Source organism: Lysinibacillus sp. fkY74-1 (genome assembly GCF_053165895.1).
In genome coordinates this window covers 288,356-346,026 of record NZ_CP170173.1, presented here as the reverse complement: position 1 = coordinate 346,026, position 57,671 = coordinate 288,356, and the positions used below count along the sequence as shown (strand labels likewise).

Below are 57,671 nucleotides of genomic sequence, written 5' to 3'. Positions count from 1 at the left end.
ATTCAAGTCTAATGGAATACCAATTGTACCAAGACGATCAGACACATTTTGTAAAGGAATTGGGTCACGTTTCCCTTGTTGTGCAGGAACGAAAATATCATGTACGCCCTCTAATGCATCAAGCTGTGCTACGTTTAATTCTATGATGATTTGATCTGCCTCTTGCACAAAAATCGGAGAGTTACCAACTGAAGTTGTAGGAATTAATAAGCCATCTTCTGTAATAGCAGCCGCTTCAATAATTGCAAAATCAATAGGTCCTATAATGCCTTGACGAACTAACTCCGCATTATGAGATAAATGCGCATCCACAAATGTGATATCACCACTATTAATTTTATTACGAATACCAGCATCTGCCTGGAAAGGTCCTCGTTTGCGAATAACGCCAGCTTCCGCTAGGTATTGGTCTACCTCAGGGCCAAGAGATGCGCCTGTATATATATCTACCTGGAAGCTCTCTTTTTTTGCTTTCTCTACAAGCGCAAGAGGTACGACTTTTACATCCCCAGCACGAGTGAAACCGCTCATCCCTAATACCATACCATTCTTAATCCAAGATGCTGCTTCTTCTGCTGTTACAACCTTGCCCTGTAATTGCTCATGGCGAAGCTTTTTCGCTAACTTTTCTTCCATTCCTTATTCCTCCATCCCACTTTATTTTTGTTCAACTAGTATTTGGTTCCATTATCTCTGTCATCAAAATTACCTCTGCTTCAAACAAATCTGCAGGAGGCTTTATCCTTAATCAAAAGAGCTACCCCCACTCCTCTTCAGCATAAGGATATTCTAATTTTTGGTAGCACAACCAAATAAACAGCCGATTATATAATTTTATACTATTTAGAATATTTAATCTATATTAAAAGAAATATTTAACTTTCCGAGATAAATTCTACATTTCAAACTATTTAAATATAGTTATATGCCCCTCTTCATCGATTTTGATTAGAAAGCGTGCTATGCTCTTAATATATAAGTGACAAAGGAGAGTAGACAAATGGTTAAAGAATTATTACGAAACCATTCTTCAGTAAGAATCTATGATGGAAATCCAATCTCAAAAGAAATTATTGAAGAATTAATCGCAACAGCCCAAATGGCTGCAACGTCACATTTTGTACAAGCATATAGTGTTATATGGGTAACAGATGCAGATAAAAAAGAAAAATTGGGATTACTCTCTGGAAATCCCCGTCAGTATGATACTTCTGGTGGAGCATTTGTTTTTTGCGTTGATTTCAAGCGCCTACAAATGGCTGGTAAATTAGAGGGAGTAGACATCGTGGCTGATTCAGCAGAAAATGTCCTTGTTGGAGTTGCTGATGTATCATTGTTTGCGCAAAATTTTGTTATTGCTGCAGAATCAATGGGATATGGTATTTGCTATATTGGAGGAGTCCGTAATAACCCTTCAGAAATAAGTGAATTATTTAATCTACCAGACCACGTTTTCCCGTTGTTCGGTCTAACAATCGGCATACCTGTTCGCCGTAATGAGGTAAAGCCACGGTTGCCTGTGTCTGCTGTACTACATGAAAATGAATACAATTCAGAAAAGTATGATGAACTTTTACCAGCGTATAATGAGACAATGGAAGCGTATTATAATAGTCGATCATCTAACAGAAAAATCGATAATTGGACAAAGCAAATGGCTGATTTTTTAATCGAACAACGTCGTTCACATATAAAAGAGTTTTTAGCTACTAAAGGATTTAACTGGAAATAAATCACTTCCACTGAAATGGGGTTACTATCGGATGATAATAACCCCATTTTTTTCATAATTTCGTTACCTCTTTGTATTAACTCTAGTCATTATGTCTCGATATATCTATTAAGTACAATATTAAATTAAACGAAAAGACTCTTCCATTTTCCAACAATTCCATTCATATTAATAAATGATTATGTATTTACGAAAGGAGTTATACAAGCAATGTCCTATATCAATAAACATCTTGCTCGTACCTTAGAACAACAACATAAGAGAAGTGTAAGAGGTTTATTTTTAAAAATTGAAGAGCTTAATGCTGCTTGCACCCAACTACGAAAACGACTTGAACGTGAAACAGATATAACCGTTTATAAGTATGCGATAGATTATGTCAATCAATTTGTTGCCCATACCTCTATCCTCAATTTAAAATTTATTACTAATACGCAAAATTTAGAGGTGTTAGTATTACACGCTCTTCTACTATCCTATATTTTAGAAACTGAGGGCAACCATTCTTTTGCATACGAGGAAAAATTGCTAAAAGGATACATACAAGATACTTTCACATTAAACGATCATGCAAAAACACTCTTTATAAACCATCGAGAAAAAATGCTTAGCTATATTCAAAACGAAGAAACATAAAAAAGACGACCTTGAAATACGAACAAGATCGTCTTTTACTTTTTTATTGTAAGCCTTTAATAATTAAAGAACGGACTGGCAGGAATTGCTCCCCTGTTTCACCATATTTGATAATAACCTCGTCACCTTCTTGTAAATAAATAGCTAAAGGTTCTGTTTCGGCACTTACTAAGTAATTTTCACCATTGCTTAATAAGAAAGAAATCGTCGTAAAATCACCAAGTCGTTCCTTGTAAACTCGGACAACTTTTCCGCTAGCCTGTTTCTCTTCTGCATTTGAACTACCATCTACCGTATTTCCTCCACGACTTAAAGCAGTTTTATATAGCTTCAGCGCTTCTCTTGGAGTAGTAGCGTAAACAGAAATTTCCGGATTGGCTGCTGACACGATGAAATAATTTTGTAAAAATCCATTTGAATCAAGCACCGCCGTTAGCCAGCTAGCTTCTCCATAAAAATTGTAGAGTACTGGCATTTCACCAGCCCATTTTTTCTCAATAAATTTCTTTTCGATAATTTGCAAATTCCCCTGTGAGTCCATATAGCTTGAATCTAGATTACCTGTGTAATAGGTTGCTTCCCCTGTTCTTGCATTCGTTAAGGAATAACCTAACATAGAATCTACGCCCTCTTTAGGACTTGTAAAATCTGTGAAGTAATACATATCGCCTTTTTCATCAAAAATAGGACTGACATTCGATTCTGTCCCTTCGTCCGAAGGAATTTTTACATCTTTTTTACCAAACATACTGTTCCAAAAACCATGAACATAATTACCGAAATAACTGTTCTGTAAGCTTACAGTCTCTGGTGAAACTGCACCATCAATAAAATCAGGTATAGCATCAAGCTTAACCACTTCCGACTTCCCTGTAAGTGCGTCGACCAAGACAATACCTTTTACATCAAAGCCATTACGCCCCGAAATAAATTCACCATATGAGCGAATGTAATAAGGCTTCCCTTCATCATCTACTTCAAGTTGTACATCTCCGTAGAATATAAGGAATGGATGTTGTAAACGAATATGACGTTCTAAATTGGCATTTAAATAGGCTGAAGGAACATATTTCATTTCCTCTTTTACAAATTTAGGATTATCTGCTGAATCTGTAGCACTCATAATAAAGTAACCAGGTGTTGTATCACCATTCATCCATTTAAAGAATCCAGAAAATTCAACTGGAGCGATATAAACATATTCACCTTTTACTTTTTGAATTTGTAAACGACCTAATTCATAATAGCTTGTATTCGGTACTTGCCCGAATGCCTTTTTCATTTTATTACGAGCAAATTTTGGTGGAACACTTGCAGGTGTCTGTGTCTCATCAAACGGCTTTAGCTCCACTTCTTCCTTCATCTCTGAAGACTTAAATTTCTCATTCGCGTTCCATAATGGTGCTGATAGAACATAGACTGCAACACCTAAGCTTGCTAAAAATAAAACACCTTTTATTTTTCGTTCAATGCCACTTGCTAGCATTGCACCAATTAACGTTAATAAAATAATAACTGGCCAGAAAACAAGCCAATTGACGTCAATTTTTGTTACATACAAAGTGAGTCCTGTTGCTAAAAACCCTAGCACAAAGACACCAATAAAAAAGTATCCAATCACCTTTCTAGATTTTCCATCTTCTCGCTTCTTAGTAATAAGCGGTGTTACTAACACACTCGCGATTATTGCAATGACTGCAGAAGCTAGTAGTAGCTTAGTCATTTGGTTCATCCTCTCCTAAAGCTTTCTGTCTTCTTATTTACGGTTACATACTAAAAAAGTTTCATACATAGGGTATATTAAAATACATGTCGGCGTCATTATGTTCAGATTATTTCAACCTCGCAGAAGGAGTCCCTTCGCCTCACAAAACATTTGCTGCATAGTTAAATAAAGGAATTCTATCAGAAAGAAAGAATTTCAATAGAAAAGGAGCTGAATATATTGGTTAAGAAATTATTCATGGCATTCATTATTTTATTTGGGTTGTATTATATTTTTCTTTTTTCCCATATTCCAGAAAGTTTACAACTAATCTTTAAAGTCATCCCTATGTTGTTGATGATTATTTTAGCGGCTATTCAAAAACGAGCACATATAAAAAAATATCAACTGCTGATTATCATAGGTCTAGTATTTTGTATGGTTGGTGACTATACACTGCAATGGTTTTTAGTTGGCCTAACTAGTTTTCTAATCGGTCATATCTTTTATATTTTTGCCTTCTCATCTGCAAACGAGCAACCGATACCCAGATGGGCCAAAATAATCTTATTACTTTACGGAGCAGGGATGGCCATTTGGATTGCAGGATCAGTTTTCAAAACTGGTGAAACGATTCTAGCTATCGCAGTAATCGCCTATATCGCAGTCATTTTAACGATGGGATGGACAGCAATTAAAACTGGCTCTAAATTCGCAACAATAGGTGCTTTGTTATTTATTGCCTCAGATTCCTATTTATCTATTAATAAATTTGTAATGCCACTACCTCTTTCTCATGAAGTAATTATGCTGACTTACTATAGTGCCCAATTACTAATAGCTTTAAGTATTCTTCAATATTCCGAAATCCGAAGTAAAGTGTTACAATAATTACACATACACATTAGGGGGCCATACTTATGAAAGAACAAGTAATTGAGCGGTTAATACGTTATGCAAAAATTGATACACAATCAGACTTCACAAGTGAAACTACACCTTCTACACCAAAACAATTTGATCTGTTACATGTTTTGAAAGATGAACTTGCTACTATAGGCTTAACAGACATTACATTAGATGAAAATGGCTATTTATTTGCGACGCTAGAAGCAAATACAGATAAAGACGTTCCAACTATCGGTTTTTTAGCACACGTGGACACAACTACGGATTTTACAGGAACAAATGTAAATCCGCAGCGCTTAGATAATTATGATGGTGGAGATATTCAGCTAAACGAAAACTTAGTAATGTCACCAGCTGATTTCCCTGAGCTTCAAAATTACATTGGTCAAACACTTATTACGACAGATGGTACGACATTGTTAGGAGCAGATGATAAGGCTGGTATTGCAGAAATTATAACAGCTATGGAGTACCTTATCCAAAACCCAAGTATTAAGCATGGTAAATTACGTGTGGCGTTTACACCTGATGAGGAAATCGGCCGTGGCCCACATAAATTTGATGTGGCTGCATTTGGAGCAGACTATGCCTATACAATGGATGGCGGACCATTAGGTGAACTACAATACGAAAGCTTCAATGCTGCTGGGGTAAAAGTGATAACAAAAGGAACAAGCGTCCATCCTGGATCTGCAAAAAATAAAATGGTCAACGCGATTACAATGGCTATTGCCTTCCAAAATGAAATGCCTACAGAGGCGGTTCCTGAAAAGACTGAAGGTTATGAAGGTTTCATTCATTTAATGGGCTTTAAAGGGGCTATCGAGCATGCAGAGCTATCATATATCGTTCGTGACCATGATCGTCAAAAGTTCGAAGAGAAGAAACAGTTAATGCAAGCTGCTGCAGCCAAAATTCAAGCTCAATTTGGTGAGGATGCTTTAAGCATTACTATTGAAGATCAATACTATAATATGGGTGAAAAAATAGAACCTGTAAAAGAAATCGTGGACATCGCTCGTGAGGCAATGGAAAAATTAGATATTACACCAATTACCTTACCTATACGTGGTGGTACTGACGGATCACAATTATCTTATATGGGCTTACCAACACCAAATATTTTTGCCGGTGGCGAAAATATGCATGGTAAATTTGAATATGTATCCGCTGAAACAATGGAAAAGGCAACACAAGTCATCATTGAAATCGTTCAGCTATTTGAACAACGGGCAAAATAGTTTACCTTGTGCCCAAGAAGTTTTTAAACAGAATTGAAAGATAACGGAGGAAGGTACTATCCTTTCTTCGTCATTTTCTCACTATTAATTACTGAATATTCTAATTACATAAATAATTTGAATTATGAGTCAAATCGAGGTGATCATTATGAAAGAAATTGCTATAGGCATAGTAGCTTCCCTTTTCTTTGCTGTAACATTTATTTTAAATCATGCCATGGAAATGCAAGGAGGTAGCTGGCTATGGAGTGCATCATTACGGTATTTTTTTATGCTACCCTTTTTACTTATCATTGTGTTTTATCGCAAAGGCTTTTCACAATTATCTAGCGAAATAAAAGCACAACCTACAGCTTGGCTTCTTTGGAGCTTTGTAGGATTTGTTTTATTCTATGCACCGTTAACTTATGCAGCAGCATTTGGTCCAGGCTGGCTGGTTTCTGGCACTTGGCAATTTACCATTGTTGCTGGTGTATTATTAGCTCCACTCTTTATGACCGTTATTGCAGAGAGAAAAGTACGTCAAAAAATACCCTTCATTTCACTTCTAATCTCTTGCGTCATATTAGTAGGTATTTTACTAATCCAAATACCTCAAGCACAATCAGTTTCGTTTAAAAGTTTAATGCTTGGAATTTTACCTGTCATCGTCGCTGCATTTGCTTATCCACTCGGCAATCGTAAAATGATGCACGTCTGTGGAGGGCGTATTGATACCTTCCAACGCGTTCTTGGTATGACAATCGCATCGATGCCAGCATGGATTATCATGGCTATTTATGCCCTGTTCACAGTCGGCCTTCCCTCCACAAGCCAGTTATTCCAATCATTACTTGTTGGTATTAGTTCAGGCGTCATTGCAACTATTTTATTTTTCATTGCAACAGATCGTGTGAGAGATCATCAGGGCAAACTAGCTGCTGTTGAAGCGACACAGTCAACAGAAATTCTTTTTGTCATTATTGGTGAAGTAATACTATTAGGTATACCATTCCCTAACTCAATTGCTCTCGCAGGTCTAGGCGTCATTATTGTCGGAATGCTACTGCACAGTTATTACACAATGATTCTAGGAAAAAAAAGGTCGGTCCAACAAACGCCTTCTGCCTAACAGCTCCGTAGCTGTATTAAAATAAAAGATAAAAAAAGACGACTCCATTCTATAATAGAAAGAGTCGTCTGAGATTTTCACGTTCCCAAAAAATGAGGGGGGTTTTAGGAGCGTAATCATGAACTAGCAAACTTCTGGAGAAAAGTAGCTAAAGTTCATCCTCTCTACACTGTATTGTAGTGGAGGAATAATCTTTATACGATAATGATAATCATTATCAATTAAATTGTCAACAATAATCTAATAATTTTTTTAAAAAGATTTTTTTAACGAGCGGCGATACTGCCATTGCTTCAGTTGAAAATATAAAAAACAGCCTATACAGAAACCAGCTATAGCAACGGAAGAAGCTACCGCTACCATTGCCGTAAAGATATGACCTACTACCTGCCAATTTAATAGATAGCCTAACAAGCCACCAGATAAACAAAAGCTAGCTATACTGGCATTAAATTTTTGTTGCTGCGCATCCTCTGGTATATAGGTAGATGGAGCTTTTTTAAGAAACAACCTCCCAAAACGAATAATAGGATTATAGTTACAGAATACTCCCATTAAATTTGCAACCAATGGAATGACTAAAACCCATATGGCTCCTGTTATCCATGTGACAAACACACTTAATAGAATCGTCCATTGATTAAGTCGTACCAGTGGTCTTGGAATCGCATTAGGCAATGACATTCTAAAACCCACCTTTCTTATATGTTTAATGTATTTTACTATATGGCATTCCATTTGTGAAGCAAAAATGATTACTTTATAATTGTATTAAGAAAGCTCTTAAGAAAAGGGGATCATCATGCCAGCTTTAACGATGGATCAAGTTCAACAATTAAATTCCTATAGTATTTATACAACAGAACCAAAACGAACGTTATTTACTTTAGCTGATATACATAAAGACTTTTACCATCCCGATTTTTTAAATCTCATGATGGGTATCACAGACGCCGCTACGGAGACTGCCGCAATTTCTCACTTCGCACGTCGCTATGGGATGTTTTTTGCTATGCAGCTTTATATGCTCGCCGCTTATGACGAGGTGTGGGATGGCAAGCCAATTGAATTACGCTTCGATGCTGCCAAGGAATTCAACAGCTTTACAGTCGCTATGTTTGTTAATCCAAATGATTGGCGCTATGTTGAAGAGGATGAACGTCAGACGGTCATTGAGAAAATCCTATACGACGGTCATGTGATTGTACAACAACTTCGAAAAGTGACTTCAATCTCCCCTCTTACTATATGGGAAAATTTCTTTGGCTATTTACTATGGCATTATCATATTTTACTTTCAAATCCCGGCTTAGCTGATCAAGCTATGGAGGATATAGAGATATTGGAGGACCCTAAAACATGGGCGCACTTCTCCAATAAATCTTGGTGGGCACAATATACAGGTGGTCTAAGTCCAACAAATTTAGTAAATGTTCCTGTCCGTAAATCTTGTTGTTTTTCGAAAGATATACCGGGATTAATGGCATGCGGATTTTGTCCAATGAAGAAATAATAGCACGACGAAAAAGCCTTACCTTCCACCAATACATGTGAAAGATAAGGCTTTTTATGTTATTTTTCGTATACTACAAACCAATCATTATTTTCCTCATACATAGACGTACCAATAAAGCCCTGCTTTAAAAGCTGCTGTTGAGCCGTTGTATCTCCCATGTTAATTACTTGTTGTTCTGTCAATAAAGGGAGCTCTTGACGTAAATCCTTATAGAATATATAGCGTAGTTTATCTACATATTTAATTTTTAATCCTTTAATAACGAGGTCTTGAGAGAACTTATCCTTTAAGCTCGGAATATTAAATGGCTTAACCGTTGAACAAACGTAATCGTATTTTTCCACATCGATGTTACTCATCACTACTGTTGCTAATGTTTTTTGTAGACCATAGCCACGGTATTTTGGTGACACATTGGAAATCTCCTGATATAAAACTCGATTAAATTCGTTTTCAGGAATTCCACAATCATACCCAAGATGCTCCTCATCAATAGGAGGATTTAATAGGGCACGGAAGGCAATCAATTTCTCTCCTGTGTAAGCACCTATCATCATACCTTGACCATTTAAAATATATTCGAATTCCTCGGTGCTCAAAGGCTGCAAGATGCTCTTGTCAGCTAAAGCTTCATAAACCTCCACCTGCAAGTCCTCGATTTGTTGTAAATGTTGAGTTGTTAACTCTGTGACAAAGAATGGAGTCTCCCCTAGCATACCTTCATATATTTTTTCCATATTTCGCCTCCTTAGGCTGTGACAACAGTTGAAAACTTGCATAATTCCTTCATAACAGCTTCATCTACGTCAATACCCAGCCCCGGTTGTTCATTTAAACAGATAAAAGGAACATCATAACGAAGATTACCCACGTCTTTCGAGAACTTCAATGGTCCTGTCAATTCAACACTTGTCATAATTTTCTTAGAAAATGCTACATGGAAACCTGCTGCAGAGCCAACTGAGGATTCAACCATGGAACCAACTTGACATTCTATACCTGCCATTTCTGCCATAACTGCTAGTTTCATGGCTGGATAGATGCCGCCACATTTCATTAATTTTATATTTACTTTATCTGCAGCACGCTTGGCGATGATTTCACGCATCTCACGTACTCCACGAATTCCCTCATCGATCATTAGAGGCACATCAGATTTCGACTTAATCTCTACCATTCCATCGATATCTTCACTATCAACAGGTTGCTCTAACCAATCAATATTTAATTCCTTCATCGCACGTAAGCCCTGTAAAGTAGTTGCAGCATTTCCCCACCCTTGGTTGACATCTACTCGGATGGCGATATCTTCACCCACTTGCTTTCTTACTGCTTTAATACGAGCAACATCACGGGTTACCTCTGTACCTACCTTCATTTTAAATGAACGGTACCCCATTTCTACACGCTTAGCAGCCTCTTCAGCCATTGCCTCGGGCGTTCCAATACTTAACACATGTGTGATAGGGAATTTTTCATGATAACGCCCACCTAAAAGCTGATACACAGGAACCCCCAATGCTTTTCCAGCTATATCAAAGCAAGCAATATCAATAGCTGCTTTTGCTGCCGGAACATCTTTCACAACCTTATTCATTTTATCGTGCAATTTTTCAAAGGCCAACGGATCTTCACCAATAACAGCAGGTGCAAGATGATGTTGAAGCACAGCATATGTGCTTTCCCAAGTTTCACCTGTAACATGTTCATCAGGAACCGCTTCTCCATACCCCACAATACCAGTATCAGTTGTTACTTTTAAAATAATAGAAGGCATTGTATCATATGTAGCATAACTAATGATAAACGGATCAATTAGCGGTAAATGTATAGCATAAATTTCTACTTGTTGGATTTTCATAATAATCAGTCTCCTTCGTTGTTATATATGTCGCTAATACGTCGCTAAATATTTAAAAAAATAGAAAAGGAACGATGCCCATGTCTACGAAAATAGCGATTATTTGTTCTCAAGCATTTATGAAGCGTATTATTAGTATCGCACAAAATATAGACAATATTCAATTAGAATTTTATCTTTACAGTCACCCCTCTGAGGCGCCAGCTTTAATGAAGCAAATTAAACCCTGTGATGCTCTTTTATTCGGAGGAACATTACCCTTTTTACATGCTCAATCTCTCCTCTCGGAACTACCAATACCTTGGAATTACATTAAACAAGATGAAACAACTATCTCTACAACTCTATTATCACTAGTAGCTAAACATGCTGTACCAATCAATAGAATTTCGATTGATGTAATGAATCCAGCATTTGTAGATAATGTTCTAGCAGGAATTGAATATATGGGTCCGAAGCCACATATTCAACATATTTCTATTACAGAACCAACAGAACATATATTAAAGCGTCACATTGCGTTGTGGAATACCAAAACTATAGATTTCGTAATTACAAGTATCCACAGTGTTTTTGATACATTACAAGCACAGAAAATACCTGCCATGCGCATGATAGATGCCACGAATTCGATTATTCAATGTCTCGAAGAAACCAAAACCAAATCGCTGTTAACAAAATCCGAATCATTTAAGGCCGTAGTTGGATTTTTTGAGACTCCTACTGATTCTTTCATCGATTCAGCTATTTTAAATCAAATTGCGAAGGCTACCTTTTCAACGTATAAACAAATTTCATCGCATACCTTTGAGCTCTATACAACTGCTGGACATTTACAAAATGCACTCGAAAAGGAAGCTTTAGAAGAGCTAATTAAACAAATAGAAATACCATTTAAACTAGCCTTCGGGTATGGACACTCTATTTTAGAAGCCACCCAAAATGCCCAGCATGCCTTAACATTTTCAAAACCGTTTGAAATTTATATACTAGATGAACATAAAAATCTATTGGGTCCCTTTCCAAAATCAGAAGGTAAATTATCTTTAAAAACAGATGATCCTTATGTATTACAAATGGCCAAACTGACAAACTTAAGTCCATTAAATATCTCTAAAATCATCAATTTTAGTCATGAAAGGCAATCTGCACAATTTACATCGCAGAATCTTTCAGAATATCTACAGGTTACTAGACGTACAACTGAGCGTATTATTAAAAAATTAGTAGATCAAGGTTATGCAAAGGTCGTTGGCGAAGAAATGACACATCAACAAGGTAGACCTCGCACCATTTATGAATTAAATTTCGCCACCTATTAACCAACTATATAAAAGGAATTCTCGTAAATGCTGAGCATCTACGAGAATTCTTATGATTAATCAACCATTACCATATTATCAGTGTTTTCCATCTCTTGTTCCTTTTTACGTTTCTCTGCTTCTGCTATTTCTTCTGGTGTTAATTTAACAATAGCAAATCCAATGTATCCATAAATAATGGAAATAATAGGTACCATGAAATTAAGAATAGCATATGGTGCATACTCCATAGCGCCTACACCCAATGTCGCTAAAATAAACACACCACAAGTATTCCATGGGAAGAAAACAGATGTTAATGTTCCCCCATCTTCTAAAGCACGAGATAGATTTTTAGAATGTAGGCCTCGTTGCTGATAGACACCTGCAAACATACGTGAAGGGACTACAATTGAAATGTATTGCTCTGAGCACGTTGCATTCGTTGTGACACACGCTGCAATTGTCGAAGCAATAAGACTACCTGTAGATTTAGCAAACTTCACAATTACATTCATCAGAGCTTTCAACATGCCTGAATACTCTAGAATCCCACCGAATGTCATCGCTACAATGGTCATTGAAACCGTATTCATCATAGAATCTAAACCACCACGGTTAAATAATTCATCTACCATGTGATTACCTGTCGAGATTTCAAATCCAGCTTGTAATGCTTGTACAGCACTTGCAGCTGAACCACCCTGTACAAAAATCTGTAGTAAGAAGCCGGAAACAATCCCAATAATTAAAGCTGGAATTGCTGGAACTTTTTTAGCTACTAAAACAATAACACCCACTGGTACAAGTAAGAGTAAAGGAGAGATAACAAAGCTTTCATCCATTACTTTTAACGTTGTTAAGATTTCTTCCGATTTCATCGAAACATCTGCAAATTTTCTACCCAAAAATCCGAAAACAACCAGTGAAATAATTAACGCTGGAATCGTTGTATAAAGCATATGCTTAATATGTTCAAATAAATTAGTACCTGTTAAACCAGCTGCCAGATTCGTTGTATCTGATAATGGTGACATTTTATCACCAAAGTAAGAACCTGAAATAACTGCCCCGGCGATCATAGCCGCTGGAATACCCATACTTAAACCAATACCCATGCCTGCGACACCGATTGTCGCCATTGTCGACCACGAACTACCAATAGCTAGTGACACGATTGAACATAACAGCATAATCGTTACTAAAAACCACGCTGGAGATATTAATTTTAAGCCATAGAAAATCATCGTTGCTACGACTCCGCCGCCAATCCATGCTCCAATTGTCAAACCTACTAAAATAATAATGACAATGGCAGGTAATGCCAAACGTATCCCCTTATACATCATTTCTTCAATTTCAGACCATTTGTATCCATGCATTTTGGCAACAATTGCTGCTACAGTTGTGCCAACAAGAAGAGGTACGTGAGGACTTTGCTCTAAAACAACTACTGTAATCAACATAGTAATGATCATAACTGCAAAAGTTAGTAGTGCCCAGCCCGCATTAATATCCTTTTTCATTCTTCCATCCCCTTTTTTTGCACCAAATCCCTTTTCGGTTTTTCAAAGACGCAAATAATTTTTTACGTTTTTTAGCTTAATATTCAAAAAATTAAAAGTCAACGCAAAAAAATTATGCCTCTCTAGCAAATCTCTTTGTTTTAGGGCAATAAAACGCTTTCAAGTAGCAATAAGAAGCCTCGAAAAACCCTTGAATATCCATGCATTTCAGGGAATTCCCATGCAAAAAAAGCTATATGAAAAAATCATTGCATTTTTCACATAGCTAAAAAAATATTTTTTTATTCAGGTTTTTTTTCTAATACGCAAGCAAGTACTTTAGCAGCATCAATTAAGGCACTACGATCAAATGTCATTTTAGGGTGATGTAATCCTGGTGTTAAGTTTGCCCCAATGCCAATCATTGCCGCTTTTAATTCTGGCTTCTTTACCGTATAAAAATGGAAATCGTCACTACCTGGGGTCGTTATTTCATCTGCTAAATATTGTTCGCCCAATGTTTCAACAATTGCCTCTTTCGCCATTTTTGCAGCAATTGCTGAAACTTCCGCACCTGGTGTGAAATCAACCCACTTCCAATCCATATCTATTTCAAACTGCTGCTGAATTGCTTTTAAACCAGACTCAATTTTGCTACGAAGTAATTCAAGTTGGTGATTATGCTGTGCTCGAATGTCCATCGAGAAACTAGCATTTCCTGGAATGATATTTGTACTACCTCCATCAGCAATAATTTTTGTTAACTTTGCAGAATGTGGCTCAAAAGGCGATAGATGAATACTGTTTAACATTTGTTGGACAGCCATAATGACATCAATGGCATTTTTACCTTGATGTGGTCTCGCCCCATGTGCATCAATCCCCTGAATAGCCCCTTCTAGAAAATAGGCAGCACCATGATGAATAGCTGGTGAAACTTTACCGAGAGGTAGTTCTTCAATAGGTCTTAAATGTACACCAAATAAATGTGATACCCCATCAACCGCTCCTCGATCAAAAGCAGCACATGCACCATTCCCTAATTCCTCGGCAGGCTGGAAAATAAAACGGACACGATGTTGCAATGATTGATCTTTAAGTAGTAATAATGCCCCAAGCACCATGGTCATATTAGCATCATGACCACAAGAATGATTCGCCTGCCATTCCCCATCCACTTCTTGCCACAAAGCATCAATATCAGCACGCACCGCAACAACTTCTTCACCTGCTCCAATTTCTGCAATTAATCCCGGGACATCCCCCAGCAGACGATAAGAAACATTTAATTCTTCTAATATTGACGCTAATTTTTTTGTTGTCTCGAACTCCTTCCAGCTCACTTCTGGATAATTGTGAAAATGCTCGAACCATTGATACATTGTTTCTTCTAATGTTATAGCTTTTGACATAACGACACCTCTATACGCATTTTTGCTTTACATTATACATGAATCCTTTTTATAAAAGTATATACGCAGTAAGACCCATTAATATGAAAAAGCTTAATAAATTTATATGCTATTTAAAACTGCCTAAGACATAAATAAATAGGCTATGTTAAAAGTTGTTATCTCTTTCAACATAGCCCATCATGTATTCATTATAAACTTGTAAAAAACCCTTCAGGATATTCCTCATATTGCACCATCGCTAATGGCTCCTCATTTTTTTCTTCCTCTTCCTTTAGATCATATTCTTGATCCATTAGGTATGTCTCAAATTTTGAATTTAACAATTTACCCATTGTAGCACCCCCCTTTTATTTAATTGAATTTTCTGATAAAAGAATTATACAATAGGATTTCGATAAAATGCAATAAATTATACTCATTATGCATTAAAAATATAAAACCAATCTCTATTTTAGAACAATCAACACATTATAATTTCCAACAAATTACAATAAAATCAAAAATTTGCTCATTAATAGCTGACAGAAATTTGTTAGCCAGCTATTAATAGAGCAGATGTATATTGTATAAAATCAAAAATTTACGATATTGTCACACCTGTTTTTCCATTCGTATGATCATTATCACTGCCTTTTTTATTTGATAATACTTGAATTACAAACATGATAACAAAGATGCCTAAACCTACCCAGTCCGAGAATTTCTCTGGATAAATAAGTAATAGACCAGTGGCTATCCCTACTATTCTTTCAAACCAATACAGTTTACGGTACCAATACCCAATAACACCCGAACCGATGGCAACCATTCCTGTAATAGCAGTAAATACAACCCATATTATCTGTGGTACTGTCGTATCAATCATTAGTAAAGACGGTGAAAAGACAATCATATACGGTATAATAAATGCCGCAATAGCAAGCTTGGCTGAATTAACTCCTGTTTTAATAGGATCCCCACCTGAAATCCCTGAGGCTGCAAAGGCGGCTAAAGCTACAGGTGGTGTAATATCTGCAATAATTCCAAAGTAGAACACAAAGAAGTGAGCCGATAGTAATACAACTACTGGCACTAACTCTTGCGGTGTGTTAGGTGATAATAATGCTACAATGGCTGGAGCTGCAATTGTGGATGTAATCACATAATTTGCGGTAGTTGGTGCACCCATACCAAGTATAAGGGAGGCAATCATCACGAAAATTAATGTCAAAATAATACTACCACCAGCCAAAGCTACTAAACTATTGGCTAGACTTAAACCAAGCCCTGTTTTGACAACAACCCCTACAATAATTCCTGCACAAGCTGTTGCTGCCACTACACCTAACGCAGTACGAGCGCCTTCCACCAATGCATCTATCACATCCATCGGTTTAAGCCGTGTCTCCTTATTAAACATTGCAACCCCAATCGAAATAATGATTCCGTACAACGCTGCATGCATAACAGGTGTCCCCGTCAACATTAGCACGATAATCGCAATAATCGGTAATAGAAGATAAATTTTCTTAAAAACTTCTTTTCGGTTTGGCATTTGATCATCTCTAAGACCTTTTAAACCAACTCGTTTTGCTTCAAAGTGCGTCATAATCCAAATACCTGTAAAATATAGAAGTGCTGGAATAGCTGCCGCTTTCGCTATATCCCAATAGGTAATGCCACGACCAATAAACTCTACCATTAGGAAAGCCGCTGCCCCCATAATTGGTGGCATTAGCTGACCACCCGTTGACGCTGCCGCTTCAACTGCACCTGCAAATTCTTTACGATAGCCTAGTTTTTTCATCATTGGAATCGTATAGGAGCCTGATGTTACGACATTGGCTACAGAGCTTCCCGAAATAGTACCTTGTAGTGCACTTGAAAAGACTGCTACTTTTGCTGGGCCTCCTATTAATTTACCTGCCAATGAAACGGCTAGATCATTAAAGTACTGACCGACCCCCGTTTTTACTAGAAAAGCTCCAAAGAGTAAAAATACAAATATAAAAGTGGCTGACACACTAATCGGTGTGCCAAAAATTCCATCTGTTGTAAAATACATAAGGTTTACAATACTCTCTAAATCCTGTCCTCTATGTGCCATAAATGCCGGAAAATATGGACCATAGTAAGCATAAATTAAGAAACAAGCTGCAATAATCGTAATTGGTATCCCAACGGCACGACGAGCGGCTTCAAGCACTAATACAACAGCGATAAGACCTACAATAAAATCCATTTGTGTGATGGAGCCATTGCGATTCACAAGCTCAGTATAGTTTAAAGACCAGTACGACCCTACTCCCACTGAAAGCAAAGCCAATAAATAATCAAACCATGCAATTTTGTACTTTGGTGCTTTTTTACGAGCAGGAAATAGTAGAAAAATAAGTGTCAAACCAAAGCCTAAATGGATGGTACGTTGAATTTGTGCTGGGAATTGCCCGAAAATGGCTGTATAAAGTTGAAACAAAGAGAATGCTAAAAGACCATAGAAAATGACATGCCTCATAATACCTGTTACAGCTCTTACGTTGGATTCAATATCATATTTTTCTAATATAGCTTGTTGCTCTTCAGCAGAAATTTGCTCGAATTCTTCTACTCTTTCTTTCTTTGCTTTTTCCTGTGTTGTCATTTCATTCTTACTCCTTTCCACTGTTCGTATAGTGATAGGTGCCTGATTTCAAATAAATAGGATTTTCCCCTTTGTAAATCTTTTTTTAAATCATATTCCACGTCTTCGTAGTTGAATACCAGGTCTAAACCCAAATCGCCAATTAAAATGGTAAAATTGTCAATTTCACGATGGTCATCAAATTGAAGAACGTATTTGCCGTCCCTTTCTATAAACGTTTGGCCCTCCTCGGCATAGCCTGGCATACCTATTGCTAAATCTTCATATTCCATCTCTAACATCTGAATACGATTTCCCTTAACATATTGATAGGATTCGTATACATCTGAATTATGTATGGAGTGGGTATATCTAATTTGAAATTTTTCACTTTCAGTAATTGGTATGTAGTGCACTCTCGGATTTGCCATGCGCGTTTCTGTAAAGCTGAATACCTTTTGAAATGGAAGAATAACTACAATAATTAAGCAGAAGATTACTAAAACTACTGTAATACTAACTTTCCCCTGTTGCATTTCATCCTTCTCCCCACTTTAAAAGCTACTCGCCTATACTTCACCGTATAGTAGGAAAAAGACTCGAAGCTTTACGCAATCCGAGCCCCCTTCATATTTTAGTAATCGTTTTGTCTATTTTTTCTCATCAAAGTACTTTTGAGCGCCTGGATGAATGTCAATACTAATTCCATCTAAACCTGTTTCAGCTTTGATAAATCTACCTTTATCATGAGAGATTTTATCAGTATTATCATAGATAGCTTTTGTCATAGCATAGACAACATCCTCTGGTAGTTCCTTTTTCACGGCTAACATAGCAAGAACTGAAACTGTTTCTGTATCTTCTGCAATTCCATAAGTCCCTGCTTTTACTGTATCCTTTGCATAATAAGGATATTTAGCAATTAATTCATCTGCTTTACCTGCATCTACACCAACAATATTTACTTTCGTTGTAGCATTTAACGCTTCAACTGCACCTGTTGGCGTACCTGCAGTAATAAATGCCGCATCAATTTGGCCTGATTGAAGACCATCTGTTGACTCCCCAAAATCTAAATTTTGAGCTTTGATATCATCCATCGTTAAGCCGTGAATCTCCAGTAATTGCTCGGCATTCGCATAAGTACCTGAACCAGGTGCCCCTACAGACACTTTTTTCCCTTTTAAATCCGCATAAGTCTTAATGCCTGTTGCTTCTGTAGTAACTAATTGTACTGTTTCAGGATAAAGAGCACCTAAAGCTGAAATTGTATCAATTTTCTTTCCATCGAACATTAACTTTCCTTCCGTAGCATAGTAAGCAATATCCGTTTGAACAAATGCAATTTCGCCTTTACCTTCTTGCAAAGCAGTCATATTAGCAGCAGATGCCTGAGACACCTCAGCAGTTGTTTTGATATCCGTTTCTGTCGTAATTAAATCAGCAAATGTACCGCCAAGTGCATAGTAAGTACCTTGTGTTCCACCAGTTAATAAGCTTAAAAATTTGGGCTTTTCAGATGACTCCGAAGCGTTCTCGTTCGTATCCTTAGAGCCACTTCCCCCATCTGACCCACATGCAGCTAAAATCATTAGTGCAAACGCACTTAATAATAGCAACCATTTAAATTGTGTCTTTTTCATAGTATTTTCCCCCTCTGTATAATAGTAAAGGCAATCTACTTAAAATTATCAAATTTAGTATTATTATGTCAATTAGTTTATAGTAAATTCTGAATTTTATGTTTATGCACCCCTTTATAAACTTCATTGATATTCATCAGCAGTTTATTATTTAATTAACCTATTTTTATCTATAAAAAACCTTTAATTTCTAAGTTCAAGACTCTCCCCTTATGTATTAAAACTGTATATGAATGATGAAATCAAAAAACTGCATCCAATAGTGGATACAGTTTTTTACATATTTCTTCTATTGAATGACACCACAAGCAATTCTTGCCCCTGAATTACCTGCTGGATCTGTTTTATAATCATCTGCTGACTCATGAATAACGATGGAACTACCATCACTGTCTAACAAAGAATTTGGCTGATCTTTTTGTAGTGTTAGCCCTTCTGCTAAGAAGTTTAAATCGACATTGCCATCGTCACCAACCTCTAGATTTGGTAAATCCCCTAAATGATAACCATTGGGATTTAACTTACCATGCTCTTTCTTGGTCGGATTAAAGTGCGAACCAGCCGATTCAAATTTAGGGGGCTCACACTTCCCTACTTCATGAATATGAATTCCATGTGTACCTGGGGGTAGTCCTGTTAATGCCAGTGTCATCATAACACCATTATCTTCTTCCTGAAAATACGCATTCCCATAGCTTTCGTTATTTGCACCAATTACTTTTGCAGTAGCTGTTAAGGGGGATGACGCATTTACTTGTACTTTTTCTTCTTTCTTATCAAAGAAACCACAACCACCCACTAAAACTAATAAAGAAAGGCTAATTAAGCTTGTTTTTTTCATAAAAATACCTCCTCTTATTTCTGATGGTTTCCAAGTTAATCAATAGTTATGCACTTCTTATAAATTTTACCGAGGTTGTTACATGCACAAAAGGGACTTCTCTAATGAGAAATCCCTTCATTATTTAGTCTAAAATTTTTACGGTTACAGTTTTGACGCCCCACTGAAGAGCCTGTCCCTCGGTAGGAATAAATACATCAATTTTATTTCCCTTAATAGCTCCACCCGTGTCAGCCGCAATCGCTTCACCATAGCCTTCAACCCATACCTTTGAACCAAGTGGAATGACACGAGGATCAACTGCAATTACCTTTAAGTTTGGATTGGATCGAATATCCGTTCCATTCGCTGTAATTCCTGAGCAACCTTCACAATATGCTGTATAGGCAGTAGCACGCATTGTTAACGTTCTTCCAGAACCATTTGATGGAGCACTCACAGGTTTTGTTTTTGCTGTTGTAGCAGCCTTAGGTGTAACTGCTTCGGATGTTTTAGGTTTCGGTTTAGCAGCCGAAGCTTTTATAGCTATTGATTCACCAGCAAAGATTAAATCTGTAGCAAGGTTATTCCATGCTTTTAGTTCATCTACTGTTATATCGTTTTTACGTGCGATTGAAAATAATGTGTCACCACCTTTTATGACATATTCATCTTCCAATGTTTTTTCTGTATTTGATGTATCCTTCACTAAATCTTGCTCTGGATAAAACCATAACGAGTCCATTTCTGTAAATTGTTGAAATTCTCCAACAGTTAAATTATAAATTTGAGGGAGTGCCCACAATATATTGCCGGAATTGTCTTTCGCAGAGGAAGGACTGGCATATAGGCTCAAACCAACGGTCAAAGTTACTGCTAAAGCTAAAGCTTTCTTCTTCATGTTTAGTAATACCTCCAATATTTTATTATTTTTTGCAAGTCTGCCGTTAGCACGCTAGAGTTAAATAATCTAGTATGCAATCAACAGTAAGCTCGCAAATTAATAACTCAGGGCTATCTGCCTGATATTAGGAATTATTACTATAAAAACGGAAAATTATACAATTTCGATTATTTTTTTAGCAAATTGTCCAATTAGATGGAAAATAATCATTGTTTAGACTAGTATTTTTTATATTAGATATTTACTATTTAAGGGCAATAGAAGAGATAAATATTGGAAATTAATCCAGAAGATAATCGTAAGTAACATACAAGGAATCTAAATAGTCTGCTGCCCTTCAATCTGGACAATTTATCTCAGCAGCCAGTCTCTACACATCTGTACAAGGTTAGTTATCTCAATCTAATAACCTCTAGACTGGAATGGAAAGGTCTTGTTTTATTGTGATTCGGGCGATATTGGTGGACGATGAGCCTTTAGCACTTGTCAGTATGAATAAACACTTGCAAGAATTTGATAGGATTGAGGTTATTGAAACTTTTACATCTGTAAAAGAACTCCTTATCGAGGGACCGAACTTAGACTTTCAAGTAGCATTTCTAGATATTGAAATGCCAAGTATGAATGGATTAGAGATTGCGGAATTATTAACATCGTGGAATCATAGCATCTATATTGTTTTTGTTACTGCTTATCGAGACTATGCTGTGCAAGCCTTCGAGCTACCATCAATTGATTACCTGTTAAAGCCTGCTTCAACATCTCGCTTAGCAACGACTATTTATAGAATTGAGGAACTACTTCACCCAAAAATAACGTCCTTACCAACATTATGTCATTCAGCACCGTTGTTAAAAATAAAATGCTTCGGAGAATTTGTTGTTTCCTATGAGGGAAAACCTCTTCATCGTATTTAAAACGAAAGAATTGTTTGCATTGCTGTTTTCACATCTTAATCCCCCTGTTTCTCGTGATACTATTATTGATAATTTTGGGGTTATACTGAATTTAATAAAGCAAGGGTTCAATAGCATATCACTCTTTCATATCTTCGCTCCTCTCTTTCAGCATATGGCTTTTTAGAGGTAATCGTATACGAACGGGAGTTATATTTTAACACTAGACAATATTGAATGTGATGCTATTGATTTAGAGATTATTTTGAATAAAAAAGAACAAATTGAAAAATTAGATATTAAAAGGGCTGAAGCACTTCTTCAAAATTATCGTGGGGAATTTATGGCAACGATGGCCTATCCATGGATAGCTAGCAAAGTTAATTTGATGAATAAATTATTTACTCAATTCCTGAAAGAACTCGCCCATTATTGTGAACAAATATAGGTTGTCAAAAATCTAGAACGAACGTTACTTATAGCTCTAGAGTTAAATCCGTATTCTGATCAAGCTGTCCAGGGATTAATCAAGCACTATTCTAATATTGGGAACCGTGCAGAGGCTATAAAGATTTATAACTCTTTTCAACATACTCAATTGTCTTGAATGCTTTGCCTATGCAGGAAACAACCAATCTTTTTCAAATCATTTCAGAACAAGAGTGACGAAAAAGAGCATGCTAGTGTAGAAAGCTAGCATGCTTTTACTCATGATTTAATAATCATTTGTCTCATATTCCTTACTACGCATAAACAGTTTCTTCCTGATTGTTTAGCTTTATACAGAGCATGATCTGCAATTTCTATCAATTGATTTGGGCTCTGTACATTCGGTGTAAAGGCAGTAATTCCGGCAGACATCGTAACGGGTCTACCACACGCAGTTTCCTGTAAGGCTTGTTTAACCCGCAAGCTTTCTGCTAGTTCTACCGCTTCATCTATACTCCTTGAAGGCAAAATAATCATAAACTCTTCTCCACCATATCTGAAGCACATACCTTGCTCCCCCATATTAAGCTGCATATGATGAGCAAAGGCTTTTAATACTTCATCCCCTACGGTATGACCATACGTATCGTTTATACTTTTAAAATCATCTAAATCAATTAGTATTACCGCATGCGGAACTTTATTAATAATTAATTCATGGAGAGTTTGATCCATTATTCTGCGATTCGGAATACCTGTTAATGAGTCAACATTTAATTGCTCCGTTAAATCAGTAATTTTACTTTCTGCGCAAATCATCATATTTTGTACGCTTCTTTTCAGTATCTTTGCTTCATAATACCAATCAGCAATTTGTTCCTTCTCCTGCCCGTTTTCCCCAGCTTCTATCATCGTTGAAAGTTCATTTAGGGGGCGTACTATTTTTAAAACTAGCCATATAGCGAGCACTAATACTACAGCAATGACTAAAATAATCGGGACAATAATCTTTTTTAAAAACAGGCTAAAAGGAATAACCTTTTCATTTGTAGCCTCTTCCTTCAGCAAGCCCTCTAGATAGCCGTCCTTCATTGCCGAAGATTCCTTTACGTATGTATCTTGCATTACACGTTGATTTTCCATCAAAATTTCATTAAAACTTTGATAGCTACTCCAAATACTAACACTAGACGTCGCGAGTACAACCATTATTGTCATACTAACAATAAGAAATGATAACTTTAACTTGAATTTACCCACAATAGATCATTTCTCCCATTGAGATGATTTTTTCGTTAAATCTTATCTATGTTTTAACTTAAACTTTATTTAATATATCTATTTAATCATCATACGCCATACTTCTTAAAGAAAACTTAACAGCTGGGCATTTTTTACTTTAATGAGAAAAGCGCTTGAATTCAAAGAAAACATACATCTTAATTAGTTCTTTCTGTTCATTCTTAAAGTATTCTTTATAATTCTAAAGGTCTAACAAGGAGTTTAACCTTAAATAGCTTCAAGTAAGTTTGTGGTAGCTCTTTTTTTATGTTCCAGGGTACAATTCTTCTATAAGATTTATGGAATCAGGGTACATTATAAAGTAAAGAATGAGGGAAGGGTCGATAAAAATGTACAAGATATACATAGTAGAGGACGATAGCAATATAGCTTCACTGATTGTCGAACATTTATCGAAATATCAGTTTGAATGCCATGCAGTGCAACAATTTCAGCACATCATAGAAGAATTTAATGACATCCAACCACATTTAGTCATTATGGATATAAATCTCCCCATCTTTGATGGATATTATTGGTCACGTAAAATTCGTCAGCTTTCCATTTGTCCTATCATCATTGTCTCTGCTAGAGTCAACGATATCGATCAAGTATACGGTATCGAAAATGGTGCTGATGACTTTATTACTAAGCCATTTTCGCTAGATGTCTTTATGGCAAAGGTTAATGGTTTACTTCGGCGTACATATGGTGAGTATGCTTCCTTCGATACGTCTACCATTACAATAGCCAATACTACATTAAACCCAGACACTGTCCGTCTCCAAACAAATAGCCATGAAAGCCTGTTAACATTAAAAGAAATGCAGCTTAGTAAGCTATTATTCGAAGCCTACCCAAATGTTGTAGCTCGTCAAAAACTATTAAGTGCTATTTGGGATGATGAAACCTTTGTGGAGGAAAACACCTTATCTGTAAACATTGGTCGACTACGAAGAAAATTGGAAGCTATCCACTCACAGCTTGAAATTAAAACCATTCGTGGTCTAGGCTATCAACTTGTGGAGGAGAGAAAATGAAGCTGTTTTTTAAAGATCATGTGAGTATTATTATTCTTTATTGTATTAGCTTCCTTCTCTTACCTTGGATGATTCAAGCATTAGATGATTTAACATCGCATTATTTTTATTTTATTTTTCTCGTTAGCTTTCTGTTTATCCTTTGGTTTGTAGGCCGTTATTACCGAAGAAGACGACTATATACACACTTAGAAAAAGTTGATCTGTCAAAGGAAGACCTTCATCTGTATGAGCCCCAAGCATCGATGGAACAAGCCTATAGTGAAAAACTAAGACAAATGCAATATCTATATTTAACGCAACAGCAACAATTAATAGAGCAAGCAGAGGAAAAGCACCTTGTATTATCACATTTTGCTCATCAAATGAAAACACCGTTATCTGTCATTCAATTAATTACACAATCAGCGTCCTTCAAAACTTCGAACGAATTACAGCAATGGCAAACAATCAGCAAGGAGTGTGATAAGCTGGCATTTACACTCAATCAGCTATTAACGTATGAGCGAAGTTCAAATTTAGTAGCTGATTTAAAAATTGAGCCTATTGTTTTAAAAGAGCTTGTAAAAGAAGTTATTAATGATTTGAAGGATTATTTTATTACAAAAGAAGTTTTCCCAAAATTAACGCTTACAGAAAATCAAATGATTTACTCCGATCGTAAATGGTTAAAGGTTGTCCTTTATCAAGTATTAAATAATGCTGTCAAATACAGTGAAGTAGAAAGCACTATTCATATTGATTATGACAACGACACTTTGCACATAGATAACCGTGGTGAGACAATCCCTACTAGCGAAATTGCACGTGTCTTTGATTTGTTTTATACAGGTAAAAAGGGACGAACAAATGGAGAAGCAACAGGCATAGGATTATTTTTAGTGAAAAAGGTTTTAACTATACTAAACCATCCGTTCACCTTACAATCCTCACATGATCACACTACGTTTTCCATCAATTTCTCAAGCAGTCTTATAAAATGAATATGACAACTTTGTCATATTCCCGTCATCAAGCGAAATGGGTTATTGATCGCTCCTTTTTTATACTAAAGCTATCAAATCAATTTAAAGGAGTTGTTCCAAGTTGGGAAACATCATTCTTCAAGTGACCAATTTGCAAAAAGAATATATCGGAGAGATTACCTACAAGGCATTAAATGGTATTGATTTCCAGTTACAACAGCAGGAGTTCGTAGCCGTCATGGGGCCCTCCGGAAGTGGCAAAACGACATTTTTAAATAGTGTATCCACCATTGATCGCCCCACTGCTGGAGATATTGTTATTAATAATAGAAATCCTTATGTTTTAAATGATGAGGAACTTGCAAAATTTAGACGTTCTGAATTAGGCTTTGTTTTTCAGGATTTTAATCTTGTTCATACTTTAACGGTAAAGGAAAATATTTTATTACCGCTGACATTAGATAGCTTACCTAGCGCCAAAATGCGTCACCGTTTAAAGCATGTAGCGCAATTTCTTGGAATTGAGGAGCTATTATCGAAACGCATTTATGAAATTTCAGGTGGGCAAAAGCAACGAGTAGCTATTGCTCGTGCTGTTATCCATAAACCGAGCTTATTGTTAGCAGATGAGCCTACAGGTAATTTGGATTCAAAGGCTGTCAACGATGTGATGGATTTATTCACCTCCATCAATCAAGAACTACAAACTGCCATTCTTATGGTCACACATGATCCTTACGTAGCAAGCTTTGCTAATCGTATTATATTTATCAAGGATGGCAAATTATATAATGAAATACATCGAGGCAACAATCGTAAGCAGTTTTATCAAGAAATTATGGACACTCTTGCTTTCTTAGGTGGGGGTCAACATGACCTTTAACCATATTGTTATCCAAAACATTATACGAGATAAATGGACATATGTATCTTATTTTCTGAGCAGTATGTTTTCCATCATTATATTCTTTTTATTTTCTGTAATTGTCTTTCATCCCAGCTTAAAAGACCTAGATCCCGACTCAACACTTGGCATTTCATTAATGCTTGCCAGTATGCTTGTTTATTTATTTTCATTTATTTATATTACTTATTCAATCATGGCATTTTTACGCAAAAAGACAAAGACTCTTGGCATTTTCATGATTACAGGGGCTTCCATGAAACAAGTACGAAAGCTAATATTCCGTGAAAACCTATTCATTGGAATAATGGCGATTATAGCAGCAATCGTTCTTGGTCTTGTCATGACCCCCCTGTTCTTAATGGCGGCTAAAGTAGTGTTAAAAGCAGAAACATTTAGTATGTATATTCCTCTACAAGCAATTGGTTTAACGATAGGTTTGTTTTTAATCTTATTTATGATAATTTCTAAAGTCGTCACTAAATTTATTAATAAAGAAGCCTCCATACAGCTATTAAAAAGTGATACTGTGATTGAAAAATCGATTCAACCACATTATATTTTATTAGCTGCTAGCATTATGATGACCTCACTTTTAGCTTATTTACTAAAGATTGAGCATGCTATTGTAGCGTCTTTAGGTGCTCTCTATTATTTATTATTTTTTGCTAGCATACTTTGTACGATTTATTTAATCATTGCTCAAGGCTTACGTCTATTTTTGAAAATATTTGAGAAATCCCCTGTTTATCTTCGCAAAACAAATATGCTTTTAGCGTCAAATTTAAATGCAAAAATGAAATCTCATGCAAATATGCTATTTCTAATTACCATTTTGTTAAGTGGCGTATTTTTATGTACAAGCATTTTGTTTAGCTCATATTACAATGTTCAAAAAGATAGTGAAGGAAATTATCCGTATAGCTTTCAATATATTACGGATCCAAAAGCTAATGACAACATAATAAAGGAAGATTTAGACTATCTTGAAAAGAAGCTAGCAACAGTAAAAGCTAACAAGTATTTTATTGAATTTAAATCAGATGAGAATCGACGCCTTGGCTATATGTCATTATCTGATTACAACCTGCTACAGCAAAAGGAAATTAGCCTGAATGAAAATGAATTTATTGCTGTCGCTGGGAATCATGGTATAGCTCCGATAACCAACAATGCTAGTGACCGTTATATAAAATCATTCAAACTAGCTGAAATGAACGAAAAGAACCTACTATCTACAGGGTTTCAGGAAACATACTTCATTGTGCCAGATTCTATTTATCAGTCGATTGACTACCCTGTTTATAAAACCTATATCTATGAATTAGATAATTGGACAGCACATACAGAATTGGCAAATACCATTACCGAGGACATACCATCCTTACCTGGTGAACGTTACGTTACATCCAAAATCGAATTATATGATACAGAAATGTTTGTAAAAAGCGTTATGTTCTTCATTGGCTCTATGTTAAGTTTAATTTTCTTAAGTGCAGCCATGAGTATACTTTACTTCTATTTACAGACAACATTATTACAGGAAAAAGAAAAATATATGGGCATTCGTAAGCTGGGACTGTCTAAGAAAGAATTAGCCGCCGTTATTGCAAAGGAACTGGGCATTCTTATATTTGTTCCGTTCACTATAGCAATTTCTCTATTACTCACTACTTTATTAGCTATGCGTACAATGGTCTCTACAGCATTTTTACAGGTTTCCATTGCCAGTTCTTGTTGTTTCTTTGTGCTGTTCCTCATCAGTTATTTATGGATACGACAAAGCTATTTCAAACGTCTAGTGAACTAAAAAAATCGCACTCCTTGGGGGGTGCGATTTTTCAATAATAAAAGACTTGTTACCAAATAATTGGCTTTGCCACCATTAACCATAACATAATAAGCAGTAGCAAAATGTACATCCACGCCTTGCGCTGTAATAGTGCAACAAATTGTTGCTGATTATAAGCTTGTGTATTAAAAGTACGTAATGTTGGCTTAAACGCTCTGGCTAAAAAGATAATAGATGCAAACATCACAAGGAAAGTGAGAACAATCCACGAAGTACTCCAATGATAACCCGCATGCCACATTAGTAAAATACCCGATCCTACAAGTACATGTCCTGAATGTTTGACAATGGCAATAGCCCCTTTAAAAGATTCTATATATGGTGGCATTTCACCACTTGAAGCTGTACGCATTTTTTTTACAATCGTTAGTACAACGAACAATGGCCCAATCGAAAGAACAGCACTTAAAATATGTATATAAAGAAGAAGCGTATAAATGGAAAACATGATGTATACTCCCCCTTTCATCAGTCCCCTACATTATAGCATTCAACCTCTGTCTGCTTATTCAGTAATTGTGAATCCTTTGTAAACACAAATTGAATCATTGTTAAATTGTTTGAAAACCTCACAAAGAGGGTATCGTTTATAGTAACATGCACTTAAAGAACAAAAGGAGTGATTTTTATAGGAATTCATCAATTTTTTACAAGCCTCAATGATTTAGAACGAATTATTCGGTGCCCTGGGCGATTCAAATTTGAAGAACATAACGTGGCAGCACATTCTTGGAAAGTATCACAATATGCGATGTTTTTTGCGACATTAGAAGAAATGAATGGAGCAAAGATTGATTGGAAATCTTTATATGAAAAAACAATTAATCATGACTTTGCTGAAGTTTTTATTGGCGACATTAAAACTCCAGTAAAACACGCTAGTCCCGAGCTAAAACAAATGCTAGCACATGTGGAAGAGAAAATGATGGAAAAGTTTATTAGCAATGAGATTCCAGAAGAATTTCAAGGCATTTTCTTTGAGCGCATGAAAGAAGGCAAGGATAGTACGATAGAAGGGCGTCTACTTGAATTTGCAGATAAACTGGACCAATTTTACGAAGCTTTTGCAGAATTAAAGCGTGGCAATACTGACAAAGAATTCGTCTATATGTATCAAAATGCTTTATCGAAGCTTTTAGCCATTCCACTTGAGGCAACTGTCCAATATTTCCGCACTGAAATATTAAAAGACGCCGTACAGGAAAAAACTCATATTGATATACAAGCATTAACAAATGAAGTACTAACAGCCAAATAGTCAGGTGCATGTACAAGTTTTCCGAATGAAAAGTTCAGGAAGGCTTTTTTTATTTCCTCTAAAAAAATCGTATAATGAAAGGTGATTGAATGGAGGGAGAGTTTTGTCAGAAGAATGCCCAATTATAGAAGATTTATTACCGTTATATAAGAAACAAATGCTCCAAGCATCAACATTAATATATGTAGAGCAGCATTTGGCAAAATGTCCGCACTGTCAGCAGCTCTTTAGCTCAGTACAAATTCAAAAAGAGTACATACCCATGAAAAAAACATTATCTTTTTTCCATATTATATTTATTGTACTTTCATTCATGTTTGCTATTAACTCATCGTTACTTGGAAACCAAATGGGCTTTGTCATTTCATATGCCATTTTCGGTTGTCTGTCTTACCTTTTTTATAAAAACATTTGGATTGTTTTTATCATTAGCTCTGTACCTGTATTGGTATGGGCGATTATCGACAACCTTACGAATGAGCTCTATATTACCGCCTACTCTTTGACAGAATTTGGGGCACTTGTGATGGGAGCAAGTTATATCGCTCTCCTCCATACGATTTTTGCCTTAGTGGGTGCGGCCTTTGCCATTTTATTACGCAAAATTTTTAGAATAAAAAAGCGCCTAAACTCAAACTAACGTTTAGACGCTTTACACTTCCCTATGCCTTTTTTACAAATTCAGACTTCAGCTTCATAGCGCCAAAGCCATCAATTTTACAGTCAATATTATGATCCCCTTCTACAAGGCGAATACTTTTTACCTTTGTCCCTATTTTTAAAGTAGATGAACTTCCCTTTACCTTTAGGTCCTTAATAACCGTAACTGAATCACCATCAGCTAACAAATTACCATTTGCATCTTTGACAATAAGTGTATCTGATTCGGGTTCCGTTGCGTCCATGCTCCACTCATTCGCACATTCTGGACATACATAATTTGTTCCATCCTCATATGTGTATTCAGAATTACATTTCGGACAATTTGGATAAGCTGCCATTCCTGCTTCCTCCCTTTACTTTTTTGCTAGATAAATCCTCTATATGCTCCTATCTTTACACAGTCGTCCATAATAAGCAAAGGTTGTTCGTATTTTTTGTTCGTATTTGTGAAAATAATATGAAGCCCAGTACCTTTCTAAATACATTTGCCGTTACGTATTGCATGATTTGGGACACCCGCCCATTGACTTATTTCAAGCAATCATCTTACTTGCATGTTTGTCGATCATGCTTTATTATATCCATAAAGGCTGCATTGTTCGTATAATATTAAGTTTTAACCTTTAAGCTGTAAAAGGGAGTTTTATTATTGGAGTTGGAATGACGGGCCTCACACTACGGTGCATGAGGATAAGCAGGAAAACTTCTGCGAACACCCACTTTGAGGAGTGGTGGTTTAAAACTTTCTATAATAACTACGGCATACGCGGCTTTTTATATTACATTTACCTTTACAGTACCTTAGCCAATATGGTTAAGGTACTTTTTTCATTCCAAAATAGCCAAGGGGTTAAACTTATTTGCAATTAATAATAAATAAACATAATCAACTATTTACCTCCGCAAAATATACCCAATCTTTCATGGACCTTTCAACTTCCCCTTTTTATCAACAGGCTTACTAACATTTGTGGAAGATTTATTTTATACAAAAAAGCTAACCTTCTCTATTAGGAAAATCAGCTAATTCCATTTATATCGCATATTTATTGATTAATAAGAGATCCATGATTTTGTTCAAATTCTTCTCTTGTCATTCCATAACAAATACCATCGAAATAATCGCCTTTCGTGAAAATGATTTTTCTAAGTTGCCCCTCTTTCATGAAACCTAATTTTTCATGTAGACACATTGATGGTTCATTGAAAGAGTAAACCGTTGTATTTACTTTTTGATAAGCGCGCTCCGAAAAGAAGAATCGAAGAACCATGAGAATCATCTCTTTTGCATACCCTTTACCTCTGTAAGGCTCGAATACAGCTAAATAATAATCAAAGATACCATTTTTAAAATCACAATCAAAAGTTTCAATCATACCAACAATATTATTGTTTCTATCTACTGCAACAAAACGGAATTCGTCATCATCTTCAGATAATTGTTCTTCTACCCATTCTGTCATTTTATCAGTTGAGCGAGGAAAATGAATCGAATCCATATTTCTAAGAATTTCATCATCTAGAAAATCAAATATAATGATATCTTCTGGTTGTATCGCTCGTAATGTAAGATTTTTCCCTGTCCAATAACTAACTGTCATTTTTCTTATCCTCAAAAAAAAGTGGTAATACTAATAATTGGTTATATTAACCATATATTTATTACGTTTTAAATTTTATATAGTTTCAAGTAAAACTTATCTCTTTTGTTATTTCTCATTTACATAAGTACGATTCATTGAAGGGTTATAACTAGCGATTGATGATTATATTCATTTTTATAATTACTATCGGTGTCAGGGACGATTAAACGGCTTGAGTCCTTTAGAATTCAGGACACAAGCCGTTTAATACATTTTTTATTATTACCACTGTCTACTTGACGGGGTGCAGTTCACATTGAGCGCCTGGCTTTATTTTTATTTCCGAATACAGCTTGCTTAATTCTACTTTAATAAAACATGTGATTTCTTATAAACTTAAAAGCTACTTAATTCTGATTTTAAACTTTGAACGAACTCGTTAATTTGTTCCCTTTTTACTATTATACAAAATGCAGGACCACATTCTCTTGGACCAAGATTATTCTTATCATTGGCGTCTAATACAAAAATTAATTTGTAACGAGTCTCAGATTCTATCCTCTCATTGTCAGGTATTTGTAAAAAACCATATTGAGGATAATAATATTTACCGTAGTGAGGAATATGATAGATACATAATCCAGGATCGTGTGGCTCCAACATACTTAGGTGTGAACTATCAAGATGTTTTATATCATCTAATAATTTTATGAAGTCATCCTTTAAACATGTAATTTCTTTATGCAACCTAGGAAAATTATCACCTGATCTGAAATTTATGGAGAATTTCACACTTGAATCATTTACTAATTTTAAGATTATTTCAACTTCACAATTGGGATCATTTGAGTAATCTTTTAATATAACCATAATTAATTCTCCTTTTTTATTAACCTTTTAAATTAATATTAATTCCATCGGTCCATATTCTACTATACTACGGAATGTTAGCATAACTTTTGAACTGAAAATTGTCAGGAGTTAAATTTTACAAAAGTATTATCACTCATAATCTCCTACATATTTCCAATTACTCTTGAACCACTTTAACTTTTTATGATCTTCAAAATAAACAGTATCAATAACATCAGTATCTTTCTTAAGTAATACAGCAACTTGGTTGCCTCCTGTGTCAATCCAAGCAACACGTTCTCCGCTTAATACATCGACATATTTAGTACCATTAGTCAAAGCATCATCTATCATTTTTCCAGTAATACCGCGATCTACCGCTTGATCAGAAGCATGGCTTCTTAATTTAAGTACTCGTTTCGAAGAAGTCTTTACAATATATGAAACTCCTTGCCTAATTACAAGGCCGGCTAATAATGGAATGACAGGTAATGCATGTGGTTGTACTTCGGATTCGAAATCAGCCCTAGGACCATTTAAGTCATCTATAGAAGTATTTACATCTGTATTTATTTCTTGATTATCAATTTGTGACTCATTTTCTACTTCGATAATATTGGGTTCTTGATTTAAAGAATCTTCTAATTCTACTGCTTGTGATTCACTTGCAAAAGCCAAACTTGGAGAAATTATACTGAATGCTAGTGCAAAACAAATTAATGCTACAAAACCTTTAAAAAAATTTAATTTCGACATTTTTTTGTCCTCCATTTATTACATTTTGAAAAAAACGTTATAACATTTTCACTTTCCCTCGAGTTATTATCATCCTATCATTGGAAACTTTTTCATTTCAATTGTTGATTCACGCCATTTTCCGGCGTGGAATTTACATTAAATTTACATTAAGCGCCACATAACGCCATCAAGAACGCCATATTTTGGCGGTTCTTATAAAATAAAGTGATACTAAAGTTACATTATCAACATTTATAAAACCTATTGTTTGACCTTAATTACATTGTAGTATTTATTCACTTTGTAATCATAAATTAACAATTTGTACTTAAGTATCTGTTGACAGTAAATTGACTTTCAGATATACAAAAAAAAACAATACCAATTATGGTAACGGGCATGTGCTGTTAAGCACTACGTTGTAAATGATAATTTCTAATCCTTTTAAATCTCCATTTGTCAGCGTGCCAGCGTCAAACTTATCTAGCCAAATCTTATCAATCCTTTATCAACTGATTGTTGAATATCAACCTTTACAGTACCTTAGCCAATATGGTTAAGGTACTTTTTTATTTATAAAAAATACCTTACAGCACCTTCTATATCTCCAATTTGATATATCCTATTTCTAATAAATTCCTCAAACGCACGTGCTCATGTAATGTTTTGAAATCCTAGTTATAAAAAGTACATACAACCTTCTCATATTTTGTATAATTCCCTTTCATTTTGCGCATATATGGAGTAACAAGGGAGGTAATGATATTGAAAAAGTTAATGTATGTAATGGTATTTGCTTCAATTCTAATAACAGCTTGCGGAAAGAGTGACAATCCAAAGGAGGTAGCAGTAGATCAAAACACTTCTGTTGAAGATATTGTCGGAGCAATTGTTAAAAATAAGTTTACGGTTGAAGAGTCCAAAGGTGTTGTCACCATATCCATACAGGATACAGATGTGACAGAGGGATCGAAAAGTCAAATGCTGAAGGACTCCACTAAAATTTTTGCTGATTTGTCGAAGCTGAAAGATGTAAAAACACCTGCTGTTACTTGGTATGCTCCACTTACCCAACCAGATGGAGATAAAACCATGACAGAAGTATTGAATATTTATTTTAGTGAAGAGGATTATCATAAAGTAGATTGGGCCAATTATTTACAAGTTGATATCGAGTCAACTGCTACAAATTATCATGAAAGTGAAGCTTTAGAGGATTAATTTTATTAAAAGGACAGATACCCCTCCATGTATGGAGGGGTATCTTTTTGCTCATTTTACATACATTCTCAGCCCCTCTGTTAAAAGAGGTCGTTTTATTTTATAGTGGGTTGCTTGCCAAATTCCTTTGCCATCCTGCAAAATTAATAACTGAGGTGATTCGTGTTTTACCTGTAAATCACGTTCTATAGCGTTGGAAACATCACGTTCCTTTTGGATAATGACCAGATATTTAGGGAGTTCTGTCGCTAAGGCTTTGAACTCTTTTAAAGCTGAAATACTGCTTATACATGTCAGACTAAATTTTAAGACAAGACAGGGCTTTTTGTGAGACTGTTCTAACACTTCTCCCCAACTAACCAAAGTTTTAATTCGTTGCATATATGAATACCTCCCTTGCAATTATATACTACACAGGGTATTTGTTGTAACAAAAAAACACACGAGGCTACCTTTATAGCTCGTGCATTTCTTCCTCTACTTAAATGCCTTCTGTATTCATTAATACAAGGCGCCAGCCATCAGGATCCTCAATGGTAATACCCTTCTGCATCCAATATGGATTTTCAGGCTCTACTTCAGGGTACCCCATTTGTGATAAGCGTTTAGCAATACTACGGATTGTTTCTTGATTTGGAATATAGAGTACTAAAAGATTGTCCTTACTTGGAGCAGGACAAGGGCTCCCTTCAACATGTTCTGTAAATTCCAAGTGATAGTGTACATTTGGAAGACCAATCATTATTCCATCATAGCCACGATGACCTGAAAAAGAACCAATTTTTTTTAGTCCAATGCCCTCACAATAAAACCGTTCAATTTCTTTTAATTGATCAGTTGGCCTTGCTACTCTGACCTGTGCAACTGCTAGTTCATTCGTCCATTGTTGTTCCATCAGAAACTCTCCCTTTTTAAACGAGTATAGAATGGTACAATCACGTTGAAAACAGTCCTAAGTCTGAATTATTGTGCTAACGCTATATGAAACGAAGCCGCAGTCTTTGCTTTTACTTCCTCTAAAGTAACGCCCTCTGCTAATTCGATAAGCTGCATCCCTTCTTTAGTAAAATCAAATACAGCTAAGTCTGTAATTAACCGGTGGACAACACCTTTACCTGTTAATGGGAGATCACATTGTTTTTTAATTTTGGATTCACCATTTTTATTAACATGCTCCATAACGACGATGACTCTCTTTGCTCCTACCACCAGGTCCATGGCGCCCCCCATTCCTTTGACCATTTTCCCTGGAATCATCCAATTTGCCAGATCTCCAGTCTCTGATACTTCCATACCACCTAAAATAGCAAGGTCAATATGGCCACCACGAATCATAGCAAATGATTCTGCACTATCAAAAAAGGAAGCCCCCGGCATAGCTGTTACTGTTTCTTTCCCAGCATTAATTAAATCGGGATCAACGTCATCTTTAACTGGATAGGGACCGATACCAAGTAATCCGTTCTCTGATTGTAAAAGCACTTCATAATCGGCTGGAATAGCATTGGCAACTAAAGTTGGAATACCAATACCTAAATTTACATTCATGCCATTTTGGATTTCTTTCACTGCTCTATTTACGATTCTTTGTCTTGTATCAGCCATCACTCTTCCCCCTTTTTCACTGTCAGACGCTCAATACGCTTCTCATAATTTTCACCCAATAAAACACGCTGAACGAAAACTCCTGGTGTATGAATATGATCAGGGTCTAACTCGCCAACTTCTACAATTTCTTCCACCTCAGCAATGGTAATTTTACCTGCCATCGCAGCTAGCGGATTGAAGTTACGTGATGTTTTTCTGTACACTAAATTTCCTAGCTTATCTGCCTTCCATGCTTTAACTAGAGCAAAATCAGCAGCAATTCCTTCTTCTAAAATATAGTCTTTCCCATCAAAAACCTTTACTTCTTTGCCTTCAGCAATTGGCGTACCAACTCCAGTAGCTGTATAAAATCCTGGAATCCCCGCTCCTCCTGCACGTAGGCGCTCAGCAAGCGTTCCTTGAGGTGTTAACTCTACCTCTAGCTCCCCACTTAAAAATTGTTGTTCAAAAATTTTATTTTCGCCTACATAAGAGGCAACCATTTTTTTTATTTGCTTATTCGCTAATAGTAAGCCTAAACCCCAATCATCTACACCACAGTTATTACTAACTACCGTTAAATCCTTTGTACCCTTTTGTACTAAAGCCGCAATAGACTTTTCTGGTATACCACATAGACCAAAGCCTCCTACTGCTAACATATCCCCATCCTTAATATCAGCAACCGCTTCTTCAAATGAACGCCATACTTTCCCATCCTTCATCTCGAAACCTCCTAAAATTGCTCGTTTATTAAGGAAAATTCTACCTCATTAACATTTTACAAGTAAAGGAATTAATTAGAATACCACTTATTCCAAAATAGAATAAATCTCCCCACCTCTTACTTACGCATCGTGTTCAGTAACTGTTTTAAGGCATATGATTGATATGTATTTTTTTTGGTGATAATACCCAAACGCCAGGGCATATCAAAATTAGCTAAAGGAATCATTTTGACATTTTTATTTGTTTGCTTAGCAGCGATAGAATATGGCAGTAATGTTATCCCTAAATTTGATGATACCAATTCAACTATCAAATCCCACTGTGAACTTTTATAGCCTACATGTGGTGAAAATCCAACACTTTCACATGACTTAATAACATAATCATGTAAAGCGAACTCCTCAGCAAAGATAATAAAGGTTTCATTTTTTAAGTCTTGCAATTGTATTTCTTTAAATTGAGCTAATGGGTGTAATTCATTTATAAATACATAAAATTGATCTTCTACAAATGGCTGCACCGAAAACTTTCTTTCATCCGTCGGTAATACGACAATACCCATATCCACATTACCGTTTTCTACTAACGTACCCACTGTTTTTGCGCCTCGTTCAACAAGCTCCAAATGCACATCAGGATATTGCTGATGAAATTCTCTAGCTATTTTCGGAAAAAATAATGTCCCAATTAAAGGTGGAATCCCTAGCTTAATTGAACCTGTCTTTATATTTAATAAATCATCTAGTAAAATGTGCAAGTCTTGAACGGAAAGCATGATCTTTTGCCCCTGTTTAAAGACAATACTCCCTGCATCTGTTAGCTCGACATTGCGAGTAGATCTATTTAATAATTCTACATGTAATGTATCTTCTAATTTTTTTATGCTTTTACTTAATGATGGCTGAGATACAAAGGATTCATTCGCAGCCTTCGTAAAGCTACCATGCTCGACAACTGACATAAATGCTTTTAAATCTCGTAATTCCATAAACATCTTCCCCATTTATTCTTTTTGATGAAAGACTTAGCAAAATTCTCTTATAGTAATTAATTCTTCTTCATCTATAGTAATCCTTCTACAAAAATTAAGTGCACTGAACCTACAACTGTAGTCGAGAGGATATTCCTTTATTCCCCAAAGACCTCTTCAACAAAAAATACACCACGTATCATTAGATTTCACATCTAAATATAGTGGTGTATTTACTATTAGTGGGCCTTTTCCAATGCTAATTTAATGCCGAAACCAATTAATACAGCACCCGTCAATCCTTCGATTACTGCCTTAGTAGTTGGCCTTTTCATAAATGCACTAATGCGATCTAACAGATAGACATAAAATACAAACCAAAGCATCGTTAAAGCTGTATAGATTAATCCCATGATTAAAAATGGTAGAAATGTTCCACCCGTTCCATCCACAAATTGAGGAAGAAATGTTAGGAAAAATACAGCAACCTTCGGATTCGTGACATTCGTGAGGAACCCTTGCTTAAAGCATGATTGATGCGAGTATTTATGATCCATATTAGCTTCATTCTGCACTTCGGTTGATTGTGCGCGAATTGTCCGTAAGGTCCATAATGTTTTAATACCTAAATAACATAAGTAAACTGCACCAATATACTTTAATGCGGCAAATACATAAGCTGATTTCACAATGATAGCGGATAGCCCAATGACAGCTGCGCATGTATGAATCAATAAACCACCACAGGACCCTAAAATAGTCTGCAAGCCTCCTTTCCTACTTACAGTCAAGGTATTCTTTGTCGCTATGGCTGTATCTGGACCAGGTAAAATTATAAGTAAAATGCACATAACTAAGAAAACAGAGATGTTCACCATTTCTCTCCCTCACTTTCTGTCAGAAAATTATAAAAATAATTGTAGCATATGTACTTCCTTACAGAAAGATACTAATTTTTATTTTGACTTGACATATAACCAATAGGTGTTATATATTCATAACACCTATTGGTTTCATTTTATCTATAAAGGAGATTTACACATGAGCGGAAAATTACCCGATATTGTTAAAACAATTACACTTAATGCACCTATAGAAAAGGTGTGGGACACTGTAGCAACTGCAGAAAAAATTGCTTCTTGGTTTATGCCCAATAATTTTCAACCTATTGAGGGACATGAATTTACGATTCAATCACCGTTTGGTCCTTCACCTTGTAAAGTTGAACGTGTAGATGCGCCACATTTTCTAAGATTTGCTTGGGATGAGGATGGTTGGTTCGTTACTTTTGAGCTAAAAGAAGTCGGAGAACAAACAGAATTTACTTTAACACATGGTGGCTGGAAGGAAGCTTCACATATTATTCCAAAAGCTAACGCTGCTACTGAGGCCATTCGCACAAAAATGGATGGCGGTTGGACAATGATTATCCATCATAAATTAAAAGAAGTTGCAGAAGCCTAATGATTCAAGAAGCAGTGAAATATGATGTTTTTCAAGCAATTGCAGATCCTACAAGAAGAAATGTTTTAAAGCTACTTGCATCTAATGATAGACCTATCTCTAATATTTCAGAGCATTTTGCAATTAGTCGAACAGCTGTCGTAAAGCACTTAAAAATATTAGAACAGGCAGAGCTTGTTTCTGCTCAAAAAAAGGGCCGCGAAAAGATATACACGTTGCATAGTGAGCGTTTAAAAGAAATTGAGGATTGGCTCCAATACTTTCATTTGTTTTGGGACAATAAATTGGCTCAGCTACAAAGTCTGGTGGAAGACAATTAAAAAATGGAGCTGTCTAATTGGGACAGCTCCTCCTTTAAAAGAGGTAGAATAATCCTCCATTAATAATGTCAATTTTAATTTTAGATTCGTATTGCTCCTCTAATGCTTTTCTTTCAATTTCATAACATTCGGGTTTATCCTCTACATCCTCATAAAAATAATCCAATACTCGTTGATCACGTTGCCATCTTTTTTGCGCTTCAATGGCCCACGAGTGATCATCCTTTTCAATAATGGAATCCACCGCTGCATTTAATCTTTCAAGTGCACGTGCTGGTTTAATAATATATTGCACATGAAAAACGTTCTCTGCTGGTTCGGTGTCAAAATCTGAGGCATAAATCGTTTCATGAAAATCCTCCTTGATAACACCCGTTAACAAGTTAATACCAAATGAGTACATCATTTCTTTTGTCCGATCACAGCAATAGGAGACTTTAAAGTTAACACCTAGCCATGGTGTTAGGATAACCTGCCCCATTCCATGATCAACTTTTTCAAATAATTGAACATAGGCACCTAGTTCTCCTGTCGCATGAAAAAGCTGATTTAACCGTGGTGAGCCATAATGAATAACCTCACCAAATAAGTTACCAGCCATAGCTGTCTGATCTGTAATAAAGGTCACCTGAGCAGGGTTTGGCTCACTATTAGTGGCCTCTATATATTGCCAATAAAATGGTCTATTCATAATTCTTTTATCAATATCTACCGTCAACTGCACGGTCAAAGAATGTTCCTCTTCCCCTAAAATAGGGCAGTCATTTTCGGAGAAAAATCCCTTTAAATACTCATGAACTTGCTGCGGATACATAGTTTCCCTCCTTACCTCACACTGATTTTTTTAAGTTTGTTAAAATGGCATCTAAATCACCAACCACTTTTTCAAACACATCGATTTTGGTATGAAGTAATTCCAAGATTTTTTCTTCAATGGTATCTTCAATAGCAAGATTATATATGTGAACATCATGCTCCTGTCCCAAACGATGGACACGACCAATTCGTTGCTCTAGCTTCATAGGATTCCATGGTAAATCATAATTGATGACATGATGACAAAATTGGAGATTTATCCCCTCCCCACCAGCCTCTGTGGCAATGAGTACTTGTGCTCTTTCTTTAAATAAATGCTTCATATAATCTCGTTTACTTTTATTAAATTTACCGTTAAACAGCACACTCGAAATTCCTTTAGAATGTAAATACCATTGTAAGTAGATTTGAGTTGCACGATACTCTGTAAAAATAATAACCTTATCCTTCGCCTGTTCAATAATCTCAATTGTTTTTTCTGCTTTAGAATTCACTTCTAAGGCCATTAATTTGGCTAAAATGTCTTCCATTTCTTGTGATTGTCCATGCTCCTTCAGCATATTTGTTATTGTTAATGCTGTAGCTTCCTTGCTACTGCACATTTCCTTCTGCAACGTAATTAACGCAAAAGATCCTTTGTTTTCAAGTGAGCCAAGGAGATCATAAACGGCTCTTTCCTCTTCCGTAAATGTAATCGGTACAATTTGAACGCAACGATTGGTCCATTCAATACCTGTATCTTCTCTTCGATTTCTCACCATCACCTGGTTGACCAATTCTTTCAAATAATCATCATGCTCTAGATGATGCTTACTGGCTGAAAAGGCTGATTGGAAGGTATCGTAGCTTCCTAAATGTCCTGGTTTTAATAAGGAAATTAAATAATATAATTCGAAAACATCATTTTGTATAGGAGTAGCAGTTAATAATAAGCAAAACTTTTTCTTTAATCCTTGGACGAACTCATAAATTTGTGTTTTATTATTTTTTAATTTATGGGCCTCATCAATAATAATCATATCGTAATCCTGCTCATAAATACGTTCCCTATGAGGGCTTTTTTTCGCTGTATCCATACTCATGATTATGACGTCATAGCGCTCTATTGGACAATTTTTTTTATAAGCGATAGCAGGTATATGAAATTTTAAGTTTAACTCTTCAATCCATTGATTAATCAGAGAAGCCGGCGCTAATATTAACGCTTTTTTTACAAGACCCCTTAAAAGATACTCCTTTAAAATCAAACCAGCTTCAATGGTTTTACCTAAACCTACTTCATCTGCTAAAATGGCTTTTCCATTCATGCGCTGAATGACTGTTTCAGCTGCTTCTAGCTGATGTGCAAGAGGTTTTAAATTAGGTAAATACTTTGTAGCTTGTAATCCTGTGAAATCAGGGATTAATCTCATTTTTACAATATCATAGTTCATCTTATATAATGACCAACTCTGCCATTGTTCAAGATCATTGACGCGATTGATAAAACCTTCTACCCATTCTGACGACCTCTCTATTTTCATGATCATCACCCCACCATGTCAGTATTTCTTCTTATGTTGTCCAAAAAGGAGAAAGCTATGTTCGTTTTATACAAAAAACACCCAATGAATGTAATTATTTCATCGAGTGTTTGTTAATTCATATGTTTACGGAAAATGCTCGGTGATAAACCTGTCACTTTTTTAAATACACGACTAAAATAAAAATAATCTGTGTAACCTACTCGCTTAGCTATTTCCTTTATAGATAAATCAGGCGACCTTAATAGCATTTTCGATTTTTGAATACGTAAATGGGTTAAATAAACATGTGGACTGACACCCATTCTTTTTTCAAATACATAGCTCAATTTTCTACGGTCCCAATTACATTCATTCGCTATATCGCTCACAGTAATATTCTTTGTAAAGTTTTCTTGTATATACGTCAAGATGGATGCTATGTGATAGTCTTTCAACTTCATCAATACAATCATTTCCTCTCATATATTTAAAAAGAGAGCTTTGGATTGAATAAGTGATAAATGACTGCCCTTATGACTCATTTCAACTAATTGCTGCACCATGTTCATCCATTTCATGTGCTCTCCTACCTGTATAACAAAATGACTATTATAAAGCGGAAATTTTACATGTCCATCAAATAGTTGGAAGTAAATCACTACATATTCTAATTTGGTATCCCTTACGGCCATGTTTTGAATGGGAAAATCGGGACCAACATGGAGGATCCTTCCTTTTTTTAAGCGATAATTAGTACCTTCTATTTTTATGTCACCTATACCTTTGACTGGGAAGATTAGTCTAGCGACATTTTCCACTGTCCTGTTAGTAACCGTCTCAGAAGAAATATGGTCAATAGTGACAGACATACATGTTAAAGGTGCCATTGAATAAAATTCTAACATTTCTTCTATGCCTACTATCTCCATTCCCTTATCATGCTCTTAAAACAATACGAAAGGAACACCTAAAATACATCGAGTGCTCCTAAGATTAATTATTTTAAGCTTTCCTGTAATAGCTTGCGATTACGTTGTTTAAAAATATCATTATGGGAAGAGACAATACCGCCATCAGAAGCATCGGGCTGAATATATTTTTTCGCACTATTCACTGCGTGCAATGCATCATGAAAAGCTGCTGCAATTAAATGGATTTTGCCATCATGGTGCAAAATATCTCCTGCCGCATAAAGTCCCGGAATAGAGGATTCACTATTTATAGTACCAGCAATGAAATAATCGTTTTTACGTTCAATTGCTAATGGACTATTATCTAATAGTTCCTTATCGCGTACATAGCCATGACTGATAACAACTTCATCGATAGGAATTTCCGTTATAGTACCTGTTTCATGATTCGTTAAAGCAATCGCTTTAATCATTCCTTCTTGATCATCCGCAATTAATTTCGTAATTTCTGAATTATAATGACATTCAATGGCACTATTCGTTAGCTCCGTAATTTGAGCCTCATGTGCAGACAATTGATCTTTTCGATAGGTTAAATATACCTTTGACGCTACTTCCATTAACTCTAATGCCCAATCTACAGCGGTATTACCACCACCTGAAATGATAACCGCTTTGTTTTTAAATTTTTCATAGGATTTGATGGTGTAGTTTAAATTAGATACCTCAAACCGTTCTGCTCCCTCAATTTCTATTTTTTGAGGATTAAGGATACCCCCACCAATAGCAACTATGACCGTTTTTGAATAATGAATATTCCCAGACTCAGCTGTAATAACGAAAATCCCCTCGTCGTTTTTGGCAATTGATAATACCTTTTCATCTGTGTAAATAGAGGGATTAAATGTTAAGGCCTGCTCCACTAACTGCTTAATTAGTTGGCCACCTGAAATTGGCGTAACGCCCCCAATGTCCCAAATCATTTTCTCCGGGTAAACATGGATTTTACCCCCGAGCTGTGGCTGTGATTCAATTAGCTTCGTCTTCATTTCACGTAAGCCACAATAAAAGCTAGAATATAATCCTGCCGGTCCTCCACCAATGATCGTTACATCATACATTTCTTGTTCAAACAAATCGTAGCACACCTTTCATTTATGTTATTTCCTATCTCAACAATTGGGCCGTGGTAACAACATAACTACAAAACCCTACTGTATTTTCATCTTATAGAAATACTTACTACTTCTTACTCCCTTATTATACGATAATGATAATCATTATCAAGTAAAACTTCCCATTTTGGAAGCTATGTTGTCAATTCTTACTATTCTTTAAATAATCTTTATACGGTATTTACATTGAGCATGTACTCTTAAACTAACATTTAATGGAGGTTTAATATGTATGAAGTATAAAAAATTAGCTGCCCTAGCAGCAGGCTGTTCCTTAGCTATGGCTACTCTTTTAATAGGAGAAAATCAATCCTATGCGGTAGAAGAGTTACCACCTGAACTTAACTTAAATGTCTCCTCTCGCTATGATTCTGGCGTGAAAAATGAAGATGGAGGGGCCACAGAAATTGTTGCCTACAATGCGGACAATTACAAATACTATGTAATCAATGGGACAACAAAGCAAATTGAAATCGTCCCTTTACCAAAAAGCTCTTCCTACTCTGCCGTAAAGGTCGAGAAAACGGTCAATCTTGAAAAAGGTTTAAAAGAAATCAAACCAAACTTCTCTTATGGAGATGTGACAAGTATTAGTATTAACACCGATTCCGATTTGATAGCTGCCGCTGTTCAAGCTGAAGACTATAATGACAATGGATTAGCAGTATTTTTAGATTACAACGGTAATATTCTTCATATTGTAGAAGCTGGTAAACAGCCCGATATGATCACCTTTACACCTGACGGGAAAAAGGTACTTGTAGCAAATGAAGGAGAGCCTCGTGAGGGTTATGAGAAAGCCGTTGATCCAGAAGGCAGTGTTAGTATTATCGAGCTACCAACTGACATTACTAAAGCAACGGTAAAGGATATTAATTTCGAGGCTTTAGATTCTCAACGTGAGGAGCTTGTTGCTAAAGGTATCGTTTTAAAGAAAAAGACGAATCCTTCTGTAGATTTCGAACCTGAGTATATTGCTGTCAATAAAAAAGGTAATACAGCCTATGTTACCTTACAGGAGGCAAATGCAATCGCTACGCTAGATCTTACATCAGGTGAATGGAAAAATGTGCAATCACTAGGTTTTAAGGATCATCGTAAGAAAGAAAATGCGCTTGATTTCATGAAAGATAAAAAAATTGAAATCATTCCTGAAAATCTTTACGGCATCTATATGCCTGATGGGATTTCTTCCTATGAAGTGAACGGTAAAACCTATTTAGTGACAGCAAACGAGGGTGACTCACGTGATTGGAAAGGCTATGTAAACGAACTTGAAATGGAACTAAGAGGCAATGAAGTTGTGCTTTTTGATACCTCAGACTATGATGGCTTACAACCTGAAAAAATGTATAGCTTTGGAGGTCGATCTTTCTCTATCTATGAAGCAGAATCAATGACTCAAGTATTTGATAGTGGTAGTGATTTTGAAAAGATTATTGCCCATTCATTACCTGACTACTTCAATGCTTCCAATAATAATACAAAGCTTGATAATCGCAGCGGTAAAAAGGGCCCTGAGCCTGAGGATGTGAAAATTGGACAAATCGGTGATCGCATGTATGCCTTTATTGGTATAGAACGGGTTGGTGGCATCATGATGTATGATATTACAAACCCTAATTCACCATCATTTGTTCAATATATAAATAAAAGAGATTTTGGTGAAGATATTAAGGGAGATGTATCACCAGAAGGTTTAGCTTTCATTCCTGCTTCAGCTAGTACTACAGGGCTTCCAACTTTACTTGCTGCACATGAGGTTAGCGGTACCGTTACTGCTTTTACATTTGGTAGTCCATATAAAAGTTTATTTTTAGATATACAAGGTCATTGGGCACAAACAGCCATTGAGGAACTAGCAAATAAACATTTATTGAATGGTGTAGCTAAGGATCAATTTAATCCAAATGCTCCCATGACTAGAGCACAATTTATAACTGTCCTCAGTCGTGCACAAAAAATTAATTCAACATCCAAAGCTCCCTTTTCAGATGTAAAAACAGGCGATTATTTTGAGGATGCTATTGGTTGGGCATATGAAAAGAAGCTAATCAATTCATCCAATGAAATGTTTAATCCTCATAAGCCTATTACAAGAGAGGATGCTGCTGTAATTCTATATCATTTTATAAAATTAACTGAAATAGACTTGCCTAACCATCATACTCAACAATTATTCAAGGATGATGCTGCTATTTCTCCTCCTGCAAAGGAAGCGATTTATATTTTGCAGCAAGCTGGAATTTTTACAGGTAACAAACAACAATTGTTTCAACCACAAAGCACTTTATCACGCGCTGATGCTACATCGGTACTCTACAAATTATTTACCTTTAAATAATCCTTCATGCTGTTCGAGTGTTCGAACAGCTTTTTTTATTCTAGCTAAAATAAACCTCAATCCATAAATTACTAAAATATACGTAAACGCTAGTTTTTGATACACTATTGGAAAAAACCAAAAGAGGTCGTCATGAAAAGAAAAATATTTATTTTACATGAAATATATGGCATCAATCAATTTATAAAAGAACAAGCCGAAGCCTACCGTGATGAACATACCTCCGTTTGCTGTGCTTCGCTTTATCCAGAAGGAAAATCCTTCTCATATAAACAGGAACAACAAGCTTATGATTTTTTCTTCCATACAGTCGGCTTTGACGCACCTCTTGAGATGCTATCAAAAAACCTACTAGAGGCATGTGAAAAATATGAAGAGGTTGTGCTAATTGGATATAGTGTAGGTGCTACATTAGCCTGGCGATTATCAACGCTCCCCCTACATCGAGTTATTTGTGTTTATGGCTCACGTATACGCCAATTCCTAGACGTCCAACCATCTTGTCCAACCTTGGTCATTCTACCAAGCTGTGAAAGTAGCTTTGATGTGAATGCAATAAAAAATGTACTCGAACATAAATCAAATGTTCAAGCAAAGCAATATCACGGACAGCATGGTTTTATGGATACTTATAATTCCCATTTTTGTCCATCTAGCTACCTTCAAGCACACACAAATATCTTAAACTTTTTAGGAGTAGAACAACATTAGGAGGAACAAACAATGGAAGAAAATATAGATATTTTGGTTGAACCATATATTGAAAGAGGTAATGTGATTTATCCAAGCTTTCCTATAGCCTTACAACCCGGCATGATTATAGGCATCTACACAGATGTTTCTAAAATACATACTTTAATGCAATGGTTTATGAAACGAGATCATACATTTACATATTTTCGCGAAAGTGCTCTCTATGAACGCCTTACTGTTCGTGAGCATATACGGTTTAATTTGAAACTATTCAAACGTACACCTAATGAGGCTGAGGAGTTATTAAAGCTATTTAGCTTAACTGAACAAAAAAACATGAGAATTAGTAAGCTTTCTACTAGTGAAAAACAACGATTAAAGTTATTGGGTACCTATCTTCAGGAAGTATCGCTTCTTGTATTAGAAGAACCCTTTCAAAATATCGATGATTTTTCTAAGCAAAATGTCCAACAAATACTGAAAAAACTCACAGAAAGACAAAAAAGCATCATTTTACTTTCTAATAATCTAGAAGACTTAATGATTGCAAGTACTGCTATACATAGATTAGATGGGGCTGGTTTACATACACTAGACGTTAAAGAGGAAGAATTAGAGAAAACACCTCCCCCATTTGAAAATTCGCCGATTCGCATTGATAAAATTCCAACAAAGAAAAATGACAAGATTATTTTATTTAACCCGCCCGAAATTGATTATATTGAAAGTGTTGAAGGCGTCGTTTCTGTTAATGTTGCAGGTGAATCCTACCCATGTACACTATCACTGAATGAGCTAGAGCAAAAATTGACACCATTCGGCTTTTTCAGAAGCCACCGTTCATACATTGTTAACCTACAAAAGGTTCGCGAAATCATTACATGGACGCGCAATAGCTATAGCCTTGCACTCAACAGCACTGATAAAACTGTTGTGCCTTTGTCGAAAAATAAACTAGCAGATTTAAAGAAAATACTCGGAATATAGTAGATTTCCCAGGAAATAAACGACTCCTGTCACCTTCCATATCGTGTTGTTGGTAGTCATTTTTCCTCCTCTCATCTAATTATTGCTGTGTACCTTTCACTTGTTGTTTATAGTTTAGACATCAACAACAAACAGGAGGCTTACACATGAAAGCAGTAATTGATGTACAGCATTTGAAAAAAACTTTTAATAAAGAAATCGCACTACAAGATGTTTCCTTTACTATACAAAAAGGAGAAATATTTGGTTTCCTTGGTCCGAGTGGCTCTGGAAAAACAACTACTATTAAAATACTAACTGCGCAAACTGAAAACACTGCTGGAAATGTTCTATTATTTGGACAGCCTGCAGCTGACATGAAGCAAAGTCAAAATCGTAAACGTTTTGGCATATTAACAGATAATAGCGGTTTGTATACGAGGTTATCTATAGAAGAGAATTTATTACTCTATAGTAAGCTATATGAGCTGTCAGTCACTGCCGTCAAAGAAGCTCTTGATTTTGTAAATTTATATGCTGATCGCAAAAAGAAGATAAGTCAGCTTTCAAAGGGCATGATACAGCGTGTTACACTGGCTAGAGCTATAATGCATAAGCCTGAATTATTATTTTTAGATGAGCCTACTTCTGCACTTGATCCTGTAAATACAGAACATATCTATAATGGTTTACGAAAGCTGAATAACATGGGGACAACGATATTTTTAACAACCCATGATATGAGCGAGGCCGAAATACTCTGTGACCGAGTTGCTTTCCTGCATAAAGGGAAAATTCGAGCAATTGGCACTCCAAGCGACTTGAAGCAGGAATTTGGCACTGATTCCATGACTGTTGAGCTTAAAAATGGTACACAAGAAGTGATCCAAAACGGGGCTCAAGATGCCGAGAAACTGTATCAATGGATGCAAGCCAATGACGTTACTCGAATCCATACAAATGAACCAACATTAGGCGATATTTTTATGCAAATAACAGGGAGTGATTTAGTATGAATATTTCAATGACAAGAATTCAAGCTATATTAATGAAAGATTATAAGGAATTTTCACGTAACTATGCCGTATCTTCGATGGTACTCTTACCAATAATTTTGGCATTTTTGTATAATCAATCTGGTGCATCCTCTATCAACGCTTATCTCTTACCTATTAATATAACGTTTTCTATGGTAACAGCTTATATACAATGCTGTTTAATTGCAGAGGAGAAGGAGAAAAACACATTACGAAGCCTGATGCTCTCCCCTGCTTCACTAGCAGATATTTTAATTGGTAAAAGCCTATTTGTTTTTATCGTAACGATGATCGTGGTAGCTATGTCTATTTTTATTGTGGGATATAACCCATCTAGCCTACTCATTTTAGCTATTTCATTAATACTTTCAACTGTATTTTATATTGCACTTGGAACGATTTGTGGATTATTTTCTAAGTCTATAATGGAAGGTTCCATCATTGTATTACCGATTATCATTATTTTCTCTTTTGGCCCAATTGCCCTAAATTTTGCTTCTACTTATCCAATCTTAAAGATTGCAGAATGGTTACCAAGCTCACAATTATTACTGTTAGCCGAAGCATTAGAAGGTAAATATTCAGTGACAGATGTAATCATTCCTATGATGACGATAATTGTTTGGTCCCTACTTTCTTGGTTTCTCGCTGCAATTATTTATAAAAAAAGAATGGTCGATTAATGACCATTCTTTTTACTATAATAGTTCTTGCTCAAGTTTTTCAATCTCGCTAAGTTCATCGGCATACCATATTCCAACAAATCTAGAGGGAACAGGTTCATCGAAATAATTCCCGTCATAAAATGATAACGGAAATAATATTTTATGTTCAACAAACCTCTTAATGGTTTGAAAGAAAACGTCATTTTCCTTTGGACTTTTTGCTGCATAGGAGGCAAATTTATTGATAGGCTTACCTAAAGTATCATGAAACATTAGCATAGAGGTGGAGCCATTTTGGCGGAAATTCAAATCAATAGCCTGAACATCACCAGCCTCTGTGACAATTAAATCAAATCCTGCTACACCAACAAAACCTTCTGCAACACCTTGTTCCATAATATGTCTTCCTACCTCAATTACCTTTTCAGGAACTTCATCTACTATTATATTACCGTGATAAATACCGTTTTCATCGGTAATTTGTTGTGAGGCTCCTAAATATTGAATACCTAGTTCCTCGGAGTAGACAAATTGACAGCTATAATTGTCCTTTGTCTGTAATAACTCCTCAATAATTATGCTCTCCGTTCCCGTCATTCGGAATTGCCGCAGACCTTCCGTCAGTTCCTCTTTATTATGGCAAATGATGACTCCATATCCTCCAGAGGTTGGGGAATCATCGCCCGGCTTAAGGACCACAGGCGGTTGCCAATTTTTGATGGCATCTGAGAGCCTATAGGTTTCAACATTTAGACGACTCGGAACAAATTTGCTATCGATTAAATGATCAATATATGCTTTTGAATTCAATTCATTAAATTTCTCGGCATCCATCCAATAGCATTGACGGTCCATATGTTCCAAGTCATGTATATATTGACAAACAATCGTTTTGTCGTCTTCACACCAAGAACGAATATGGGCTAAATACTCCTCCTGTGTGTCATAACTAAAAGGCTGTTCGACCCATGGTAAACCTGTTAATCGATGTAGTTCCCGAGCTTTTTCAGTTTGGGTAGCTCGGTGCACTAATACAGGAATATCAGCAATAGCTACTTCTCTAGAGGTTAGGGCATCCAGTTTATGAGGATCGTCCATCATCCATGGATTATCACTAAACGGCGTTCTTGGTGTATAAACTGCATTCTCACCATAGATTTGTCTTAGCGTGTATTTTGGTTTCAAGTAGATTACCCTCTTTCAATTTTTAAGTACTCTACCCTTCCCCTTATTTTTTGACACTTTTTAATAGAAAAAACAGTCTTAGCGGCCAATAAAAATCCATTAAAACCCAAATATTAAATAGATTCGCCTAATAATTGATTTAAGTGAATTTTCACCTGCGGCCACTCGTCTAACGTAATACTATACATCACTGTATGGCGAGCGGTCCCATCTTTCCGAATCATATGATTCCGTAATATTCCTTCCTTTGTCGCCCCTATACGCTCTATAGCTTTCTGAGATTGAATATTTTCATGATCAGTTTTGATTTGAACTCGCTGTAAATGAAGGGTTTCAAAACAGTATTGTAATAATAGGTATTTACAATTGGTATTAATAGCAGTACGCCAGTAGACTGGTGTCAGCCATGTTGTTCCTATTTCAACCCGCTGATGTGTATCATCTATATCCATAAAACGTGTAGACCCTATGATCTCTCCAGTCTTTTTATCCACAATAACAAAAGGAAATTCTGTTTTATTACGCCTCATTAATAAAGCATTTTCCACAAAGTTATGCACATCCACCATTTTTTCGATCGTTGTGGACATATGTGACCAAATTTCTGGATAACTCGCCGCCTCTAATATCCCCGATAAATCATTTAACTCTAAAGGCTTCAGTTTAACTATTTCATTTTCTAATGCCATAAACTCCATGATGTATCACTCCTTTTTTAATTATTTAACGGTAAATTTGATATGATAGAAAGTACCAATTATTAAAAACCAGACCATACCAAAGGAGGTTATCTTGTGGAGCTATCCATTTCATTGACAGGAGATTCAGCCAAATACATTCAGATATACGAAGAAATTAGACAGTCTATTTTATCTAAAAGGCTATTAGGTCATGAGCAATTGCCCTCTAAGCGAGCCCTTGCCCGAACTCTCGATGTAAGTGTACATACTGTGAAGGAGGCTTATGAACAATTACTGGCAGAAGGTTATGTTTATAGTAAAGAACGGTCGGGTTATTTTATTGCTCCCTTTGAATTTGATTGGGTACAAGATGAACAGCAGCATGAGGTTCCTCTAAGGACAATCATATCCAATGACATTCAGTATGATTTTCATAACGGGCATGTGGATAACGAGGCTTTTCCCTATTCACTTTGGCATAAGCTCCTGAAAAAACATGTAAACAAGAATAATTTATCCATAAGTCCCTGGGCAGGTGAAGACCTATTACGCTCCGAGATTGCGCGCTATGTACAACGTTCACGTGGCGTTGTTTGTGATGCCTCACAAGTGTTTGTTTATGGTGGAACACAAAGTCAACTTCAAGCCCTTAGTCTCTTTTTAGGTCCCCAGAGTAAGGTCGGAGTAGAAGAACCGGGTTTTAAACGGGCACATACTACTTTACGACAATGCGGTTTGTCTACAGAGGCCATCCCTGTGGATAAAGCCGGTATAACTCTTCCTTCAAAAACAATTCACATGTTATACACAACACCAGCTCATCAATTTCCTTTGGGCATGATTATGACCGTAGAGAGAAGAGCCGCCTTGTTGCAATGGGCAAATTTGAATGAGGCATACATTATTGAAGATGACTATGATTCTGAATTTCGTTATAAAGGGCTGCCAATCCCCTCTTTAGCAAAAATGGATCAGCTTCAACGAGTTATTTATTTTGGAACATTTTCTAAAACGTTGCTGCCTTCTTTGCGAATCAGTTATATGATTTTACCAAAGTCATTAATTGCATCGTTTAATGCCTTTAACCATGATCAAAAATCAGTTGTCTCCAGAGTAGAGCAACTTGTTTTAGCTGATTTCATTGCACAAGGTCAATTTGATAAACATTTAGCGAAAATGCGGACAGTTTATCGTAAAAAACAACAAGCTCTACTAACTGCTATCTCCACTCATTTTTCGGAGGAATTTCAAATCATCGGTGAAAAATCTGGGCTACATATCGTGATGAAGTTACCTAATAGACTCTCTGAGAAAAATGCGATTCAACTTGCTCAAAAGATTGGAATTCTTGTCTATCCATGTTCTACTTCCTATCAGCATGGTACAGAGGATACTTTAATCATTTTAGGCTACGGTGGACTGACACTTCAGCAAATTGATGAAGGTATTGCACTCCTTGCTTCCGTCTGGCAATAACCTGTCATTTTATTAGATGGTCGGAGTCAGTCTATACACGAAACTTTGTTTTAGACATAAAAAATATACAGATGTTTCGAGACAAGGCGAAACCTTATAATGTTTTTTTCGTATGTAAAGGTAAATGAACACATAAGGGGATAGACAATAATGGAGAACCGTCAGCTATTAGAGCAGCACTTGCAGGAAATTCAGGATTGGGAAAAGGATCAAAGGGATTTATGGTTTTGGGAGAAACTAGGTAGAATACCGTTTAAGTTGTTAGATAAAATGACGCCTACTTTTATTCAAAATAAAATTGCATTATTAGTCGATGAATTAGGGAACTACATACAATCCGGTGGAAAATATTTAATCAATGAACAAGCCATGATTCAAAAAGTCCGTAACCATTCTTCCACAGAGCATATTTTGAGCATTTCAGATATTGGTCAAATTCCATTAGAGGATATGATTACTCTCAGTGATAAATTGCAAAATGAGCGTGTAAAGTTTGCGACTGTTCAAGGTGCTTCTACGGGGTTTGGCGGAATATTTACCTTGGCTATTGATATACCCGTTATTTTAGGAACCGCGCTGAAGACATTGCAAGAAATTGCTATTATTCATGGCTATGACCCTAATGATAAAATGGAGCGTATTTTTATTGTGAAATGCCTGCAATTCACAAGTGCAGATATTGTTGGGAAAGAAGCCATCTTACAGGAGCTTTCCACTATGAATAGTACTCATAAAGCTACTGACAATATGATTTCTCAGCTACAAGGCTGGCAGGAGGTATTTTATACGTATCGGGACCAGCTGGGCTGGAAAAAACTGTTTCAAATGATACCTATTGCTGGTATGATCTTCGGTGCATACGCAAATAAAGGAATGATTCAAGATGTTGCTGAAACGGGTATTATGTTATATCGAAAAAGACGAATTTATGAAAAATTGAATGAATTAGAAAGTTGATGATGAGAGATGGCGCTCTTCCTTATAAGAGCGTCACCCTCCCTTGTTTCTACATTTTAATTACTATTTTTCCCTGATGCTGACGACTTTCCATCAGTTCATGAGCGTTTTGCATATCCTCTAATGGAAATATTTTAGCAATGGGCACTTGGAAACTATCCCCTTTTAATAAAGTAAAAATATGTTGAGCGACCTGTTGTAACATTTCTGGTCTTAAGTCCCTAGTCGTACCCAGACTAAATCCTTTTACATTACGACAGCTACTATGTAAATCTGATGTCATAATAGTTCCTGCCTTGCCTCCACTATTGCCAAATTGTACAAGAGTGCCATATGGTGCTAAGCAAGTTAAGCTTTCCTCCGTAATAGCTCCCGCAATCGAATCAAAGATAATATCGACGCCAATACCTCCAGTAAAGTCTCGTACATGCTCACTAAATTGGTCATATGTAAGAACATGATCTGCCCCAAGCTGATAGGCTATCGGTGCCTTCTCTAATGTACTTACAGTTCCAATAATTTGTTTAGCGCCTAGCTTTTTGGCCATTTGAATAAGCATTGTTCCTACCCCACCAGATGCAGCATGAATTAACACCGAATCATTCTGACTAATTGGTGCTATCTGATGTGTTAAGATATACGATAAAAACGATACAGTTGGCACAGCTGCTACCTTCTCTAGCGGTACATCATACGGAACTTTAAAGACCAACTGTTCCTTTGCTACGACATACTCTGCATAAGCACCATTTATCGGAAATGCAATGACCTGGTCCCCCTTCTGAAAATTGCTGTTATCATTAAAAACCTCTTCTACAATACCAGCAACATCTAACCCAAGAATCATTGGAAAGTTTCCTTTAGCCTTATTACCTGTCCGATTTTTAATATCTGCATAGTTCACACTCGTATAGATTGATTTCTTTAATTAAGGCAGCAATCGTATATGCTTTATGTTATCTGGTACAGGGCTATAGTTACGAAAAACCTGGATACCTACTGTTATCACCTCTATTGTCACTGGACCATACAACGGCTAATCTATTAGATAAACACGCATTTTTGGCAATTGGCACAGCAGACCCGCATTTTTCACAGGAAAAATAGCTCTCAATCTTGCTGTTTTGATGAACTTATATCATTCCCTTGAGGATACTTCCAATTAACTCATACTATCCCGTTTTGCGAGTCGCTTTTCATCCAATTAAAAGCTTACATTCAAAAAAATGGACCATCTATTTCACCTTAGCACTTTACCAAAATTATCTATATATGCTACACTAACCAAAATACAGTGAAGAGAAGAGTAAATAAGGCTGTTCTTCCCAGAGAGCTCCGGTTGCTGAAAACGAGCAAGAACGAATTATTGAAACAAGCCTCAGAGTAGCGCATTGGATTTCTATTAGAATAATGGTGCGACGGGAACTCCCGTTATAGAGTTACAGTATAAACATTCATTCATGTCGTACTGAAAAGGCTATTATGGCAACATAATAGTGAACTAGGGTGGCACCACGTGAGCATAAATTCTTCCGTCTCGTCCCTAAGACTACTGTCTTGGGGGTGGGATTTTTTTATTTTGCAAGGTCACTTTTGCAAGAGGAGGAATTTATATGAAAAAATCTTTAAAATCGTGGCGTTATCCAATTATCCTTTTAAGTAGTATTGGTATTTCTAGTATCGGTGAATGGATTTATTTTATTGCTTTGAACCTTACTGTACTCAATCTGACAGAATCAGCACTTGCTGTTTCTGGCTTGTATATTATCAGAGCTCTCTCCACATTGTTTACTAATTTTTGGTCTGGTAGTTTAATAGACCGCTTTAATAAAAAACACCTGATGATCCTATTGAATCTTTGCCGGTCCATACTGATTGTCGCACTTCCTAGCTTTTTGAGCTTAGGATGGATTTATATTTTAGTCTTTATCATTACAGCTACTAGTTCTATGTATCATCCTACCTCTATGACTTATATCACTAAATTGATACCGGTAGAGCAAAGAAAACGCTTTAACTCATTACGTAGTCTGCTTGATTCTGGTGCCTTCCTAACAGGTCCAGCTATTGCAGGCTTTCTATTTACACTAGGTACACCGAATATGGCTATATACTTAAATGCTATTGCTTTATTTTTATCTGCCTGCATAACTATAAAAATGCCGGACGTTGAAGGACATGAACAATTAGGCTTTGCTCTTCGTACAGAAAAAGTAACAACATTTTATAAAATATTGCTCTATGATTGGAAAATGGTCGTCCATTTTAGCTTTAAAAATGCCTATGTGATGGCAGTCTATTTTTTATTTAGTGCTACCATTGTATTGATGACAGCGACTGATTCTTTAGAGGCAGCGTTTGCCACTCAAGTACTTGCTTTATCGGAGGGAGAATATGGGGTTTTGGTCAGTATTGCAGGTGTCGGTGTACTAATTGGTTCTCTAACCAATTCAGCCTTTGTTGAAAAAACCTCTACTGCTTGGTTAATCGGCATGGGGTCTATAATGACAGCCTTCGGTTATTTACTGTTTACTTCTTCCTATACCTTTTTTATGGCAGCTTTAGGTTGCTTCCTCTTATCATTCGCAACAGCTTTTGCGAATACAGGTTTCTATACTTTTTATCAAAATAATATCCCTGCTGAAAGCATGGGACGTATAGGGAGTATTTATGGTTTTTTTGAAGCCCTTTTCATCATAATTTTGACAGCTTCATTTGGAGTTACTGCTGAAATTATTTCTATACGATTTGTTATAGTAAGTGCCTCATTTGTCATGGTAACGGTAGCTATCATTTTATTTATTTTAACGATATGCCCTTCTAAAGCCACTTTTTATCAAAGTACTTCTGAGTCTCATAACTAGGTAAATAAAAATAGGTCTTTTCCTTACGTGGAGAAGACCTATTTACACATGACCTAGCTCTTGTGAAAGAAGGTGAGCAGCTCGTGTGACTTCCTTTGCAATACTTTCTAATTTTTCAGTATCTGTATCATACTCAAAGCACTCTGCGCTAATTGCTGCAATTGGTTCTTTATTCAAATCAAAAACAGGTGCTGCCACTGATACTGTTCCCTTTGTTTTTTCTCCATAGCTAATAGAGTATCCCTTATCTTTGATGACATTTAATTGTTCCATTAACTCTATTTTTTCAAGATCACTTATATTTTTTAGAAAGCCAGCTTGCATTTCCTTCTCTGAGAATGCAAGTAATACTTTATTCGCTGCTCCAATTGGATAGGGGATTTTTTCACCTATCATATCAATAATACGGACATTTTTGGGGCTATCCACACGATCAATAATAATAGAATTATTTAGTTTTGGAATATTTAAATACGCTGTTTCCCGCACATTAACGGCAAGCTCTTCTAATAACGGATGGGCTTTTTCTCGGATGTTTGTATGGTGGTACATTTTCATGCCGAGCTGTAACCATATATACCCTAAACGAAATTCCTTTTTTTCCTCATTTCTTTCTACTAAATCAAAGTTTTCTAATGTATACAATAATCGATAAATTGTACTGCTAGGTAAGTCTGTTTCATTATATATATCTTGAACAGAAAAGAATCGTTTAGGATTCTTCGCTAGTACATGAATAATCATCAT

General features: G+C 36.1%; 60 protein-coding genes, 1 other RNA gene, 1 pseudogene and 1 other annotated feature (2 of these 63 running past the window's edge). Of the genes and pseudogenes, 28 read left to right on the top strand and 34 right to left on the bottom strand.

Annotated elements, in window-relative coordinates:
- On the bottom strand, positions 1-636 hold the 5' portion of the coding sequence (locus ACE1MS_RS01715) for a succinate CoA transferase (protein ID WP_207889598.1). The gene continues 885 nt to the left of window position 1, outside the view; only the first 636 of its 1,521 coding nucleotides appear in the window; the start codon lies at positions 634-636; the stop codon falls past the left edge of the window.
- Between the two features lie 364 nt (positions 637-1,000).
- Here ACE1MS_RS01715 and chrR point away from each other — a divergent pair, with 364 nt between their 5' ends.
- Together chrR and ACE1MS_RS01705 are read left to right on the top strand one after the other, a co-directional pair.
- Positions 1,001-1,732, top strand: a complete 732-nt coding sequence (chrR, locus tag ACE1MS_RS01710; protein ID WP_207889597.1) for a class II chromate reductase ChrR — start codon at positions 1,001-1,003, stop codon at positions 1,730-1,732.
- Positions 1,733-1,942: 210 nt separating this feature from the next.
- Positions 1,943-2,368 (top strand): hypothetical protein, encoded by a 426-nt coding sequence (locus ACE1MS_RS01705; protein WP_447402656.1) that lies wholly within the window; start codon positions 1,943-1,945, stop codon positions 2,366-2,368.
- Between the two features lie 43 nt (positions 2,369-2,411).
- Here the strand turns inward: ACE1MS_RS01705 and ACE1MS_RS01700 are convergent, their stop codons facing one another.
- Complete coding sequence (locus tag ACE1MS_RS01700; RefSeq protein WP_200990819.1) at positions 2,412-4,091, bottom strand: hypothetical protein; 1,680 nt, start codon at positions 4,089-4,091, stop codon at positions 2,412-2,414.
- A 222-nt stretch (positions 4,092-4,313) separates the two neighbouring features.
- On the opposite strand from ACE1MS_RS01700, the gene ACE1MS_RS01695 reads away from it, so the two are divergent.
- The 3 genes from ACE1MS_RS01695 to ACE1MS_RS01685 all read left to right on the top strand — a co-directional run bounded on the left by ACE1MS_RS01695 (position 4,314) and on the right by ACE1MS_RS01685 (position 7,334).
- Positions 4,314-4,964: a lysoplasmalogenase gene (locus ACE1MS_RS01695; RefSeq protein ID WP_036160673.1), complete on the top strand. Its 651-nt coding sequence runs from the start codon at positions 4,314-4,316 to the stop codon at positions 4,962-4,964.
- Positions 4,965-4,993: 29 nt separating this feature from the next.
- The gene (pepT, locus tag ACE1MS_RS01690; RefSeq protein ID WP_012292598.1) at positions 4,994-6,223 is read left to right on the top strand and encodes a peptidase T; all 1,230 of its coding nucleotides are present in this window, start codon (positions 4,994-4,996) and stop codon (positions 6,221-6,223) included.
- Between the two features lie 148 nt (positions 6,224-6,371).
- Positions 6,372-7,334: a DMT family transporter gene (locus tag ACE1MS_RS01685; protein ID WP_031418364.1), complete on the top strand. Its 963-nt coding sequence runs from the start codon at positions 6,372-6,374 to the stop codon at positions 7,332-7,334.
- Between the two features lie 252 nt (positions 7,335-7,586).
- Here ACE1MS_RS01685 and ACE1MS_RS01680 read toward each other — a convergent pair whose 3' ends face one another.
- On the bottom strand, positions 7,587-8,018 hold the full coding sequence (locus tag ACE1MS_RS01680; protein WP_036160667.1) for a DUF4395 domain-containing protein: 432 nt from the start codon (positions 8,016-8,018) through the stop codon (positions 7,587-7,589).
- A gap of 118 nt (positions 8,019-8,136) precedes the next feature.
- Here ACE1MS_RS01680 and ACE1MS_RS01675 point away from each other — a divergent pair, with 118 nt between their 5' ends.
- Positions 8,137-8,847 (top strand): Fe-S oxidoreductase, encoded by a 711-nt coding sequence (locus ACE1MS_RS01675; RefSeq protein ID WP_031418362.1) that lies wholly within the window; start codon positions 8,137-8,139, stop codon positions 8,845-8,847.
- A gap of 59 nt (positions 8,848-8,906) precedes the next feature.
- Here ACE1MS_RS01675 and ACE1MS_RS01670 read toward each other — a convergent pair whose 3' ends face one another.
- Both ACE1MS_RS01670 and ACE1MS_RS01665 read right to left on the bottom strand, forming a co-directional pair.
- A complete protein-coding gene (locus ACE1MS_RS01670) occupies positions 8,907-9,587 on the bottom strand; it encodes a hypothetical protein (protein ID WP_012292594.1) in 681 nt (226 codons plus the stop codon).
- An 11-nt stretch (positions 9,588-9,598) separates the two neighbouring features.
- Complete coding sequence (locus tag ACE1MS_RS01665) at positions 9,599-10,711, bottom strand: mandelate racemase/muconate lactonizing enzyme family protein (protein WP_012292593.1); 1,113 nt, start codon at positions 10,709-10,711, stop codon at positions 9,599-9,601.
- A gap of 80 nt (positions 10,712-10,791) precedes the next feature.
- Between ACE1MS_RS01665 and ACE1MS_RS01660 the strand changes: the two genes are divergently transcribed.
- Entirely contained in the window at positions 10,792-12,033 is a 1,242-nt protein-coding gene (locus ACE1MS_RS01660; RefSeq protein ID WP_447402655.1) for a hypothetical protein, read from the top strand.
- 56 nt (positions 12,034-12,089) lie between these two features.
- Here ACE1MS_RS01660 and nhaC read toward each other — a convergent pair whose 3' ends face one another.
- The 8 genes from nhaC to ACE1MS_RS01620 all read right to left on the bottom strand — a co-directional run bounded on the left by nhaC (position 12,090) and on the right by ACE1MS_RS01620 (position 20,895).
- Positions 12,090-13,538, bottom strand: coding sequence for a Na+/H+ antiporter NhaC (gene nhaC / locus ACE1MS_RS01655; RefSeq protein WP_012292591.1), 1,449 nt, complete (start codon positions 13,536-13,538; stop codon positions 12,090-12,092).
- Between the two features lie 281 nt (positions 13,539-13,819).
- Positions 13,820-14,929, bottom strand: coding sequence for an amidohydrolase (locus ACE1MS_RS01650; RefSeq protein WP_012292590.1), 1,110 nt, complete (start codon positions 14,927-14,929; stop codon positions 13,820-13,822).
- A 191-nt stretch (positions 14,930-15,120) separates the two neighbouring features.
- The gene (locus ACE1MS_RS01645; RefSeq protein ID WP_012292589.1) at positions 15,121-15,264 is read right to left on the bottom strand and encodes a hypothetical protein; all 144 of its coding nucleotides are present in this window, start codon (positions 15,262-15,264) and stop codon (positions 15,121-15,123) included.
- Positions 15,265-15,512: 248 nt separating this feature from the next.
- Positions 15,513-17,552, bottom strand: coding sequence for a TRAP transporter permease (locus ACE1MS_RS01640; protein ID WP_012292588.1), 2,040 nt, complete (start codon positions 17,550-17,552; stop codon positions 15,513-15,515).
- Positions 17,549-18,067: a DUF1850 domain-containing protein gene (locus ACE1MS_RS01635; RefSeq protein WP_012292587.1), complete on the bottom strand. Its 519-nt coding sequence runs from the start codon at positions 18,065-18,067 to the stop codon at positions 17,549-17,551. Before ACE1MS_RS01635 ends, ACE1MS_RS01640 begins: the two co-directional genes overlap by 4 nt.
- A gap of 114 nt (positions 18,068-18,181) precedes the next feature.
- A complete protein-coding gene (locus ACE1MS_RS01630; RefSeq protein ID WP_031418354.1) occupies positions 18,182-19,174 on the bottom strand; it encodes a TAXI family TRAP transporter solute-binding subunit in 993 nt (330 codons plus the stop codon).
- 289 nt (positions 19,175-19,463) lie between these two features.
- Positions 19,464-20,015: a superoxide dismutase family protein gene (locus ACE1MS_RS01625; protein ID WP_012292584.1), complete on the bottom strand. Its 552-nt coding sequence runs from the start codon at positions 20,013-20,015 to the stop codon at positions 19,464-19,466.
- Positions 20,016-20,139: 124 nt separating this feature from the next.
- On the bottom strand, positions 20,140-20,895 hold the full coding sequence (locus ACE1MS_RS01620; protein WP_031418351.1) for a 3D domain-containing protein: 756 nt from the start codon (positions 20,893-20,895) through the stop codon (positions 20,140-20,142).
- A gap of 464 nt (positions 20,896-21,359) precedes the next feature.
- On the opposite strand from ACE1MS_RS01620, the gene ACE1MS_RS01615 reads away from it, so the two are divergent.
- A complete protein-coding gene (locus ACE1MS_RS01615; protein ID WP_012292582.1) occupies positions 21,360-21,815 on the top strand; it encodes a LytR/AlgR family response regulator transcription factor in 456 nt (151 codons plus the stop codon).
- Between the two features lie 244 nt (positions 21,816-22,059).
- On the top strand, positions 22,060-22,242 hold the full coding sequence (locus tag ACE1MS_RS01610; RefSeq protein ID WP_012292581.1) for a hypothetical protein: 183 nt from the start codon (positions 22,060-22,062) through the stop codon (positions 22,240-22,242).
- 260 nt (positions 22,243-22,502) lie between these two features.
- On the opposite strand, the gene ACE1MS_RS01605 is transcribed toward ACE1MS_RS01610, so the two are convergent.
- On the bottom strand, positions 22,503-23,483 hold the full coding sequence (locus ACE1MS_RS01605; RefSeq protein WP_036166676.1) for a GGDEF domain-containing protein: 981 nt from the start codon (positions 23,481-23,483) through the stop codon (positions 22,503-22,505).
- Between the two features lie 371 nt (positions 23,484-23,854).
- On the opposite strand from ACE1MS_RS01605, the gene ACE1MS_RS01600 reads away from it, so the two are divergent.
- The 4 genes from ACE1MS_RS01600 (at position 23,855) to ACE1MS_RS01585 (ending at position 28,223) form a co-directional block, all read left to right on the top strand.
- Positions 23,855-24,544, top strand: a complete 690-nt coding sequence (locus tag ACE1MS_RS01600) for a response regulator transcription factor (RefSeq protein WP_031418350.1) — start codon at positions 23,855-23,857, stop codon at positions 24,542-24,544.
- Positions 24,541-25,527 carry a sensor histidine kinase gene (locus ACE1MS_RS01595; RefSeq protein WP_012292578.1) on the top strand — a complete coding sequence of 329 codons (987 nt, stop codon included), beginning with the start codon at positions 24,541-24,543 and terminating at the stop codon, positions 25,525-25,527. The genes ACE1MS_RS01600 and ACE1MS_RS01595 overlap by 4 nt, the downstream gene beginning before the upstream one ends.
- Before the next feature lie 103 nt (positions 25,528-25,630).
- A complete protein-coding gene (locus ACE1MS_RS01590; protein WP_031418349.1) occupies positions 25,631-26,392 on the top strand; it encodes an ABC transporter ATP-binding protein in 762 nt (253 codons plus the stop codon).
- The gene (locus ACE1MS_RS01585; RefSeq protein ID WP_036218100.1) at positions 26,382-28,223 is read left to right on the top strand and encodes an ABC transporter permease; all 1,842 of its coding nucleotides are present in this window, start codon (positions 26,382-26,384) and stop codon (positions 28,221-28,223) included. Before ACE1MS_RS01590 ends, ACE1MS_RS01585 begins: the two co-directional genes overlap by 11 nt.
- A 49-nt stretch (positions 28,224-28,272) precedes the next feature.
- On the opposite strand, the gene ACE1MS_RS01580 is transcribed toward ACE1MS_RS01585, so the two are convergent.
- Positions 28,273-28,713, bottom strand: coding sequence for a hypothetical protein (locus tag ACE1MS_RS01580; RefSeq protein ID WP_012292575.1), 441 nt, complete (start codon positions 28,711-28,713; stop codon positions 28,273-28,275).
- Between the two features lie 171 nt (positions 28,714-28,884).
- Between ACE1MS_RS01580 and ACE1MS_RS01575 the strand changes: the two genes are divergently transcribed.
- The gene (locus tag ACE1MS_RS01575) at positions 28,885-29,523 is read left to right on the top strand and encodes a YfbR-like 5'-deoxynucleotidase (protein ID WP_031418347.1); all 639 of its coding nucleotides are present in this window, start codon (positions 28,885-28,887) and stop codon (positions 29,521-29,523) included.
- A 103-nt stretch (positions 29,524-29,626) separates the two neighbouring features.
- Complete coding sequence (locus tag ACE1MS_RS01570; protein WP_012292573.1) at positions 29,627-30,163, top strand: zf-HC2 domain-containing protein; 537 nt, start codon at positions 29,627-29,629, stop codon at positions 30,161-30,163.
- 22 nt (positions 30,164-30,185) lie between these two features.
- Here ACE1MS_RS01570 and ACE1MS_RS01565 read toward each other — a convergent pair whose 3' ends face one another.
- Entirely contained in the window at positions 30,186-30,524 is a 339-nt protein-coding gene (locus ACE1MS_RS01565; protein ID WP_012292572.1) for a zinc ribbon domain-containing protein YjdM, read from the bottom strand.
- Between the two features lie 246 nt (positions 30,525-30,770).
- Between ACE1MS_RS01565 and ssrS the strand changes: the two genes are divergently transcribed.
- Positions 30,771-30,963: non-coding RNA, 6S RNA (ssrS, locus tag ACE1MS_RS01560), on the top strand.
- Positions 30,964-31,232: 269 nt separating this feature from the next.
- On the opposite strand, the gene ACE1MS_RS01555 is transcribed toward ssrS, so the two are convergent.
- Complete coding sequence (locus tag ACE1MS_RS01555; RefSeq protein ID WP_036218097.1) at positions 31,233-31,787, bottom strand: GNAT family N-acetyltransferase; 555 nt, start codon at positions 31,785-31,787, stop codon at positions 31,233-31,235.
- Positions 31,788-31,941: 154 nt separating this feature from the next.
- Between ACE1MS_RS01555 and ACE1MS_RS01550 the strand changes: the two are divergent.
- Positions 31,942-32,037 (top strand): annotated as a pseudogene (locus ACE1MS_RS01550) (IS3 family transposase); the annotation flags it as partial.
- 128 nt (positions 32,038-32,165) lie between these two features.
- On the opposite strand, the gene ACE1MS_RS01545 reads toward ACE1MS_RS01550, so the two are convergent.
- Both ACE1MS_RS01545 and ACE1MS_RS01540 read right to left on the bottom strand, forming a co-directional pair.
- The gene (locus ACE1MS_RS01545; protein ID WP_031418344.1) at positions 32,166-32,639 is read right to left on the bottom strand and encodes a hypothetical protein; all 474 of its coding nucleotides are present in this window, start codon (positions 32,637-32,639) and stop codon (positions 32,166-32,168) included.
- Between the two features lie 132 nt (positions 32,640-32,771).
- On the bottom strand, positions 32,772-33,377 hold the full coding sequence (locus ACE1MS_RS01540) for a hypothetical protein (protein ID WP_139015309.1): 606 nt from the start codon (positions 33,375-33,377) through the stop codon (positions 32,772-32,774).
- 741 nt (positions 33,378-34,118) lie between these two features.
- Here ACE1MS_RS01540 and ACE1MS_RS01535 point away from each other — a divergent pair.
- Positions 34,119-34,580 (top strand): hypothetical protein, encoded by a 462-nt coding sequence (locus ACE1MS_RS01535; RefSeq protein ID WP_012292569.1) that lies wholly within the window; start codon positions 34,119-34,121, stop codon positions 34,578-34,580.
- A 51-nt stretch (positions 34,581-34,631) separates the two neighbouring features.
- Here the strand turns inward: ACE1MS_RS01535 and ytxJ are convergent, their stop codons facing one another.
- The 6 genes from ytxJ to ACE1MS_RS01505 form a co-directional block, all read right to left on the bottom strand.
- Positions 34,632-34,961 carry a bacillithiol system redox-active protein YtxJ gene (gene ytxJ / locus ACE1MS_RS01530; RefSeq protein ID WP_012292568.1) on the bottom strand — a complete coding sequence of 110 codons (330 nt, stop codon included), beginning with the start codon at positions 34,959-34,961 and terminating at the stop codon, positions 34,632-34,634.
- A 100-nt stretch (positions 34,962-35,061) separates the two neighbouring features.
- Positions 35,062-35,475 (bottom strand): VOC family protein, encoded by a 414-nt coding sequence (locus ACE1MS_RS01525; protein ID WP_012292567.1) that lies wholly within the window; start codon positions 35,473-35,475, stop codon positions 35,062-35,064.
- Between the two features lie 68 nt (positions 35,476-35,543).
- Positions 35,544-36,185 (bottom strand): 3-oxoacid CoA-transferase subunit B, encoded by a 642-nt coding sequence (locus ACE1MS_RS01520; protein ID WP_012292566.1) that lies wholly within the window; start codon positions 36,183-36,185, stop codon positions 35,544-35,546.
- On the bottom strand, positions 36,185-36,892 hold the full coding sequence (locus tag ACE1MS_RS01515) for a CoA transferase subunit A (protein ID WP_012292565.1): 708 nt from the start codon (positions 36,890-36,892) through the stop codon (positions 36,185-36,187). Before ACE1MS_RS01515 ends, ACE1MS_RS01520 begins: the two co-directional genes overlap by 1 nt.
- A 119-nt stretch (positions 36,893-37,011) precedes the next feature.
- Positions 37,012-37,884 (bottom strand): LysR family transcriptional regulator, encoded by an 873-nt coding sequence (locus tag ACE1MS_RS01510; protein ID WP_031418339.1) that lies wholly within the window; start codon positions 37,882-37,884, stop codon positions 37,012-37,014.
- Positions 37,885-38,105: 221 nt separating this feature from the next.
- Positions 38,106-38,744: a LysE family translocator gene (locus tag ACE1MS_RS01505; protein WP_031418337.1), complete on the bottom strand. Its 639-nt coding sequence runs from the start codon at positions 38,742-38,744 to the stop codon at positions 38,106-38,108.
- A 163-nt stretch (positions 38,745-38,907) separates the two neighbouring features.
- Here ACE1MS_RS01505 and ACE1MS_RS01500 point away from each other — a divergent pair, with 163 nt between their 5' ends.
- Entirely contained in the window at positions 38,908-39,330 is a 423-nt protein-coding gene (locus ACE1MS_RS01500) for an SRPBCC family protein (protein ID WP_031418335.1), read from the top strand.
- Positions 39,330-39,650, top strand: a complete 321-nt coding sequence (locus tag ACE1MS_RS01495; protein ID WP_012292561.1) for an ArsR/SmtB family transcription factor — start codon at positions 39,330-39,332, stop codon at positions 39,648-39,650. Before ACE1MS_RS01500 ends, ACE1MS_RS01495 begins: the two co-directional genes overlap by 1 nt.
- A gap of 34 nt (positions 39,651-39,684) precedes the next feature.
- Here ACE1MS_RS01495 and ACE1MS_RS01490 read toward each other — a convergent pair whose 3' ends face one another.
- From ACE1MS_RS01490 to ACE1MS_RS01470, 5 genes are all read right to left on the bottom strand, one after another.
- Positions 39,685-40,464, bottom strand: a complete 780-nt coding sequence (locus ACE1MS_RS01490) for a YqhG family protein (protein WP_012292560.1) — start codon at positions 40,462-40,464, stop codon at positions 39,685-39,687.
- Between the two features lie 16 nt (positions 40,465-40,480).
- Positions 40,481-41,995, bottom strand: a complete 1,515-nt coding sequence (locus ACE1MS_RS01485; RefSeq protein WP_012292559.1) for a DEAD/DEAH box helicase — start codon at positions 41,993-41,995, stop codon at positions 40,481-40,483.
- Between the two features lie 107 nt (positions 41,996-42,102).
- A complete protein-coding gene (locus ACE1MS_RS01480) occupies positions 42,103-42,432 on the bottom strand; it encodes a helix-turn-helix domain-containing protein (protein ID WP_196243953.1) in 330 nt (109 codons plus the stop codon).
- 18 nt (positions 42,433-42,450) lie between these two features.
- On the bottom strand, positions 42,451-42,900 hold the full coding sequence (locus ACE1MS_RS01475) for a hypothetical protein (RefSeq protein ID WP_031418331.1): 450 nt from the start codon (positions 42,898-42,900) through the stop codon (positions 42,451-42,453).
- Positions 42,901-42,968: 68 nt separating this feature from the next.
- The gene (locus tag ACE1MS_RS01470; RefSeq protein WP_031418330.1) at positions 42,969-44,018 is read right to left on the bottom strand and encodes an NAD(P)/FAD-dependent oxidoreductase; all 1,050 of its coding nucleotides are present in this window, start codon (positions 44,016-44,018) and stop codon (positions 42,969-42,971) included.
- Positions 44,019-44,289: 271 nt separating this feature from the next.
- Here ACE1MS_RS01470 and ACE1MS_RS01465 point away from each other — a divergent pair, with 271 nt between their 5' ends.
- From ACE1MS_RS01465 to ACE1MS_RS01445, 5 genes are all read left to right on the top strand, one after another.
- Positions 44,290-46,401 carry a choice-of-anchor I family protein gene (locus ACE1MS_RS01465; RefSeq protein ID WP_051889616.1) on the top strand — a complete coding sequence of 704 codons (2,112 nt, stop codon included), beginning with the start codon at positions 44,290-44,292 and terminating at the stop codon, positions 46,399-46,401.
- 96 nt (positions 46,402-46,497) lie between these two features.
- On the top strand, positions 46,498-47,112 hold the full coding sequence (locus tag ACE1MS_RS01460) for a dienelactone hydrolase family protein (protein WP_198695264.1): 615 nt from the start codon (positions 46,498-46,500) through the stop codon (positions 47,110-47,112).
- 12 nt (positions 47,113-47,124) lie between these two features.
- Positions 47,125-48,081, top strand: a complete 957-nt coding sequence (locus ACE1MS_RS01455) for a LytTR family transcriptional regulator DNA-binding domain-containing protein (protein ID WP_012292551.1) — start codon at positions 47,125-47,127, stop codon at positions 48,079-48,081.
- A gap of 146 nt (positions 48,082-48,227) precedes the next feature.
- Positions 48,228-49,076 (top strand): ABC transporter ATP-binding protein, encoded by an 849-nt coding sequence (locus ACE1MS_RS01450; RefSeq protein WP_012292550.1) that lies wholly within the window; start codon positions 48,228-48,230, stop codon positions 49,074-49,076.
- Positions 49,073-49,780 carry an ABC transporter permease gene (locus ACE1MS_RS01445; protein WP_031418326.1) on the top strand — a complete coding sequence of 236 codons (708 nt, stop codon included), beginning with the start codon at positions 49,073-49,075 and terminating at the stop codon, positions 49,778-49,780. The genes ACE1MS_RS01450 and ACE1MS_RS01445 overlap by 4 nt, the downstream gene beginning before the upstream one ends.
- A 15-nt stretch (positions 49,781-49,795) precedes the next feature.
- On the opposite strand, the gene ldmS is transcribed toward ACE1MS_RS01445, so the two are convergent.
- Positions 49,796-50,947 (bottom strand): L-aspartate--L-methionine ligase LdmS, encoded by a 1,152-nt coding sequence (gene ldmS / locus ACE1MS_RS01440; RefSeq protein WP_031418324.1) that lies wholly within the window; start codon positions 50,945-50,947, stop codon positions 49,796-49,798.
- Between the two features lie 113 nt (positions 50,948-51,060).
- Entirely contained in the window at positions 51,061-51,645 is a 585-nt protein-coding gene (locus tag ACE1MS_RS01435) for a GNAT family N-acetyltransferase (protein ID WP_012292547.1), read from the bottom strand.
- A 96-nt stretch (positions 51,646-51,741) separates the two neighbouring features.
- On the opposite strand from ACE1MS_RS01435, the gene pdxR reads away from it, so the two are divergent.
- Entirely contained in the window at positions 51,742-53,103 is a 1,362-nt protein-coding gene (gene pdxR, locus ACE1MS_RS01430) for a MocR-like pyridoxine biosynthesis transcription factor PdxR (RefSeq protein ID WP_031418321.1), read from the top strand.
- Positions 53,104-53,253: 150 nt separating this feature from the next.
- Entirely contained in the window at positions 53,254-54,060 is an 807-nt protein-coding gene (locus ACE1MS_RS01425; protein WP_012292545.1) for an EcsC family protein, read from the top strand.
- A 49-nt stretch (positions 54,061-54,109) separates the two neighbouring features.
- Here the strand turns inward: ACE1MS_RS01425 and ACE1MS_RS01420 are convergent, their stop codons facing one another.
- Entirely contained in the window at positions 54,110-54,964 is an 855-nt protein-coding gene (locus ACE1MS_RS01420; RefSeq protein ID WP_447402654.1) for a quinone oxidoreductase family protein, read from the bottom strand.
- A gap of 381 nt (positions 54,965-55,345) precedes the next feature.
- Positions 55,346-55,608: a binding site (T-box leader), on the top strand.
- A gap of 65 nt (positions 55,609-55,673) precedes the next feature.
- On the opposite strand from ACE1MS_RS01420, the gene ACE1MS_RS01415 reads away from it, so the two are divergent.
- A complete protein-coding gene (locus ACE1MS_RS01415) occupies positions 55,674-56,924 on the top strand; it encodes an MFS transporter (RefSeq protein ID WP_447402653.1) in 1,251 nt (416 codons plus the stop codon).
- Between the two features lie 42 nt (positions 56,925-56,966).
- Here the strand turns inward: ACE1MS_RS01415 and ACE1MS_RS01410 are convergent, their stop codons facing one another.
- Positions 56,967-57,671, bottom strand: the 3' portion of a protein-coding gene (locus ACE1MS_RS01410) for an IclR family transcriptional regulator (protein ID WP_447402652.1). Its footprint extends 24 nt past the window's final position; only the last 705 of its 729 coding nucleotides appear in the window; the start codon falls outside the window, past its right edge; its stop codon occupies positions 56,967-56,969.

Coding starts and splice junctions, on each gene's coding strand:
- ACE1MS_RS01660 (WP_447402655.1), top strand. CDS start 10,792: ATGTCTACGAAAATAGCGATTATTTGTTCTCAAGCATTTATGAAGCGT.
- ACE1MS_RS01525 (WP_012292567.1), bottom strand. CDS start 35,475: ATGGAACAACAATGGACGAATGAACTAGCAGTTGCACAGGTCAGAGTA.
- ACE1MS_RS01685 (WP_031418364.1), top strand. CDS start 6,372: ATGAAAGAAATTGCTATAGGCATAGTAGCTTCCCTTTTCTTTGCTGTA.
- ACE1MS_RS01490 (WP_012292560.1), bottom strand. CDS start 40,464: ATGTATCCGCAGCAAGTTCATGAGTATTTAAAGGGATTTTTCTCCGAA.
- ACE1MS_RS01595 (WP_012292578.1), top strand. CDS start 24,541: ATGAAGCTGTTTTTTAAAGATCATGTGAGTATTATTATTCTTTATTGT.
- ACE1MS_RS01435 (WP_012292547.1), bottom strand. CDS start 51,645: ATGGAGTTTATGGCATTAGAAAATGAAATAGTTAAACTGAAGCCTTTA.
- ACE1MS_RS01465 (WP_051889616.1), top strand. CDS start 44,290: ATGAAGTATAAAAAATTAGCTGCCCTAGCAGCAGGCTGTTCCTTAGCT.
- ACE1MS_RS01415 (WP_447402653.1), top strand. CDS start 55,674: ATGAAAAAATCTTTAAAATCGTGGCGTTATCCAATTATCCTTTTAAGT.
- ACE1MS_RS01455 (WP_012292551.1), top strand. CDS start 47,125: ATGGAAGAAAATATAGATATTTTGGTTGAACCATATATTGAAAGAGGT.
- ACE1MS_RS01495 (WP_012292561.1), top strand. CDS start 39,330: ATGATTCAAGAAGCAGTGAAATATGATGTTTTTCAAGCAATTGCAGAT.
- ACE1MS_RS01665 (WP_012292593.1), bottom strand. CDS start 10,711: ATGAAAATCCAACAAGTAGAAATTTATGCTATACATTTACCGCTAATT.
- ACE1MS_RS01630 (WP_031418354.1), bottom strand. CDS start 19,174: ATGAAAAAGACACAATTTAAATGGTTGCTATTATTAAGTGCGTTTGCA.
- ACE1MS_RS01640 (WP_012292588.1), bottom strand. CDS start 17,552: ATGACAACACAGGAAAAAGCAAAGAAAGAAAGAGTAGAAGAATTCGAG.
- ACE1MS_RS01620 (WP_031418351.1), bottom strand. CDS start 20,895: ATGAAGAAGAAAGCTTTAGCTTTAGCAGTAACTTTGACCGTTGGTTTG.
- ACE1MS_RS01520 (WP_012292566.1), bottom strand. CDS start 36,185: ATGGCTGATACAAGACAAAGAATCGTAAATAGAGCAGTGAAAGAAATC.
- ACE1MS_RS01650 (WP_012292590.1), bottom strand. CDS start 14,929: ATGTCAAAAGCTATAACATTAGAAGAAACAATGTATCAATGGTTCGAG.
- ACE1MS_RS01540 (WP_139015309.1), bottom strand. CDS start 33,377: ATGTCGAAATTAAATTTTTTTAAAGGTTTTGTAGCATTAATTTGTTTT.
- ACE1MS_RS01505 (WP_031418337.1), bottom strand. CDS start 38,744: ATGGTGAACATCTCTGTTTTCTTAGTTATGTGCATTTTACTTATAATT.
- ACE1MS_RS01485 (WP_012292559.1), bottom strand. CDS start 41,995: ATGATCATGAAAATAGAGAGGTCGTCAGAATGGGTAGAAGGTTTTATC.
- ACE1MS_RS01445 (WP_031418326.1), top strand. CDS start 49,073: ATGAATATTTCAATGACAAGAATTCAAGCTATATTAATGAAAGATTAT.
- pepT (WP_012292598.1), top strand. CDS start 4,994: ATGAAAGAACAAGTAATTGAGCGGTTAATACGTTATGCAAAAATTGAT.
- ACE1MS_RS01580 (WP_012292575.1), bottom strand. CDS start 28,713: ATGTTTTCCATTTATACGCTTCTTCTTTATATACATATTTTAAGTGCT.
- ACE1MS_RS01425 (WP_012292545.1), top strand. CDS start 53,254: ATGGAGAACCGTCAGCTATTAGAGCAGCACTTGCAGGAAATTCAGGAT.
- ACE1MS_RS01645 (WP_012292589.1), bottom strand. CDS start 15,264: ATGGGTAAATTGTTAAATTCAAAATTTGAGACATACCTAATGGATCAA.
- ACE1MS_RS01670 (WP_012292594.1), bottom strand. CDS start 9,587: ATGGAAAAAATATATGAAGGTATGCTAGGGGAGACTCCATTCTTTGTC.
- ACE1MS_RS01450 (WP_012292550.1), top strand. CDS start 48,228: ATGAAAGCAGTAATTGATGTACAGCATTTGAAAAAAACTTTTAATAAA.
- ACE1MS_RS01565 (WP_012292572.1), bottom strand. CDS start 30,524: ATGGCAGCTTATCCAAATTGTCCGAAATGTAATTCTGAATACACATAT.
- ACE1MS_RS01680 (WP_036160667.1), bottom strand. CDS start 8,018: ATGTCATTGCCTAATGCGATTCCAAGACCACTGGTACGACTTAATCAA.
- ACE1MS_RS01555 (WP_036218097.1), bottom strand. CDS start 31,787: ATGACAGTTAGTTATTGGACAGGGAAAAATCTTACATTACGAGCGATA.
- ACE1MS_RS01480 (WP_196243953.1), bottom strand. CDS start 42,432: ATGAAGTTGAAAGACTATCACATAGCATCCATCTTGACGTATATACAA.
- ACE1MS_RS01675 (WP_031418362.1), top strand. CDS start 8,137: ATGCCAGCTTTAACGATGGATCAAGTTCAACAATTAAATTCCTATAGT.
- nhaC (WP_012292591.1), bottom strand. CDS start 13,538: ATGAAAAAGGATATTAATGCGGGCTGGGCACTACTAACTTTTGCAGTT.
- ACE1MS_RS01600 (WP_031418350.1), top strand. CDS start 23,855: ATGTACAAGATATACATAGTAGAGGACGATAGCAATATAGCTTCACTG.
- ACE1MS_RS01500 (WP_031418335.1), top strand. CDS start 38,908: ATGAGCGGAAAATTACCCGATATTGTTAAAACAATTACACTTAATGCA.
- ACE1MS_RS01545 (WP_031418344.1), bottom strand. CDS start 32,639: ATGGTTATATTAAAAGATTACTCAAATGATCCCAATTGTGAAGTTGAA.
- ACE1MS_RS01515 (WP_012292565.1), bottom strand. CDS start 36,892: ATGAAGGATGGGAAAGTATGGCGTTCATTTGAAGAAGCGGTTGCTGAT.
- ytxJ (WP_012292568.1), bottom strand. CDS start 34,961: ATGCAACGAATTAAAACTTTGGTTAGTTGGGGAGAAGTGTTAGAACAG.
- ACE1MS_RS01510 (WP_031418339.1), bottom strand. CDS start 37,884: ATGGAATTACGAGATTTAAAAGCATTTATGTCAGTTGTCGAGCATGGT.
- ACE1MS_RS01475 (WP_031418331.1), bottom strand. CDS start 42,900: ATGGAGATAGTAGGCATAGAAGAAATGTTAGAATTTTATTCAATGGCA.
- ACE1MS_RS01705 (WP_447402656.1), top strand. CDS start 1,943: ATGTCCTATATCAATAAACATCTTGCTCGTACCTTAGAACAACAACAT.
- ACE1MS_RS01585 (WP_036218100.1), top strand. CDS start 26,382: ATGACCTTTAACCATATTGTTATCCAAAACATTATACGAGATAAATGG.
- chrR (WP_207889597.1), top strand. CDS start 1,001: ATGGTTAAAGAATTATTACGAAACCATTCTTCAGTAAGAATCTATGAT.
- ACE1MS_RS01700 (WP_200990819.1), bottom strand. CDS start 4,091: ATGACTAAGCTACTACTAGCTTCTGCAGTCATTGCAATAATCGCGAGT.
- ACE1MS_RS01635 (WP_012292587.1), bottom strand. CDS start 18,067: ATGCAACAGGGGAAAGTTAGTATTACAGTAGTTTTAGTAATCTTCTGC.
- ACE1MS_RS01625 (WP_012292584.1), bottom strand. CDS start 20,015: ATGAAAAAAACAAGCTTAATTAGCCTTTCTTTATTAGTTTTAGTGGGT.
- ACE1MS_RS01535 (WP_012292569.1), top strand. CDS start 34,119: ATGATATTGAAAAAGTTAATGTATGTAATGGTATTTGCTTCAATTCTA.